Annotated in this window: 54 protein-coding genes (2 of these 54 only partly in view); 37 read left to right on the plus strand and 17 right to left on the minus strand. The window is 64.4% G+C overall.

Features of this window, described 5'->3' with window-relative positions; genetic code table 11:
• Positions 1–1005 carry the 5' portion of an alpha/beta hydrolase gene (locus tag IVB24_RS12410; RefSeq protein ID WP_247773039.1) on the minus strand. Its footprint begins 123 nt before the window's first position, so only the first 1005 of its 1128 coding nucleotides appear in the window; the start codon lies at positions 1003–1005; the stop codon falls past the left edge of the window.
• A 220-nt stretch (positions 1006–1225) separates the two neighbouring features.
• On the opposite strand from IVB24_RS12410, the gene pgm reads away from it, so the two are divergent.
• From pgm to IVB24_RS12430, 4 genes are all read left to right on the plus strand, one after another.
• A complete protein-coding gene (gene pgm, locus IVB24_RS12415) occupies positions 1226–2872 on the plus strand; it encodes a phosphoglucomutase (alpha-D-glucose-1,6-bisphosphate-dependent) (RefSeq protein ID WP_247773040.1) in 1647 nt (548 codons plus the stop codon).
• 219 nt (positions 2873–3091) lie between these two features.
• On the plus strand, positions 3092–4141 hold the full coding sequence (locus tag IVB24_RS12420) for an aromatic ring-hydroxylating dioxygenase subunit alpha (protein ID WP_247773041.1): 1050 nt from the start codon (positions 3092–3094) through the stop codon (positions 4139–4141).
• 3 nt (positions 4142–4144) lie between these two features.
• The gene (locus IVB24_RS12425; RefSeq protein ID WP_140477520.1) at positions 4145–4897 is read left to right on the plus strand and encodes a GntR family transcriptional regulator; all 753 of its coding nucleotides are present in this window, start codon (positions 4145–4147) and stop codon (positions 4895–4897) included.
• A 10-nt stretch (positions 4898–4907) separates the two neighbouring features.
• Entirely contained in the window at positions 4908–5888 is a 981-nt protein-coding gene (locus IVB24_RS12430) for a PDR/VanB family oxidoreductase (protein WP_247773042.1), read from the plus strand.
• A 216-nt stretch (positions 5889–6104) separates the two neighbouring features.
• Here IVB24_RS12430 and IVB24_RS12435 read toward each other — a convergent pair whose 3' ends face one another.
• Positions 6105–8066, minus strand: a complete 1962-nt coding sequence (locus IVB24_RS12435; RefSeq protein ID WP_247773043.1) for an EAL domain-containing protein — start codon at positions 8064–8066, stop codon at positions 6105–6107.
• A gap of 167 nt (positions 8067–8233) precedes the next feature.
• A complete protein-coding gene (locus IVB24_RS12440; RefSeq protein ID WP_247773044.1) occupies positions 8234–9733 on the minus strand; it encodes an FAD-dependent oxidoreductase in 1500 nt (499 codons plus the stop codon).
• Positions 9734–9783: 50 nt separating this feature from the next.
• Between IVB24_RS12440 and IVB24_RS12445 the strand changes: the two genes are divergently transcribed.
• Positions 9784–10263, plus strand: coding sequence for a MarR family winged helix-turn-helix transcriptional regulator (locus IVB24_RS12445; protein WP_094975804.1), 480 nt, complete (start codon positions 9784–9786; stop codon positions 10261–10263).
• A 24-nt stretch (positions 10264–10287) separates the two neighbouring features.
• Here IVB24_RS12445 and IVB24_RS12450 read toward each other — a convergent pair whose 3' ends face one another.
• The gene (locus IVB24_RS12450) at positions 10288–10653 is read right to left on the minus strand and encodes a nuclear transport factor 2 family protein (RefSeq protein ID WP_140477523.1); all 366 of its coding nucleotides are present in this window, start codon (positions 10651–10653) and stop codon (positions 10288–10290) included.
• A gap of 100 nt (positions 10654–10753) precedes the next feature.
• Here IVB24_RS12450 and IVB24_RS12455 point away from each other — a divergent pair, with 100 nt between their 5' ends.
• The 4 genes from IVB24_RS12455 (at position 10754) to IVB24_RS12470 (ending at position 14795) form a co-directional block, all read left to right on the plus strand.
• On the plus strand, positions 10754–11344 hold the full coding sequence (locus IVB24_RS12455; RefSeq protein WP_094975802.1) for a TetR/AcrR family transcriptional regulator: 591 nt from the start codon (positions 10754–10756) through the stop codon (positions 11342–11344).
• Between the two features lie 52 nt (positions 11345–11396).
• On the plus strand, positions 11397–13022 hold the full coding sequence (locus IVB24_RS12460; protein WP_247773045.1) for a choline dehydrogenase: 1626 nt from the start codon (positions 11397–11399) through the stop codon (positions 13020–13022).
• Between the two features lie 26 nt (positions 13023–13048).
• Complete coding sequence (hemC, locus tag IVB24_RS12465) at positions 13049–14029, plus strand: hydroxymethylbilane synthase (RefSeq protein WP_140477526.1); 981 nt, start codon at positions 13049–13051, stop codon at positions 14027–14029.
• 142 nt (positions 14030–14171) lie between these two features.
• Positions 14172–14795, plus strand: a complete 624-nt coding sequence (locus IVB24_RS12470; RefSeq protein ID WP_094975799.1) for a response regulator — start codon at positions 14172–14174, stop codon at positions 14793–14795.
• A gap of 159 nt (positions 14796–14954) precedes the next feature.
• Here IVB24_RS12470 and hemE read toward each other — a convergent pair whose 3' ends face one another.
• Positions 14955–15989 carry a uroporphyrinogen decarboxylase gene (gene hemE, locus IVB24_RS12475; protein ID WP_247773046.1) on the minus strand — a complete coding sequence of 345 codons (1035 nt, stop codon included), beginning with the start codon at positions 15987–15989 and terminating at the stop codon, positions 14955–14957.
• A 106-nt stretch (positions 15990–16095) separates the two neighbouring features.
• Here hemE and IVB24_RS12480 point away from each other — a divergent pair, with 106 nt between their 5' ends.
• Together IVB24_RS12480 and IVB24_RS12485 are read left to right on the plus strand one after the other, a co-directional pair.
• Positions 16096–16311 carry a hypothetical protein gene (locus IVB24_RS12480; protein ID WP_247773047.1) on the plus strand — a complete coding sequence of 72 codons (216 nt, stop codon included), beginning with the start codon at positions 16096–16098 and terminating at the stop codon, positions 16309–16311.
• A 172-nt stretch (positions 16312–16483) separates the two neighbouring features.
• Complete coding sequence (locus tag IVB24_RS12485; RefSeq protein WP_247773048.1) at positions 16484–18388, plus strand: diguanylate cyclase; 1905 nt, start codon at positions 16484–16486, stop codon at positions 18386–18388.
• A 5-nt stretch (positions 18389–18393) separates the two neighbouring features.
• Here IVB24_RS12485 and IVB24_RS12490 read toward each other — a convergent pair whose 3' ends face one another.
• Both IVB24_RS12490 and IVB24_RS12495 read right to left on the minus strand, forming a co-directional pair.
• Positions 18394–18612 carry a SlyX family protein gene (locus IVB24_RS12490; protein ID WP_247773049.1) on the minus strand — a complete coding sequence of 73 codons (219 nt, stop codon included), beginning with the start codon at positions 18610–18612 and terminating at the stop codon, positions 18394–18396.
• Positions 18602–19384 (minus strand): rhodanese-related sulfurtransferase, encoded by a 783-nt coding sequence (locus IVB24_RS12495; protein ID WP_247773050.1) that lies wholly within the window; start codon positions 19382–19384, stop codon positions 18602–18604. The genes IVB24_RS12490 and IVB24_RS12495 overlap by 11 nt, the downstream gene beginning before the upstream one ends.
• Before the next feature lie 196 nt (positions 19385–19580).
• Between IVB24_RS12495 and ggt the strand changes: the two genes are divergently transcribed.
• Together ggt and IVB24_RS12505 are read left to right on the plus strand one after the other, a co-directional pair.
• Positions 19581–21167 (plus strand): gamma-glutamyltransferase, encoded by a 1587-nt coding sequence (gene ggt, locus IVB24_RS12500; RefSeq protein ID WP_247773051.1) that lies wholly within the window; start codon positions 19581–19583, stop codon positions 21165–21167.
• Between the two features lie 75 nt (positions 21168–21242).
• Positions 21243–21707, plus strand: a complete 465-nt coding sequence (locus IVB24_RS12505) for an FKBP-type peptidyl-prolyl cis-trans isomerase (RefSeq protein WP_247773052.1) — start codon at positions 21243–21245, stop codon at positions 21705–21707.
• 83 nt (positions 21708–21790) lie between these two features.
• On the opposite strand, the gene IVB24_RS12510 is transcribed toward IVB24_RS12505, so the two are convergent.
• On the minus strand, positions 21791–22009 hold the full coding sequence (locus tag IVB24_RS12510; RefSeq protein WP_094975879.1) for a CsbD family protein: 219 nt from the start codon (positions 22007–22009) through the stop codon (positions 21791–21793).
• 128 nt (positions 22010–22137) lie between these two features.
• Here IVB24_RS12510 and IVB24_RS12515 point away from each other — a divergent pair, with 128 nt between their 5' ends.
• The 3 genes from IVB24_RS12515 to IVB24_RS12525 all read left to right on the plus strand — a co-directional run bounded on the left by IVB24_RS12515 (position 22138) and on the right by IVB24_RS12525 (position 23738).
• Positions 22138–22650 (plus strand): cupin domain-containing protein, encoded by a 513-nt coding sequence (locus IVB24_RS12515; protein WP_247773053.1) that lies wholly within the window; start codon positions 22138–22140, stop codon positions 22648–22650.
• A gap of 130 nt (positions 22651–22780) precedes the next feature.
• Entirely contained in the window at positions 22781–23209 is a 429-nt protein-coding gene (locus tag IVB24_RS12520) for a VOC family protein (protein WP_166474287.1), read from the plus strand.
• Between the two features lie 40 nt (positions 23210–23249).
• Positions 23250–23738 (plus strand): VOC family protein, encoded by a 489-nt coding sequence (locus IVB24_RS12525; protein ID WP_247773054.1) that lies wholly within the window; start codon positions 23250–23252, stop codon positions 23736–23738.
• Positions 23739–23861: 123 nt separating this feature from the next.
• On the opposite strand, the gene IVB24_RS12530 is transcribed toward IVB24_RS12525, so the two are convergent.
• Positions 23862–24935 (minus strand): hypothetical protein, encoded by a 1074-nt coding sequence (locus IVB24_RS12530; protein WP_247774081.1) that lies wholly within the window; start codon positions 24933–24935, stop codon positions 23862–23864.
• 2 nt (positions 24936–24937) lie between these two features.
• A complete protein-coding gene (locus tag IVB24_RS12535) occupies positions 24938–25639 on the minus strand; it encodes a FecR family protein (RefSeq protein ID WP_247773055.1) in 702 nt (233 codons plus the stop codon).
• Between the two features lie 122 nt (positions 25640–25761).
• On the opposite strand from IVB24_RS12535, the gene IVB24_RS12540 reads away from it, so the two are divergent.
• The gene (locus IVB24_RS12540) at positions 25762–27120 is read left to right on the plus strand and encodes a phospholipid carrier-dependent glycosyltransferase (protein ID WP_247773056.1); all 1359 of its coding nucleotides are present in this window, start codon (positions 25762–25764) and stop codon (positions 27118–27120) included.
• 58 nt (positions 27121–27178) lie between these two features.
• Here IVB24_RS12540 and IVB24_RS12545 read toward each other — a convergent pair whose 3' ends face one another.
• Together IVB24_RS12545 and IVB24_RS12550 are read right to left on the minus strand one after the other, a co-directional pair.
• Positions 27179–27817, minus strand: a complete 639-nt coding sequence (locus IVB24_RS12545) for an OmpA family protein (protein WP_247773057.1) — start codon at positions 27815–27817, stop codon at positions 27179–27181.
• A gap of 162 nt (positions 27818–27979) precedes the next feature.
• Positions 27980–28168, minus strand: a complete 189-nt coding sequence (locus IVB24_RS12550; protein ID WP_247773058.1) for a hypothetical protein — start codon at positions 28166–28168, stop codon at positions 27980–27982.
• Positions 28169–28335: 167 nt separating this feature from the next.
• Between IVB24_RS12550 and IVB24_RS12555 the strand changes: the two genes are divergently transcribed.
• Positions 28336–29502 carry a crosslink repair DNA glycosylase YcaQ family protein gene (locus IVB24_RS12555; RefSeq protein WP_247773059.1) on the plus strand — a complete coding sequence of 389 codons (1167 nt, stop codon included), beginning with the start codon at positions 28336–28338 and terminating at the stop codon, positions 29500–29502.
• On the opposite strand, the gene IVB24_RS12560 is transcribed toward IVB24_RS12555, so the two are convergent.
• Positions 29444–29920, minus strand: a complete 477-nt coding sequence (locus tag IVB24_RS12560) for a DUF2809 domain-containing protein (RefSeq protein ID WP_247773060.1) — start codon at positions 29918–29920, stop codon at positions 29444–29446. The genes IVB24_RS12555 and IVB24_RS12560 overlap by 59 nt on opposite strands.
• Before the next feature lie 77 nt (positions 29921–29997).
• On the opposite strand from IVB24_RS12560, the gene IVB24_RS12565 reads away from it, so the two are divergent.
• The 10 genes from IVB24_RS12565 (at position 29998) to IVB24_RS12610 (ending at position 44155) form a co-directional block, all read left to right on the plus strand.
• A complete protein-coding gene (locus IVB24_RS12565) occupies positions 29998–31341 on the plus strand; it encodes an MFS transporter (protein ID WP_140477542.1) in 1344 nt (447 codons plus the stop codon).
• Positions 31342–31543: 202 nt separating this feature from the next.
• Positions 31544–32650, plus strand: coding sequence for an efflux RND transporter periplasmic adaptor subunit (locus IVB24_RS12570; protein ID WP_247773061.1), 1107 nt, complete (start codon positions 31544–31546; stop codon positions 32648–32650).
• 184 nt (positions 32651–32834) lie between these two features.
• Positions 32835–35972 carry an efflux RND transporter permease subunit gene (locus tag IVB24_RS12575; protein WP_247773062.1) on the plus strand — a complete coding sequence of 1046 codons (3138 nt, stop codon included), beginning with the start codon at positions 32835–32837 and terminating at the stop codon, positions 35970–35972.
• A 34-nt stretch (positions 35973–36006) separates the two neighbouring features.
• Positions 36007–36606 carry a TetR/AcrR family transcriptional regulator gene (locus tag IVB24_RS12580; protein WP_094975780.1) on the plus strand — a complete coding sequence of 200 codons (600 nt, stop codon included), beginning with the start codon at positions 36007–36009 and terminating at the stop codon, positions 36604–36606.
• Between the two features lie 139 nt (positions 36607–36745).
• Positions 36746–37369 carry a flavin reductase family protein gene (locus IVB24_RS12585; protein WP_247773063.1) on the plus strand — a complete coding sequence of 208 codons (624 nt, stop codon included), beginning with the start codon at positions 36746–36748 and terminating at the stop codon, positions 37367–37369.
• A 284-nt stretch (positions 37370–37653) separates the two neighbouring features.
• Complete coding sequence (locus IVB24_RS12590) at positions 37654–39921, plus strand: acyl-CoA dehydrogenase (RefSeq protein ID WP_247773064.1); 2268 nt, start codon at positions 37654–37656, stop codon at positions 39919–39921.
• A complete protein-coding gene (locus IVB24_RS12595) occupies positions 39921–41204 on the plus strand; it encodes an acetyl-CoA C-acetyltransferase (RefSeq protein ID WP_247773065.1) in 1284 nt (427 codons plus the stop codon). Before IVB24_RS12590 ends, IVB24_RS12595 begins: the two co-directional genes overlap by 1 nt.
• 2 nt (positions 41205–41206) lie before the next feature.
• Positions 41207–43321 carry a 3-hydroxyacyl-CoA dehydrogenase NAD-binding domain-containing protein gene (locus IVB24_RS12600; protein WP_247773066.1) on the plus strand — a complete coding sequence of 705 codons (2115 nt, stop codon included), beginning with the start codon at positions 41207–41209 and terminating at the stop codon, positions 43319–43321.
• 7 nt (positions 43322–43328) lie between these two features.
• A complete protein-coding gene (locus IVB24_RS12605; protein ID WP_166466785.1) occupies positions 43329–43739 on the plus strand; it encodes an acyl-CoA thioesterase in 411 nt (136 codons plus the stop codon).
• A 224-nt stretch (positions 43740–43963) separates the two neighbouring features.
• Complete coding sequence (locus IVB24_RS12610; protein ID WP_015688044.1) at positions 43964–44155, plus strand: hypothetical protein; 192 nt, start codon at positions 43964–43966, stop codon at positions 44153–44155.
• 168 nt (positions 44156–44323) lie between these two features.
• On the opposite strand, the gene IVB24_RS12615 is transcribed toward IVB24_RS12610, so the two are convergent.
• Positions 44324–44776 carry a nuclear transport factor 2 family protein gene (locus IVB24_RS12615; RefSeq protein ID WP_247773067.1) on the minus strand — a complete coding sequence of 151 codons (453 nt, stop codon included), beginning with the start codon at positions 44774–44776 and terminating at the stop codon, positions 44324–44326.
• 154 nt (positions 44777–44930) lie between these two features.
• Here IVB24_RS12615 and IVB24_RS12620 point away from each other — a divergent pair, with 154 nt between their 5' ends.
• The gene (locus IVB24_RS12620; RefSeq protein WP_247773068.1) at positions 44931–45617 is read left to right on the plus strand and encodes an HAD-IA family hydrolase; all 687 of its coding nucleotides are present in this window, start codon (positions 44931–44933) and stop codon (positions 45615–45617) included.
• 92 nt (positions 45618–45709) lie between these two features.
• Positions 45710–46546 carry a DeoR/GlpR family DNA-binding transcription regulator gene (locus IVB24_RS12625; protein WP_094975771.1) on the plus strand — a complete coding sequence of 279 codons (837 nt, stop codon included), beginning with the start codon at positions 45710–45712 and terminating at the stop codon, positions 46544–46546.
• A 3-nt stretch (positions 46547–46549) separates the two neighbouring features.
• Here IVB24_RS12625 and IVB24_RS12630 read toward each other — a convergent pair whose 3' ends face one another.
• Both IVB24_RS12630 and IVB24_RS12635 read right to left on the minus strand, forming a co-directional pair.
• On the minus strand, positions 46550–46966 hold the full coding sequence (locus IVB24_RS12630) for a type II toxin-antitoxin system VapC family toxin (protein WP_247773069.1): 417 nt from the start codon (positions 46964–46966) through the stop codon (positions 46550–46552).
• Complete coding sequence (locus tag IVB24_RS12635) at positions 46966–47217, minus strand: type II toxin-antitoxin system prevent-host-death family antitoxin (protein WP_140477548.1); 252 nt, start codon at positions 47215–47217, stop codon at positions 46966–46968. The genes IVB24_RS12630 and IVB24_RS12635 overlap by 1 nt, the downstream gene beginning before the upstream one ends.
• A gap of 280 nt (positions 47218–47497) precedes the next feature.
• Between IVB24_RS12635 and glpD the strand changes: the two genes are divergently transcribed.
• The 7 genes from glpD to IVB24_RS12670 all read left to right on the plus strand — a co-directional run bounded on the left by glpD (position 47498) and on the right by IVB24_RS12670 (position 55203).
• The gene (glpD, locus tag IVB24_RS12640) at positions 47498–49048 is read left to right on the plus strand and encodes a glycerol-3-phosphate dehydrogenase (protein ID WP_247773070.1); all 1551 of its coding nucleotides are present in this window, start codon (positions 47498–47500) and stop codon (positions 49046–49048) included.
• Positions 49045–50184: an ABC transporter ATP-binding protein gene (locus tag IVB24_RS12645; RefSeq protein ID WP_094975767.1), complete on the plus strand. Its 1140-nt coding sequence runs from the start codon at positions 49045–49047 to the stop codon at positions 50182–50184. Before glpD ends, IVB24_RS12645 begins: the two co-directional genes overlap by 4 nt.
• Positions 50185–50196: 12 nt before the next feature.
• Positions 50197–51282, plus strand: a complete 1086-nt coding sequence (locus IVB24_RS12650) for an ABC transporter ATP-binding protein (RefSeq protein WP_247773071.1) — start codon at positions 50197–50199, stop codon at positions 51280–51282.
• Entirely contained in the window at positions 51282–52184 is a 903-nt protein-coding gene (locus IVB24_RS12655; protein WP_247773072.1) for a sugar ABC transporter permease, read from the plus strand. The genes IVB24_RS12650 and IVB24_RS12655 overlap by 1 nt, the downstream gene beginning before the upstream one ends.
• A complete protein-coding gene (locus IVB24_RS12660) occupies positions 52184–52990 on the plus strand; it encodes a carbohydrate ABC transporter permease (protein ID WP_094975877.1) in 807 nt (268 codons plus the stop codon). Before IVB24_RS12655 ends, IVB24_RS12660 begins: the two co-directional genes overlap by 1 nt.
• A gap of 10 nt (positions 52991–53000) precedes the next feature.
• Positions 53001–53330 carry a DUF2160 domain-containing protein gene (locus tag IVB24_RS12665; protein WP_140477553.1) on the plus strand — a complete coding sequence of 110 codons (330 nt, stop codon included), beginning with the start codon at positions 53001–53003 and terminating at the stop codon, positions 53328–53330.
• Between the two features lie 130 nt (positions 53331–53460).
• Positions 53461–55203 carry an ABC transporter substrate-binding protein gene (locus IVB24_RS12670; RefSeq protein WP_162308876.1) on the plus strand — a complete coding sequence of 581 codons (1743 nt, stop codon included), beginning with the start codon at positions 53461–53463 and terminating at the stop codon, positions 55201–55203.
• Between the two features lie 95 nt (positions 55204–55298).
• Here the strand turns inward: IVB24_RS12670 and IVB24_RS12675 are convergent, their stop codons facing one another.
• Positions 55299–55785: the 3' end of an alkene reductase gene (locus IVB24_RS12675; RefSeq protein WP_166474304.1), read on the minus strand. It continues 614 nt past the right edge of the window; only the last 487 of its 1101 coding nucleotides appear in the window; the start codon falls outside the window, past its right edge; it ends in the stop codon at positions 55299–55301.

Here is a 55785-nt window from a genome sequence, read left to right on the forward strand (position 1 = left end):
GGCCGTAATGTGCCCCGAGCGCCAGCCGTAGCCGCCGTTCGGCGACACCGCGAACGCCTTGTGCGGCAGCATGCTGGCGAGATAGCGCGCGAATTCGGTCCGCGCGGCCTCGTTGAGCTGGCGCGGCGGCGGCAGTGGGTCGAGCGGGCTCAGGATGTCGCGACTGAGGATGCCGCGCTCGCGCAGGAAGGCGTCGACATAGGGCGTCCATTGTGCACGGCTCGCCACCGCATAGAGGTAGTGACCGTCGTCGCCGAACGGCGGCGCCGCGATGAATTTTGCATTGCCGCCACTGGTGCGAAATCCGTCATGGAGGCGGCGCGCGAGGTCGGGGCCGAAATAGGAATCGTTGGTCGCATAGACCCAGAGTGTTGGTACGCGCGAGGTCTTGCCGAAGGCGGCGAAGGCCTTCACCAGTCCGTCGGGATTGCAGACGTCGTCGTCGTCGCGCGAGCCGCGGCCGCCGGCGAAGTTGATCGCGGCGACGAGACCCGCCGGCGCCTGCGCGGTGAGCGCGATCGTTGCGAGCCCGCCGGCGGAATGGCCGGCCGCGATCATGCCCGTCGTCGTGACGTCGGCCCGGCGCGCCATCGCATCGATCGCGGCGCGCAGATCGGCAGCCGCGACCGCGGCTGCGGGCAAATAGGCGGCCTTCGCGCAGCCACCGACGCTGTCGACGCGTCCGCCGGGCGAGGTGCCGTAGCCGCGCCGCATCACGATCAGCGCCGCAAAGCCGCGCCGGGCATATTCGAGCGCGATGCCGTAATATTTGTGCGCGGACATGGTGGCGCGGTCGTCGAAGCTGCGCGGCGAGCCGTGGCTGAGCAGCGCCAGCGGATAGCGCTTCGTCCCGGCCGGGCGGACCAGCAAGGCCTCCAGCCCCTGCGGCCCTGCCTCCGCCATGGGGATGCGGAGATCCTCGGTATAGAACTCTGCGGCCCGCGCCGGCGCACCGGCTGCGACGAGGCCGGCGATCAGCAGCAGCAGCTTGCGCAGGAGAATCATGGGACGATTCGGAAGACCTCGATGGCGTGGAGCATAGCACGGTCTCTTTACCCGAAGCTGCGAACGCGTTGCGCAGCGCGGTGAGCACCTCAGGATGACGGGACCGAGATTGCTATCCCAGGGAACGCCTGCCCCATCGCGGGTGTTGTGCCCTTGGCGGGGGCCCGGCCGATGATATGGTGTCGCGCGATCTCTGTACGACAGGATGAGGATATTTTCAGTGGCTGATGTTCATCCCGGGGCGGGCAAGCAGGCTTCGCCGGACGCGCTCACCAACATTCCGCGGCTGGTGACGGCCTATTTCGCCGGCAAGCCCGATGTCGCGGATCCCGCGCAGCGCGTTGCGTTCGGCACCTCCGGCCATCGCGGCACGTCCTTCAAGAACACCTTCAACGAAGGCCACATCCTCGCGACCACGCAGGCGATCTGCGACTACAGGCGGGAAAAGGTGCTGACCGGTCCGCTCTTCATCGGGATCGACACCCACGCGCTGGCCGAGCCGGCACTGGTCAGCGCCGTCGAGGTGTTCGCGGCCAACGGCGTCGACATCATGATCGACAAGGACGGCGGCTATACGCCGACGCCTGTCATCTCGCATGCGATCCTCACCTACAACAAAGGCCGCACGAGCGGCCTTGCCGACGGCGTCGTCATCACGCCCTCGCACAATCCCCCGGAGGATGGCGGCTACAAATACAATCCGCCGCATGGCGGCCCGGCCGACACCGATGTGACCGGCGTCGTCGAGAAGCGCGCCAACGCCTATCTCGCCGACGGCCTCAAGGGCGTAAAGCGCATCGACTATGCCAAGGCGCTGAAATCGTCGAACGTCCATGCCCACGATTTCGTCACACCTTACGTTGCCGATCTCGGCAACGTCGTCGATCTCGACCTCGTCAAATCCGCCGGCATCAATATCGGCATCGACCCGCTCGGCGGCGCCGCCGTGCATTACTGGCATCCGATCATCGAGCGCTACGGCCTCAAGGCGACCGTGGTGAACGAGGCGATCGACCCGACCTTTCGTTTCATGACGGTGGACTGGGACGGCAAGATCCGCATGGACTGCTCATCGCCCTACGCGATGGCGAGCCTGATTGCGATGCGCGACCGCTTCGACGTCGCCTTCGCCAACGACACCGACGCCGACCGCCACGGCATCGTCACCCGCACCGGCGGCCTGATGAATCCGAACCATTATCTGGCGACCGCGATCTCCTACCTTTTTGCGCACCGTCCCAATTGGGGCAAGGACGCGGCGATCGGCAAGACCGTGGTGTCGAGCTCGATCATCGATCGCGTCGCGAAAAAACTCGGCCGCAAGCTGGTGGAGACGCCGGTCGGCTTCAAATGGTTCGTCGACGGTCTCCTCACCGGCGGCTTCGGTTTCGGCGGCGAGGAGAGTGCAGGGGCCTCGTTCCTCCGCCGCGACGGCGGGGTGTGGACCACCGACAAGGACGGTGTCATCCTCGGCTTGCTCGCCGCCGAGATCATGGCGAAGACCGGCCGCGATCCCAGCCAGCTGTTCAATGATCTCACCGCCGAGTTCGGCGTGCCGCATTACGCCCGCATCGACGTCGCCGCGACCGGGCCGCAGAAGAACATCTTGAAGTCAGTCACGCCCGAGCAGCTTGGCCTGAAGGACCTCGCCGGCGATCCCGTCCGTGCCACGCTGAGCAAGGCGCCCGGCAACGGCCAGCCGTTTGGCGGCATCAAGGTCGAGACCGACTACGGCTGGTTCGCCGCGCGGCCGTCCGGGACGGAGGATGTCTACAAGATCTACGCCGAGAGTTTCCGCAGCACCGAGCACCTGATGAGGATTCAGGAAGAGGCCAAGGCAGGCCTGGCCAAGGTGTTCGGGGCGTAAGACTCTGAGGCATGCCGCCTTCACGCTCCGCCTCATTGGCAAGGTTGAGCCCCACCCGTCGCTGTCGCCCGCGCAGGCGGGCGATCCAGACGGTGTAGCCTTCGTATGTATACAGATCGGTGGATATAGGTATCATTGTAAGTATATATTACCCTTGAACGATTCAACTCCCACGCTATTGTATACATAACGCATACCTAAGCCGTGGGAGTGAGACCAATGACAAAGCCCTTCCCCATGAACGCCTGGTACGCCGCGGCCTGGGACGCGGACGTGAAACCTGCGCTGTTGCCGCGGACGATCTGCGGCAAGCATGTCGTGATGTACCGCAAGGCCGATGGCTCGGTCGCTGCGCTCGAGGACGCCTGCTGGCACCGCTTGGTGCCGCTGTCCAAGGGCCGGCTCGAAGGCGACACCGTGGTCTGCGGCTATCACGGTCTCAAGTACAACGCGCAGGGGCGCTGCACCTTCATGCCCTCGCAGGAGACCATCAACCCGTCGGCCTGCGTGCGCGCCTATCCCGTGGTCGAGCGCCATCGCTATGTCTGGCTCTGGATGGGCGATCCCGCGCTCGCCGATCCCGCGCTCGTGCCCGACCTGCACTGGAATCACGATCCGGCCTGGGCCGGCGACGGCAAGACCATCCACGTCAAATGCGACTACCGCCTCGTGCTCGACAATCTCATGGATCTCACCCACGAGACCTTCGTACACGGCTCCTCCATCGGCAACGAAGCGGTCGCGGAAGCGCCGTTCGACGTCACCCATGGCGAGAAGACGGTGACGGTGACGCGCTGGATGCGGAACATCGAGCCGCCGCCGTTCTGGGCCAGGCAGCTCGGCAAGACGGGCCTCGTCGATCGCTGGCAGATCATCCGCTTCGAAGCCCCGTGCACGATCGCGATCGACGTCGGCGTGGCGCCGGCCGGCACCGGCGCGCCGGAAGGCGACCGCTCGCAGGGCGTCAACGGCTTCGTGCTCAACACCATCACGCCCGAGACCGAGAAGACCTGCCATTATTTCTGGGCCTTCGTGCGCAACTACGGCCTCGGCGAGCAGCGCATCACCACCGAGATCCGCGAGGGCGTCTCCCGCATCTTCCGCGAGGACGAGCTGATCCTCGAGGCGCAGCAGCGCGCCATGGACGAAAACCCGGACCGCATCTTCTACAACCTCAATATCGACGCCGGTGCGATGTGGTCGCGCAAGCTGATCGACAGGATGGTGGCGAAGGAAACCGCGCCGCAGCGCCTTCAGGCCGCGGAGTAGATCATGGCCGAACGTGAGGTCGACCGCTCCGTATCGCAGACCGTGAAGGCGCAGCTTGCGCTGCGCGACCAGATCCTGTCGGGCTCCTTGCGCCCGGGCGAGCGTATTTCCGAACTGCAGGCGGTGGAAACCACCGGCGCCTCGCGCACCCCGGTGCGCATGGCGCTGGTGCGGCTCGAGGAGGAGGGCCTGCTGGAGGCGATCCCCTCCGGAGGCTTCATGGTAAAGGCGTTCTCGGAGCGCGACATTTCCGATTCCATCGAGCTGCGCGGCACGCTCGAAGGGCTCGCTGCACGCTTCGCGGCCGAGCGCGGCGTCTCCGCGCGCGAGCTGGAGCCGCTGAAGGAGTGCCTGGCGGCGATAGACGAATTGCTGGGCCAGGTGCCGATCTCGATCGAGGCCTTCTCATCCTATGTCACCCTGAACGCGCGCTTCCATGCCCTGCTCACGGAACTGTCGCGGAGCCCACCCCTGGTCCGCCAGATCGACCGCGCCTCCGCGCTTCCGTTCGCCTCGCCGAGCGGCTTCGTGATGGCCCAATCGGCACTCCCCGAGGCGCAGCAGATCCTGATCATCGCCCAGGAGCACCACCGCGTCGTGATCGATGCGATCGAGAACCGTGAAGGCGCGCGCGCCGAAGCCGTCATGCGCGAACACGCGCGGCTGGCGGTGCGCAATTTGCGGCTCGCGCTGCGCAACCGCACCCATCTCGATCTCTTGCCGGCGCTGGCGCTGATCAAGACCGCGACCGATTGAGGGCAGTCCCATGCGCTTCATCGAAACCTGGATTCCGGCGACGCTCGTCACGACGCGAGATATTGCCCCCGGCATCCGCGAATTCCTGATCCGGCCCGATCAGTTCGACGCCACCGCCTATCCGGTCGGCAGCCACATCAATGTCAGCGTGACCATCGACGGTCTGCCGGAGACGCGGTCCTATTCGCTGGTCGGCGAAGCCTCGTCGCATGGATTCAAGATCGCGGTGCGCCGCGCCGACGATTCCCGCGGCGGCTCGCGCTACATGTGGCAGCTCGCGCCGGGCGCGCGGCTCGACATCACGCAGCCGGCCTCGCTGCTCGCGGTGGACTGGTCGCGCGAAAGTTATTGTCTGATCGCCGGCGGTATCGGCATCACGCCGATCCTCGGCGCCGCGCAGGCGCTGGTGCGGCGCGGGGTGGATATCACGCTGCACTATGCGATGCGCTCGCGCGCCGAGGCCGCTTATCTCGATGATCTCGCCGGAATGCTCGGCGATCGCCTGGTCGTTCATGCCAGCGATGAAGGTCAGCGGCTCGATCTCGGCGCGCTGTTCGCGTCATTGCCGCAAGGCACGTTGTCGCTGTTCTGCGGTCCGATGCGCATGCTCGATGCCGCTCGTCACGCCTGGATCGGCGCGGGCCATCCACTACCAGATCTCCGCTACGAAACTTTCGGCTCCAGCGGCACGCTCCCGACCGAGCCGTTTCGCGTGCGCCTGAAGGGCTCGAATGTCGAGCTCGAAATCCCGCGCGAACGCTCGATGCTGGATGTGCTCAATGCCAGCGGTCACGACGTGATGTACGATTGCAAGCGCGGCGAATGCGGTCTCTGCGCCATCGACGTGGTCGAGGTCGACGGCGAGATCGATCATCGCGACGTCTTCTTCAGCGATCATCAGAAAGAGTGCAACCAGAAGATCTGCGCCTGCGTCTCCCGCGCGCGGGGGACGATCACCGTGGATACGCTGCTGCGGGCGGACGCGGTTTGAGCGAGCCCCGGGGGCGGGGTCTATTGGGACAAACAGACGGCGCCGCGGTCCCCACCTCTCCCGCTTGCGGGAGAGGTCGCGCCGAAGGCGCGGGTGAGGGCTCTCGCCTCTTGGGGACTCACTCTGTGGAGGCACCCTCTCCCCAGCCCTCTCCCGGAAGCGGGAGAGGGGGCTCACCGTCCTTGTGGCCGGCATTCGGGCCCGTGTGATTTCCACCTACGCCGCGTAAGTGGCCCGATATTTCTTCGTGTCCAGCAGCGCCAGCACGCCGTCCGCCGACACCGGCCGGCTGATCAGATAGCCCTGCACCTCGTCGCAACTGAATTGGCGCAGATATTCGAGCTGGTCGGCGGTCTCGACGCCTTCCGCGACCACGCCGATGCGCAGGTCGCGCGCAAGCCCTATCACCGATTTCACGATCGCCGCGCAGTCGGGCTGCACCAGCATGTCGCGGATGAAGGATTGGTCGATCTTGATGCGATCGAACGGCAGCTTGCGCAGATAGGTGAGGGAGGAGAATCCCGTGCCGAAATCGTCCAGCGCTACCGTGACGCCGAGCTGCAGCAGCGCGTTCAGGACCGGCTCGGCCGAGCCGTATTTCGACAGCAGCATCGATTCCGTGATCTCGATCTCGAGCCGGTGCGGCGCGATCTTCGCCTCCGCAAGCGCCTGCACGATGATCTGGAGGATGCCGGAATTGTGAAACTGCGCGGCTGAGAAGTTCACGGCGACCCTGATGTCGTCCGGCCACTCCGCCGCCGTCGCGCAGGCGCGGCGGACCACCCATTCGCCGATCTCGTGGATCAACCCGGTCTCTTCCGCAATCGGGATGAATTCGCTCGGCGGTACCAGTCCGCGCTCAGGATGTTGCCAGCGCAGCAGCGCCTCGAAACCGGTGATCCGGTTTTCGTCGAGGTCGAGGAACGGCTGGAATACGAGGAACAGCTCGTCTCGCGCGATCGCGCTCTCGAGATCGGATTGCAGCGCCTTGCGATCGCGTGACACCCTGTCGTCGGCTTCCTCGAAGAAGCGGATCGTGCCGGGGCCCGCCTTCTTCGCGCGGTAGAGCGCGGCATCGGCATTCTTCATGACGTCGAGCGGCGTGGTGCCGTCGCGCGGCGCCAGCACGATGCCGACGCTGGTTGCGCCCACGATCTGGCGGCCTTCGATGCGGAACGGTTCGGTGAAGACCGCGACGAAGCGTTCGGCGATATCGAGTGCATCCTCGGGACGCGCCAGATTGGCCATCACCAGCGCGAACTCGTCGCCGCCGATGCGCGCGACATGTTCGGCCGCGCGCGTGCAGCGCTGCAGGCGGCTTGCGACCTGGACCAGGAATTCGTCGCCGGCGGGATGGCCGAACTTGTCGTTGACCTCCTTGAAGCGATCGAGATCGAGCAGCAGCACCGCAAACTCTTCGCCCGACAATGTCAGTCGCTTGAGCGCGGCCTCGAGCGTCTCGTTGAAGGCGACGCGGTTCGGCAAATGGGTCAGAGGATCCAGCCGCACGGTCCGCTCCGCCTCGATCTGCCGCATCACGCGCCGAGCGAACGCGAACGAATTGACGAACACGCCGCGGATCAGCACGCTGCCGTAGACCACGACGAGGAATGCGATCAGCAGGAAGGCCAGATCGCCGTTCCTGCCGAGACAGATGGCGATCCCGACGAAGATCGGAGCCGTGAAGGCGATGGCCGCGATCGGGATGGTGGCGAAGGCGAGCGCGCCGCCGGCCAGCATGCCCGAGCACAGGGAGGTGATGACGAGCTGCCCGCCGGTCGAAGCGTCCGCGAAGAAGGCGACCGGTACGATGCCCCAGGCGGCGCCGAGGACGAAGGCGTTTCGCACCAGCCGCTGCATGGCACGGCGCGAGACGAATTGCGGCTTGGTGATGCGGCGCGCGGCGCGGGACTGCAGACCGAAAATGATTGCGCCGCTTGCGACAGCGCCAGCCCAGATCAACGCAAAAATCCTGTCCGGCGACTGCCAAAGCGCGATGGCGAGGACGATGGCGTTGCAGGCGTTGGCGAGCATGATGCCGACCGAATAGCCGAGCACCAGCGACATCTGTTCGGCCCGGATATGGCCGGCTACGGCTTCGTCGGTTGCGGGACCGCCAAAGGCCGACAAATCGCCGGCGAACAGCCGCGCGACATAGCTGGTCGTTTGAGTCCGCATTCCAGAGCCTAGCAGCATGGGCCGTCCGTCGGGCGCGGAAGCGAGAATTCGCTGCAAACCTTTGACGAACTATGAATTATCCCACCCGGCCGGCATCGCCACGACCACTTCTGCGTATTCGTGACGTGGTATCGATAACAAATCGATACAAAGGCGGACTTCGACACTTACGGAGGCGGCTGGAGGCCCTGTTCGGCCAGGAAATGCGTGAGCCCGTCGATCTGCCGCGAGCCCACGAAGGCGCCAATGTAACCGTCGGGACGCACCAGCACCCAATCCCCGGGCGATACGGCGTATGCGTCGCGAAAGTGCTCGCTTTCGTCGATGAGCTCGGCATCCGGGCCGATACAGTGGATGTGCAGTCCAGTGCACGCCGATACGGTCCCACGTTTCACCTGATAGCCAAGCAGCGTCCAATGAGGCCCCTTGAGCAACCCGAACAAGCGTATGGGTTGTCCTGCGGCTCCACGTAGCGGCGCATCCGGTGCACGAGCTCCCGCGGACCGGCCTGCCATGCGCCCTGGCTTTTCCAGTGCCAAGGGCGATCCCGGATAGCCGATCTCGAGTTGCTGCACCTCGCGACCGCGCCTCATGTCGCCGCGCTTGGCCGCTTCCAGCAAGTCGGCGGAAAGGCCGAGCACCCTTGCAGCGACGGGGTGTCGTTCTGCCTCGTAACTATCGAGCAGAGTTGCGGCCCCGCTGCCGATAACGCTCGCCAGCTTCCAGCCGAGATTGTAGGCATCCTGCACGCTGGTATTGAGACCCTGTCCACCTGTCGGAGGATGGATGTGAGCCGCATCGCCGATCAGAAATGCACGGCGATCCCGGTAACGATCGGCGAGTCTCGCATTCATCTGATAGGCCGACGCCCAAAGCACGGACTGAATGCGGATATCGTTGCGTCCCGTGCGCTCGGCGACCATGGCCGAAAGCCCTTCGGCGGACAGATCGACCTCGCCCTCGAGCGGGACGGGTGCCTGCAACTGAAACAGCTCCGTTCCGGCCAGCGGGCACAGCGAGATCTGGCGGTCCATCGCGCCATCGTGGAAGCGGTGCCACGCCAGGCGGTCCAGGCCCGTCAGCACGACGTCGGCCACCACGGCTCGTACGCCGAGCGTCTTGCCATGAAAACCAATACCGAGTGCGTGACGCACGAAGCTGCGGCCGCCATCGGCACCGACGAGGTAACGCACGCGCACCGTCTCTTCGCCGTCCCTGCCTGAAAGGCGCGCAGTCACACCGTCCTCATCCTCCAGGCCGACCAGTTCGCAGCCAAATTCCACCCGCCCGCCGAGTTCGAGCAGCCGTTCGCGCATCACGCCCTCGGTCAGGAATTGCGGGATCATCAGCGCCATGTTGTAGGGCTCGGCCGGGGTGGGGGGTGCGTGCTCTGCAATCTCCGACTCGATGAAGCTGCCATCATCGCGGTATTTGCGCTGCGGCGGGTAGAGACCGCCGGCGGCAACGATGCGGTCGATGATGCCGAGATCCTCGAAGATCTCCAGGGTTCGAGGCTGGATTCCCTTGCCGCGAGACCCATGGAACGGACTGGCTTGCTTCTCGATCAGCCGAAAAGACACGCCTCGCCGCGCGAGGTCGATGGCGAGTGTAAGGCCGGCCGCACCTGCTCCGCAGATCAGAACGTCCGCCGTGAATTGCTTTGTCATGGCACCCTCAATATGTGTAATATGCACACATTAGGCAGGGGGTCATCGGGATGTCAAGAAGGGTGCAAAATACACATATTAAAAAGCAGGTACGCTCGCTTCACGAAGCGTTGATCGACATCGTCAGTGTCATGAACCGCCGGCAGGGCGACGACATGATGATCCGCGAGGCGGGCATCTCGCTGGATCGTGCGCTGTTTCCGCTGCTCGTCGGCATCGAGCGGCGCGGCCCGATCGGGGTCGTCGACCTCGCCGATCGCATGGGGCGGGACTATACGACGGTCAGTCGGCAGGTCGCGAAACTGGAAAATCTCGGCTTGATCAAGCGCCACGCCAGCGAAGCGGATCGCCGCGTCAGCGAGGCCACCATCACGCCGAATGGCAAAGCCATGACGGATGCGGTCGACAGGGCACGCGAACGGATTGTCGGGGGGATGTTTGCGACCTGGGACGATCAGGATGTCGAGGATCTGGTGCGCCTGATGCGCAAGCTAGCCGACGCGATGATCGCCCCGGGCAAGTCAGCTTGAAATCGATTGCGAAAGGGCAGCTTGTCACCGCCCGAGCTGCTTGGGGTCGTAATAGAACCGCTCCTCGACGAGCTGGTCGCCACGCCATGTCTGCCAGGCAATCTCTTCCAGTGTCCGCGTGACGCCTTCGGCATTGGTGAAGCTGAACCGCCAACGCGTCGCGACGTTGTCGCCTTCGATCAAGCTGGGCCCGATCCGCACCGCCTTGACTTCCTTGAAGGCTGCGAGCACGCCGCGCTCCTTGGCCGCGAGCTTGTCGCGCCCGACCAAAGGCTCGGCCTGGTTTTCATGGGTGGCGGCGTCCGGAGTGTAGTAGTCGAGGATCGCTCCGACAAAATCCCCATTTTCCAGCCGCTTCGCAAAGGCTTCGACGATGTCGCGGCTCGGCATGGCGCCCCTCATGATAAAAACAGACTGTTAGTCGGTAAATACCGACCGGTAGTCGGAAAGTCAACTGGCCGGCTAAGGAGAATTCGACTAGACGAGACCCATGGCGAAACAGGCGGAGCGGCGGGCGGCGACATCGGAGGCGATCCTGACGGCGGCGCGCCGCCTGTTCGGGACGCGGGGCTTTGCGGCCACCACCATGGACGAGATCGCGGAAGCAGCCCATGTCGCCAAGGGCGCGGTCTATCATCACTTCAAGACCAAGGAGGCGGTGTTCGAAGCGGTATTCGACCAGGTCTCGCGCGACCTCGTCGCCGAGATCGACGGTGCCGCGCGCGCCGAGAAGGACGTGCTCGCGGCGATGGTCGCGGGCACGCAGCACTATTTCGCGGCGACTGCCAAGGGCCCGACCGGCCAGATCATCCTGCGCGACGGCCCGGCCGTGCTCGGCTGGGAGCGCTGGCGCGAGATCGACGCCCGGCATTTCGGCGGCAAGCTGCCGCGTGCGCTTTCGGTGGCGATGGAGGCCGGACTGATCGCAAAGCAGCCGGTCGAACCGCTCGCCCGCCTGCTGCTCGGCGCGGTGACGGAGGCCGCGGTTGCCTGCGCCGGACGCGCCGATATCGCAAGGGCTGGCGCGGAATATGCCCGTGCGTTCAAGTCGCTGGTCGAGGCGCTGCGCGTCAAGCCATGACGTGCTAGTGACGGAGCGGAAACGCCCACACCAACAAGAAGAACAGTAACGCATGAACGCAACTTCTTCCGTCACGCCGTCCGATCCCGAATTCGATTACATCATCGTCGGCGCCGGCTCCGCCGGCTGCGTGCTGGCCAACCGGCTATCGGCAAATGGCAAGCACAGCGTGCTGCTGCTCGAAGCTGGGCCGAAGGATTCCAACATCTGGATCCACGTGCCGCTCGGCTACGGCAAACTGTTCAAGGAGAAGACCGTCAACTGGATGTACCAGACCGAGCCGGAGCCCGAGCTGAAGGGGCGCCAGGTGTTTCAGCCGCGCGGCAAGACGCTGGGCGGTTCGAGCTCGATCAACGGCCTGCTCTATGTCCGTGGCCAGCACGAGGACTATGATCGCTGGCGCCAGCTCGGCAACACCGGCTGGGGCTATGACGACGTGCTGCCCTATTTCAAGAAGGCCGAGAACCAGTCGCGCGGCGCCGATCAATATCATGGCAGTGGCGGTCCGTTGCCGGTTTCGAACATGGTCGTGACCGATCCGTTGTCAAAGGCCTTCATCGACGCCGCAGTCGAGACCGGTCTGCCCTACAACCCCGATTTCAACGGCGCCACGCAGGAAGGCGTCGGCCTGTTCCAGACCACGACACGCAACGGCCGCCGTGCCTCGACCTCGGTGGCCTATCTCGGCCCGGCAAAGGCCCGCGGCAATCTCAAGGTCGAAACCTCCGCGCTCGGCCAGCGCGTGTTGTTCGAGGGACGCCGCGCCGTCGGCGTCGAATATCGGCAAGGCGTACAAATCCGCCGCGCCCGCGCGCGCAGGGAGATCGTGCTGTCGAGCGGCGCCTACAATTCGCCGCAGCTGCTGCAGCTCTCCGGCGTCGGCCCCGGCGACCTCTTGCGCAAGCATGGCATCGACGTCGTGCTGGACGCGCCGGGCGTCGGTCACGATCTCCAGGATCACATGCAGGTCCGCATCGTGATGCGCTGCTCGCAGAAGATCACGCTGAACGACACCGTCAATCATCCGCTCCGCCGCACCATGGCCGGCGCGCGTTACGCGCTGTTCCGGAAAGGTTGGCTGACGATCGCAGCCGGCACGGCGGGCGCGTTCTTCAAGACCAGCCCGCGGCTGGCCTCGCCCGACATCCAGGTGCACTTCCTGCCGTTCTCGACCGACAAGATGGGCGAGAAGCTGCATGACTTCTCCGGCTTCACGGCGTCGGTCTGCCAGCTCCGTCCCGAAAGCCGCGGGTCCCTGCGCATCCGGAGCGCCGATCCGACGGTGCCGCCGGAGATCCGCATCAACTACATGTCGACCGAGACCGACCGCACCACCAACGTCGAAGGCCTGAAGATCCTGCGCAAGATATTGAATGCGCCGGCCCTGAAGCCGTTCGTGGTCAATGAGTACGATCCCGGGGCGAAGGTATCCACGGATGCGGAGCTGCTGGATTATTGCCGCGAGCGCGGCAGCACCATCTACCATCCGACCTCGACCTGTCGTATGGGCAATGACGCGCTCGCGGTGGTTGACCAGCGGCTGAAGGTGAGGGGGCTCGAAGGCCTTCGCGTGGTCGACGGCTCGGTCATGCCGGACCTCGTATCGGGGAACACCAACGCGCCGATCATCATGATCGCCGAAAAGGCCTCCGACATGATATTGGAGGATGCGCGGTAAAGCCCGCGCGAGAAGGAGCAGACGGTTTGGCTACGCGACTGAAGATCGGCACCCGCAAGAGCGCGATGGCGCTGGCCCAGACGGAAGAGATCGCGCGCCGCCTGACCGCCGCCGTGCCCGGCCTCGACGTGGAGATCGTCAAATTCGACACCACGGGCGATCTCGACCAGACCAGCAAGTTGTTGCCGCATGGCGGCAAGGGTGGCGCCTTCGTGGCGCAGATCCGCGCCGCGGTGCTCTCGGGCGAATTGCAGGCGGCGATGCACTCGCTGAAGGACATGCCGGGCAACGAGGATACGCCCGGCCTCGTCATCGGCGCCACGCTGTCGCGCGATCCGCCCAACGACGCACTGGTGCTGCGCGATGGCGTGACGCTGGAGGCGCTGCGCCAGTCCCGCGGCAAGGGCTTCAAGATTGGCACCAATGCCGTCCGCCGCGCCGCTTACGCGCGCCGCTTGTTTCCGGATGTAGAGGTGATCCACTTCCGCGGCGCTGCCGACACGCGCGTGCGAAAGCTCGACAATGGCGAGAAGCAGCGCCTGCCGGATGGCGGCGCCGTGGGGCCGGCCGATGCGCTGATCATGGCACGTTCGGGCCTCGATCGCGTCGGCCTCGCCGGCCGCATCGCGTACGAATTCACAGCAGTGGAGATGTTGCCGGCGGCGGGGCAAGGCATCGTCGCCGTCGAATGCGCGGCGCAGGACTGGCAGACGCGCCAGATCCTGTCGTCGATCGACGATCCCGACGCGCATGCCTCGGCGGATGCCGAGCGCGAGGTCTTGTGGGTGCTGAACGGCCACTGCAATTCGCCGGTGGCGGGCTTCTCGACCATTGCGGGCGATCAGATGTCGCTGACGGCATCCGTGCTCGATCTCTCCGGCAACACCATCATCGAGGCTTCGCGCGAAGGCCCCGCCAATCGCCCGCGCGAGCTCGGCCGTGCGGTGGGTCTGGATCTGCTGACGAAGGGCGCCGCCGAGATCATCGAGCGCAGCCGGCCGCGCTGAGTGCGTTAATTCCGGCCTAATCCGGTGCAATTTCACGCAAACTTCTCGTTATTTGGTCGCGAACCGTCTTGGTGACTTTCGCTTTTCCTGCCGCGGCGTCCGGCGCATAGCAGTCGCGGTCTGAACGGAAAAGGCGACGACGATGACTGAGAACGAGATATTCATTCTCGAAGACGATCTGACGACGCGCGCGATGCTGAAGGTCGTCCTCGAGAAAGCGGGCTATCAGCCGGTTTTCTTTGCCGATGGCGAAGCACTGATTGCGAAGTCCCGCCATGCCTCGCCAGCCTGCATTCTTCTCGATCTCTGCCTGCCGGGAAGATCGGGACTGGACGTTCTTGGACGACTGACCGATCGAACCTGTCCGGCACCGATCCTCATGGTCTCGGGGCAGGGCGATATCCCGACCGCCGTGCACGCGCTTCGGATCGGAGCGGCGGATTTCGTCGAGAAGCCATTCAGTCCGGCAGACCTGGTTGCGCGGATCGAGTCAGCCGGCGCCGGTCAGCCTGTGCATTCAGCGGGTCCATTGGACCATTTCAAGCAATCGCGAGGACTCACCAGGCGCGAGTGCGAGGTCCTGGATCATCTGATCGCGGGGTCATCGAGCAAGGCGATTGCGCGGAAGCTCGGCATCAGCCCGCGAACGATCGAGGATCACCGCGCCCGGATCTTGCAGAAGGCCGGCGTCAAGACGACCGCGCAGCTTTCGATCATGGCCTTGAAAGACCGGACCGCCGCCTTTGGGCGCCGCACCGTTCACTGATGACGTTAGGTGGTTATCCCAGCGTGATCCCGTTTTGCCCGACGTGTCAGAAGCACGTCTGAGCCGGGTCACGCCGCCCAGCTTTTTCAATGACTTGTCTACTGTGCATGGGGTTGTTTTCGCGTTTTTTGCTTTCACTCCCTGTTGGGGGTGAGCGAACTAGCCCCGTACGCGCCTGATCATCTGCTCGACATGGGCGATCGGCGTCTCCGGCTGGATGCCGTGGCCGAGATTGAAGATGAAGCGCCCTTGCGCAAAATTCGCCAGCACATCGTCCACCGCGCGGTCGAGCGCGGCGCCGCCCGTGATCAGCACCAATGGATCGAGATTGCCCTGCACGGGGACCTTGCTTTGCACGCGTTCGCGAATGAAGCCCGGCTCCGCAGTCCAGTCGATGCTGACCGCGTTGACGCCGGTCGCCTCGACATAGGCCGGCAATTGCGCACCGGCGCCGCGGGGGAAGCCGATGATCTTCGCATCCGGCACCTTGGCCCGCACGCCTTCCACGATGCGCCGGGTCGGCTCGACCGACCAGCGAGCGAACTCGGCCGGCGGCAGCACGCCGGCCCAGGTGTCGAAAATCTGCAAGGCATTGGCGCCGGCTTCGAGCTGCAACAGCAGATATTGAATCGAGTTCTGGACCAGCACGTCGATGATTTTCGCGAACGTCTCCGGATGCCGGTAAGCCATCATCCGCGCGGGCGCCTGGTCGGTCGTGCCCTGGCCCGCGACCATGTAGGTCGCAACCGTCCACGGCGCGCCGCAGAAGCCGATCAGCGCGGTCTTGGGATCGAGCGCGGTGCGCACGAGCTTGAGCGCCTCGAACACCGGCTCGAGCTTGCCGAAGTCGGCGCGCGCGGCGAGCGTTGCGACCTTCGCGGGATCATCCAGCGGATCCAGCCGCGGGCCCTCGCCGACCTCGAATCGCACCGAGCGCCCGAGCGCATAGGGGATCACCAGGATGTCCGAGAAGATGATCGCGGCATCGAAGCCGAACCTGCGGATCGGTTGCAGCGTCACCTCGGCCGCAAGCTCCGGGTTGAAGCAGAGGTCGAGGAAGCCGCCGGCCTTGGCGCGGACCTCGCGGTATTCCGGCAGATAGCGGCCGGCTTGCCGCATCATCCACAGGGGCGGGATGCTCTGGCGCTGGCCGGAGAGCACGTCGATGAAAGGTTTCGTCGCAGATTGGGGCACGAATGGTCCTGACCAAGGTTACGGCTCCTGATACACCGCTATGGCCCTCAGCGGAACAGGGGAACCAGCGCAATCGCGCCGCGTTGACCCGGCGATGGAGGACAACATGGCTGAGACATTCAATCCCGCGCCGCACGACAAGCACGCCGACGATCTGCACGAAGCGCTCGCTGCCGACCGCCACAGCAAGCTCGACGCCGGGCTGAAGGGCAGCTTTCCGGCGTCCGATCCCGTCAGCGCCACCCAGCCGACGCCCTCGAAGGCGGATGCGGATGCTGACAATCCTTCGCTCTGGGACAAGGTTAAGGCCATCTTCAGCTAGCGGAGGGCGAGGCCGGATTCCGATCGGTTTTCTAATGCCCTGTTAGCGATGCGCTGATCCTTGTGTCCGTAGGACTACGGAAAACCGGGATATCGCGGCGCATTCCGGCGGTAATTTCAGGGTTCAATAACAGAAGCGGCAGAGGTTCCGATACATCGGAGAATTCTGCCGCATGAGTGCTACTGCCCAACGAGCTGGATGGAGCCGCCTGCCGTTGCGCGCGGCGGCATTCGTCGTGCTGACCTGCGCGACCATCCTCGGTGTCAGCGGCTGGCGCGAATGGGCCGCGCGCGACGCGGTGCTCAGGGGTGCCGAGACCGAGATGGCGAACGTGGCCCGTTCGCTGACCCAGCACGCCGAGGACAGCTTCGATCTCTTGGATTCCGGCGTCGTCGGCGTCGTGAGCCGGCTGGAGATGGACGGCACCGGCCCTGCGACCATTACAAAGCTCGGCAACGTCCTGGAGGTGCGTAGGAAGGCCGTTCCGCGCATTCATGGCATCGCCGTCATCGACGACCAGGGCAATTGGCTGACCTCGCCCGGCACGGTCGGCTCGACGCTCAGCGACGACGCGTTCTTCCGGTATCATCAGCTGTCCTCGAAACGCGAGCCCTATGTCGGTCATCCCGTGAAGAGCCTGCTCGAAGGCGAATGGGTGGTCACCCTGTCGCGCCGCTTCAACAAGCCGGACGGCAGCTTCGGCGGCGTGGTGCTCGCGACCATCAGCTCCAATTATCTCGCGCACTTTTACGAGCAGTTCGAGATCGGCCGCAACAGCTCCGCGGCGCTGATGCACGGCGACGGATTGATCATCGCGCGCAATCCCAGCAACGACAAGTTCGTCGACCGCAGCGTGGCCGACACCGCGCTGTTCCGTGATGCCAGCCTGCAACGGCCGAGCGGCGTCTACCATTTCAAGTCGCCTCTCGACGGTTCCGAACGTCTCAGCTTCTTCAAGCGCAGCAGCCGCTATCCGCTGGTCCTGCTGGCCACGTTGGACAAGGAGGAATTGCTCGCGCCCTGGCGAGCCGCGGCAATCTCCCGCATGCTCTACATCATCGCGTTGGTGATGCTGATTGCGGTCATCGGCGCTGTGCTGGTGCGGCAGATGCAGCGCGGCCAGCGTATGGCCGCAGCCCTGGTCGAGAAGGAGGCGCATTTCCGCCTGCTCGCGGAAGGCTCCAGCGACATGGTGACCAGCATCGGGCTCGACGACCGGTTGCGTTATGTTTCGCCCTCGTCCGTGCGGGTCGTCGGCTGGCGCGCAAACCAACTGATCGGCACACCTGCGCTTGCGGGCATCAATCAGGAGGATCTGCCGGAGGTCCAGGCGACCATCGATGCCATGAAGCGTGGCGACCGGGAGGAGGCGCGGTTCACCTATCGCTACTCGCACCGGCAAAACAGCGAGGTCTGGCTTGAAACGACCATGCGGGTGACACGCAAGGACGACGGCCGCGTCGACGGCGTGGTCGCGATCACCCGCGACATCACCGAGCAAAAGAAGCTGGAAACCAGGCTCGAGACGCTTGCCATCGAGGACAGCCTCACCGGCCTTGCCAATCGCCGCCGCTTCGACGAGCGGCTGAAAGAGGAATGGGCGCGCGCCTATCGCGACCGCTCCAGCCTTGCTCTGCTGATGATCGATGTGGATCACTTCAAGGCCTATAACGACGAATACGGCCATCCCGCGGGCGATGCCTGCCTGCGTCTGGTCGCAAAGATCATCGCGGCCGAGACGCAGCGCACCGGCGATCTGGCGGCGCGCTATGGCGGCGAGGAATTCGCCATGCTGCTGCCGAACACCGATCCCGCAGGCTGCGCCCAGGTCGGCGAACGGATCCGCAGTGCCATCCACCAAGCCGGCCTCGTTCATGCCGCCAACCCGGAGTCCGGGTGCGTCACCGCCTCGGTCGGCGGCGCGACCTGCCGGCCGGCGCTGGAGCGTACGGCGGGCGTGTCCTCGCTCGTCGAAGCTGCCGACCGGGCACTCTATGCCGCCAAGGACGCAGGCCGCGACCGGCTGATGATGTCCGGCGAGCTCATGAACCTGCTGCCGAAGGCATCCGGCCAGTAGACGGCTCAATAATGCGGCGGAGGTTCGTTGGCTGGCCCGGGCGCATTGGCCTCGGCGTCCTGCAGCCGCTCGCCGAGCTCTGTGATCTTCCGCGTCAGCAGGTCGATCTGCTTCCACTGCGCGGTGATGGTCTGGTTCAACGTCTCGATCGTTTCGTCCTGGTAGGCGAGGCGTGTTTCCAGCGTGTCGATGCGCTCGGCGAGCGTCCTGATCTCATTCGTCACGGTCGTGTCCCATATCCTGTTCGAGCAAGCTCCGTTCGCGCAAACCGTGGTCGAGCGCGACGCGCTCGTCGAACACGAAGCATTCGCCGCGCCAGCGGCTTTGCGCCTCCGGCACCTCTTCCAGATATTTGAGAATGCCGCCCTTGAGGTGATAGACTTCGGCAAAGCCGCGCGCGAGCAGATGGGAGCTCGCCTTCTCGCAGCGGATGCCGCCGGTGCAAAACATCGCGATCCTGCGGTGCTTTGCGGGATCGAGCCCGACTGCGGCAAAATCCTTGAACTGGCCAAAGCTCCTGATGCCGGGATCGACGGCGCCTTCGAACGTTCCCATCGCCACCTCGAAGGCGTTGCGGGTGTCGAGTAGCAGTATGTCGGGCGCTGAGATCAGCGCGTTCCATTCGCTCGCATCGACATAGGTGCCGACCTGCCGGGTCGGATCGGTGGCCGTATCGCCGAGCGTGACGATCTCCTTCTTCAGCCGCACCTTCAGCCGCCCGAACGGCATGGCTTCGGCGGCCGAGAACTTCAATTCGAGATTGTTCAGCCTGTCACCGAACATGTCGCCGTGCGCCAGCTCATGGGCGAGGGCGTCGATCGCCTCCGCCGCCCCGGCGAGCGTGCCGTTGATGCCCTCCTGCGCCAGCAGCACGCTGCCCTTCAGCTGGAGGCCGGCGCAGAACGCACGCAGCGGCTCGCGCAGCTCGCGGTAATCCGGGAGGGCGGCGAATTGGTAGAAGGCGGCGACCTTGATGATCGAATCCGGATCAGACATGGCCGCCCGTTTAGCAGGCTGCCGGCGCCCGGAAAACCCGCATGGCGGTCGGCTCGAAAGGTCTATACGCCCAGCGGATGGCAGCCATTTCCCTGGTATGCCAGCATTGCCGAAGGCCGCCGGAATGTGTCATGTAACCCCGGTTTTTCCGAGATGGCGCGCCGTCCGCGCCACGGGCCAAGAGAGCAAGAATTCGATGAGAAACTTTCATTTCCCAGGCAGGTCCACGGTCCACGCCACCAACGCAATGGTCGCGACCTCGCATCCGCAGGCCTCGCTCGCCGCGATCGAGGTGCTGCGCGAAGGGGGCACCGCGGTGGATGCGGCGGTCGCGGGCTCGGCCCTGCTCGGCGTGATCGAGCCGCAATCGACCGGCATCGGCGGCGACTGTTTCGCGCTGGTCCAGCCGCGCGGCGAGGGCAAGATCGTCGCCTACAACGGCTCGGGTCGCGCGCCGAAGGCGGCGAATGCCGACTGGTATCTCGAGCGCAAGATCAACTCGGTGCCGCTGACCTCGGCGCATGCGGTCTCGATCCCCGGCGTGATCGACGCCTTCGCGACCGTCTTGCGCAATCACGGCAAGTTCGGCTTCGACCGGCTGCTCCAGCCCGCGATCAAGGCGGCTGAGGAAGGCTACGTCGTCGCCCCCCGCATTGCCTTCGACTGGAAGAACCAGTTCGAGAAGCTGAAGGGCGGCACCAACACCGTGCGTTACCTGTTGCCGGGCGGCAAGCCGCCGGTAGCGGGCGACGTCATCCGCCAGGCCGAGCTCGGCAAGACGCTGCGTGCGATCGCCAAGGACGGCCGCGACGCCTTCTACAAGGGTGCGATCGCGGAAGACATGGTCGAGACCCTCAGGGGCATCGGCGGCCTGCACACGCTCGACGATTTCGCCGCGCACACCACCGAGACGACGACGCCGATCGGCACCATGTACAAGGGTTACGACGTCTGGCAGTGCCCGCCGAACGGACCCGGCCTCACCATGTTGCTGATGCTGAACATCCTGTCGCGGTTCGACCTGACGAAATACGCCCCTCTCAGCGTCGAGCGTTTCCATCTCGAAGCCGAGGCCGCGCGCGTCGCCTACATGCACCGCGAGCTGCACGTTGCCGATCCCGACCACATGCAGGTTGAGGTCGCCAAGATCCTCGCCAAGGAATTCTGCGACGAGCACATCGCCAAGATCCGCATGGACGGCATGCTCGACCTGCCGAACGTCGCACCGCCGATGAATCCGTCGACGATCTACATCACCGTGGTGGACAAGGACCGCAACGTCTGCTCGTTCATCAACTCGATCGCGCATTCCTTCGGCTCGGCGATCGTCTCGAACAAGACCGGTGTCCTGTTCCAGAACCGCGCCGGCGGCTTCCGCATCCAGCCGGGCCACCCCAACTGCATCGCCGGCGGCAAGCGGCCGCTGCACACGATCATGCCGAGCCTGCTCACCAAGGGCGGTCGCTCGGTGATGCCGTTCGCGGTGATGGGCGGACAGTACCAGCCGGTCGGCCAGACCCGCGTCGTGACCAACATCCTCGACTATGGCTGCGACGTGCAGGAGGCGATCGACATGCCGCGCGGCCTGCACTACGAGGGTCAGTATCAGCTCGAGGACAGTGTGCCGGCTGCGATCGTCGAGGGCCTGAAGAAGCTCGGCCACAAGACCACCAGCGTGGTCGGCCCGCTCGGCGGCGCGCAGGCGATCTGGATCGACTGGGACAAGGGCACGCTCACCGGCGGCTCCGATCCGCGCAAGGACGGCTGCGCACTCGGCTATTGAGCGGAGGCTCCAGCGGGGCTGGAAACGACCACCGCATTGCGCTAGACACCTTCCGCCTCAAACGGAAGGTGCCTTATGCAGCGTTTCCAGCGCGCACTCCTCACCCTGATTTCGGCACTCGCGATCACGGTGATCGCAGGCGTGTCGCATTTCGTTTCCACCACGGCCTCGGCCCAGACCGCAGGAAAGACCATGACCACAGCTTCAGGCTTGCAGATCATCGATTCCACCGTCGGCACCGGCGCCTCGCCGCAGCCCGGCCAGATCTGCGTGATGCACTATACCGGCTGGCTCTATGAGAACGGCCAGAAGGGCAAGAAATTCGATAGCTCCGTCGATCGCAAGGAACCGTTCGAATTCCCGATCGGCAAGGGCCGTGTCATCGCCGGCTGGGACGAGGGCGTCGCCTCGATGAAAGTCGGCGGCAAGCGCACGCTCATCATCCCGCCGCAGCTCGGTTATGGTGCCCGCGGCGCCGGCGGCGTGATCCCGCCGAACGCGACGCTGATGTTCGACGTGGAATTGCTTGGGGTGAAGTGACGCGCAGCGGCCAGGTCGGAGAGAGCAAGACAAACAAAAAGACCGGCCTTTCGGCCGGTCTTCTCGCTTTCGGATGCCGCGCGTCATTCCGTCGCGCGCTTGGCCCCCGCCGCTGCGCGATCAATCGCGTCCTTTGCGGCGTCCTTGGCATCGCCCATGGCCTGCTGGCCCTTGCCCTTCACTTCCTGAATCACGCCTTCGCCCTTCAGGCGGTCGGAACCGGTGGCTTCACCGATGCCCTGCTTGGCCTTGCCGATCGCCTCGTTGGCGTTACCCTTGATCTTGTCGGTCGTGCTACCCATGAAACTCTCCTTCCATTTTGCTCGCATGGACAACGTCCCGCAGCTACGAGGGTTCCAATTTTGGTATGGCTCGCCAGCGCGGCTTCGGGTTAGGTTGCCGCGCACGGAACCAACAGAAAGCAAGTCCCATGACCGGCCATGACCATTCGCATTCCCACCATGACCACGATCACGACGATCGCTGGAAGCATGACGGCGTGCGCGTCATTCCCGGCAACCAGCTCGATACCAACGTGCCGTCGACGACAGGCATGGACCGCGCGGCCGCGATCAATTTTGCGCGCGTCGGCGCCCAGAAATTGTGGGCCGGCACCGTCAGCATCAAGCCGGACGCCAAGACCGGCGCGCATCACCACGGCCATCTCGAAAGCGTCATCTATGTCGTGAAGGGCAAGGCGCGGATGCGCTGGGGCGAGAGCCTGCAATTCACCGCGGAAGCCGGCCCCGGCGATTTCATCTTCGTCCCGCCTTACGTGCCGCATCAGGAGATCAACGCCAGCCCAGACGAGGTGCTGGAATGCGTGCTGGTGCGCAGTGACGGCGAGGCGGTGGCGATCAACCTCGACATCGAGCCGGTCGAGAAGCCCGAGACCGTGCTGTGGATCGATCCCGTCCACCGGGATCCGAACGAGAAGAAGTAAGACCTGACGGTCGCCTGCTGGTACGGTTGGGCAGAACCGGGCGGGGTGACCTCGAAAAAATACCCGGACGCGGTGTCGGGGGGCCGTCGGCCTATCCGTCCTTGGGCAGAACCCGCCCAAGGAGCTTCCGATGCCCAGGATGATTTTTCTCAATCTGCCGGTGACCGATCTCAAGCGTGCGACCGCCTTTTATGAAGCGGTCGGCGCGACCCGGAACCCGCAATTCAGCGACGACACGGCGTGCTGCATGGTCTTTTCCGAGGCCATCTACGTGATGCTGACGACCCACGACAAATTCCGTCAGTTCACGCCGAAGCCCATCTCCGATGCAAAGACCTCGAACCAGGCGCTGTTCTGCCTGTCCGCCGACACCCGCAACGAGGTCGACGCGATCGTCGGCAAGGCCGAGGCGGCGGGCGGGACGGCCGATCCCAGCCCGAAGGACGAATACAGCTTCATGTACGGCCGCAGCTTCGAAGATCCGGACGGCCATATGTGGGGTGTGAACTGGATGGACATGGCGGCTGTCCCTCCGCAGCCCGCCACGGCGAATGCCTGATCAGCCCGTTTGAACGCTAAACCGAGGAGGAGCATTCAAGATGTCCAAGGTCGTACCCTGCATGTGGTTCAACGGCGATGCCGAGGAAGCCGCGAAGTTCTATGTCTCGCTGGTGCCGAATTCGGCGATCACGCACGTTCAGCGCAACGTATCGGACGGCCCCTCCGGCAAGGAGGGCTCCGTGCTCGTGGTCGAGTTCACGGTCGCCGGTCAGCCGCTGGTTGCGCTCAACGGCGGCATGAAGATGGAGTACACCCACGCCATCTCGTTGATGATCCATTGCGATGACCAGACCCAGGTCGATAGCGTCTGGAATGCTTTCCTGGCCGATGGCGGCAAGGAGGAGCAGTGCGGCTGGCTCAGGGATCGCTGGGGCGTGGCCTGGCAGGTGGTGCCGAAGGTGATGTTCGAATTCCTGTCGAGCCCGGACAGGGCAGCGGCGGCGCGCGCGATGCAGGCCATGATGAAGATGGTGAAGCTGGATGTCGACGTGCTACGCCGCGCGTTCGAGGGCAAGTCGGCAGCGTGACGGCGACACAGGTCCCGTAGGGTGGGCAAAGGCGCTCTTGCGCCGTGTCCACCATCCGTATCCGGTTGAGAAAGGTGGTGGGCACGCTCCGCTTTGCCCACCCTACAAGATCCGTGCGAGCCGCTAATAATTAATCCGCAGCCCGACGCCGCCGTGGATGGTAGTGCCGACGGGCTGCGGGCCGAGCGTGCCGTTGGCGAAGAGGTCCACGACCCAGCCCTTCTGCACGCGGAAGCCGAGCCGGCCGCCATATTCGAACCAGCCCTGGTTGCCCATGGTCGGCACCACCGTGCCGTCGCCGGTCACGGTCGCGACGATGCCGCTGTGGCTGGCAAACGACTGCACCCAGCCGCCATTGATGTTGGTCTCGATGTTGCCGCCGAAGAGGTGTGTCCACTGGCCGCCGATCTTGACCAGGCTGGTGCGGTCGGTGCCGCTCGCGATGCTGGCATCGAATGGATTGAAAGCCACTGCGCTGTCGGTGTAGCCCGACACGCGTTGCCAGAGCTGCCAGACTTCGATCGAGGCGGCGACCTCGTCGCGTGGCGAGAGGCGACTGATCCAGCCGGCGCGGCCGTAGACGGCGTAGTTCGAGGCGTTGGTCGAACTGGTCACGCTCACCGGGCCGAGACTGGTATCGTAGCTGCGGGTGTAGCGGGCCTTCTCCCACGGCGTCAGGATGGTGCCGACGTCGAAGAACGGACGTGACGAGCCCCAGTCGGTGAAGTCGTAACGCAGCGCGAAGGCGCCGATCGGCGCGCTCGTGATCTTGTAGCCACCCTCGTTGTATTGCGTGTAGGCGATGCCGGCGAGCAGCGACAGATTGTTGGTCAGCGCCTTGCGGCCATGGATGCCGGCGGAGAACGAGCCCGCCGAGCCGAACGCACTGACGCAGTCGCCGCAATTGACCTGCTCGTTGACGCCGAGCAGCACCGTGCCGAGCACGCGGTTGGTGATCATCTGGTTGAAGCGCTGATTGGCGAGGCCGCCGATCGAATTGCCGCTGGAATCGGCGCCGGTCGGTGTCGGGCTGGGCGACGGATAGGGGTTTGGCGTGGGCGTCGGAGAAGGCGAGGGGCTGGGGGAGGGCGAGGGCGATTGAGCGGCGGCTGAACCGATGCCAAGCGCGGCCGAGCACAATGCAACAGCCAGAAGGAGCGCGGCCTGTCTCACGAACTGTCTTGCCAGGTTTCGCATCGTCAGCGACCGCACAGCATGCCGTCGTCCTGGACGGCGGGCGTGATGGTCGGCGAGGCGTCGGCGTACTGGTTCACCGCGCACAGCCCGGCACTCGCGGCGCAATTGGCGGCGAAGGTCCAGGGCGGCGTGTTGGTCTTGTTGATCGAGACCTTGCCGCCGGTCGATGTGATGATTGCGGTGTCGCCCGGCTGGGTGAGCTGCACGCATTGTGAACCCGTCGTGCAGACGCTGGCCGCACCGTCCTGAAGCACGACGACGGAGCGTCCGCGCTGCGAGAGGATGTCGAGCGTGGTGCCGCGTACGCCGATGGTGGCAAGGGGCGTCGTGATCTTGTAGGCGGTCTTCTCGGAATGTCCGGTGACGAAGCGGAACGCGCCGGTGGTCATGCGGATCGCGACGTCGCGATAGCTGTGCTCGTCGTTGAAGACGGTGCGGTCGAGCTTGAGTGTGGCGCTCGGACCGAGCGACAGATTGGTGCTGTCGGCCATCACGAAGCGCGCGGCGCTGTCGGCGCCGGTGCGCACGGTCTCGTCGCGCAGCATGCTGTCGCCGACACTGATCGGCGTGGCCGTCGCGGCCACGCGCACGACTTCGTTCTGGATCACGACGGCTTCGCCGACGCGCGTCTGCGCCGACGCGGCAGGCGCCGCGCACAATGCGGCCGACAACAAGGTGGGGAAAAGCCAGAAACGCAAATTCATTTCACAACCGATCGATGTGTCCCTGATCGTACCGGATCGCGCGCGTTTCTGATGTGGCGAAATTATCACAAGCGGCGTGGACGTGCGTTATGCTTAGTGACAGTTGCGGCAGAATGCGTTCAATGAAAACCACGATCTCTTTTTTTGTCCGCGGTGACGCAAATTTGCCACGCAAAATATCCCCACAGCAGCCGCTTGAACGGTCCGCAGTTCCGAGAGTGTCGCGAAGCGCAGTGGTTGCTGTCGCTATTTTCCTAGCTGTCCATCTCGCGCTGCTGATCGGACTGACGATGCCGGAGAAGTTCGTCTTCGACGAGGTGCACTATGTGCCGGCGGCGCGGCAGATGCTGGCACCGGCGATGTCGCAGCCGATGCTCAATCCGATGCATCCGCCGCTGGCCAAGGAGCTGATCGCGGCCTCGATCGCGGCCTTCGGCGACAACGCGCTTGGCTGGCGTTATCCCGCGACATTGTTCGGCGCATTGGCGATCGTCGCGATCTATCTGAGCGGCCTCGCGCTGTTCTCCGCGCAGGGGCCGGCAATCGCCGCGGCGCTGATCGCCGCCTTGAACCAGATGCTCTACGTGCAGGCGCGCATCGCGATGCTCGACATCTTTGCGCTCGGCTTCGGTCTGCTCGCGACCGCGGCCTTCATGCATGGTTTTCGACGCGAGCGGCCGCAGGCGCTGTTCGCGCTCGCCGGCAGCCTGTTCGGCCTGGCGGCAGCCTGCAAATGGAGTGGCCTGTTTCCGCTCGGCGTCTGCATCGTCGTCGTCGCGGTGATCCGCCTGATGCAGGGTTGGCGCACGCTGTTCGCCGACGCGAAGCCGGACGACTGGTACCGGCCGGACCTGTGGCCCGGCTTGAGGCTGCATCATGTGGCGCTGTGCTTCGCCGTCCTGCCGGCGATGACATATCTTGCGACCTTCGTTCCACTCTACGGGGTGTCGTTGCCGGATCTGATCGAGGCGCAGCGCCGGATCTTTGCCGACAACACCACGACCGCGATCGCCGGCCACACCTATATGAGCGCGTGGCCATCCTGGCCGCTGCTCGCACGCCCGGTGTGGTTCCTGTTCGACAAGACGGGGGAGGACAACATCTCGGCGATCGTCTTTCTCGGCAATCCGCTGGTGCTGTGGCCGGCTCTGCTCGCGCTCGCGCTCGTGCTGCGCGATTTCATCGTGCTGCGCCGGTGGGATGCGTTCCTGATCGCGGCGTTCTATTTCGGTCCCTGGCTCGCCTGGGCCTTGCTGCCGCGCACGCTGGGCTTCATCTACTATTATCTGCCGGCCGCCACCGCAGCGTCGCTCGCGCTGGTCTACGTGCTGCGCCGGGACGGGTTGCCGCGCTGGCTGCTCTGGGCCTATGTCGGAACCGCCGCGATCGGTTTTGCGGTCATGCTGCCGATCTCGGCGGCTTTCATCGGCACCACGATGCGGAGCTTCAGCCGGCTGATGCTGTTCCAGAGCTGGATATGACATCGCCGCCTGCGGGGGCGGCAGGCGGCGTGTCTTCGGTCGCGATCAAATCGAGAAATTATTTCGATGCGGTCTTGGTGTCCATGTTCACGACCTGGACGCGGCGGTTGATCGGGTCGGCGCCGTTGGCGGTATCCTTCAGCTTGGTCTTGCCGTAGCCGACGGTGACGAGATCGGTGCCGTTGAGGCCGTAGTTCTGCACCAGGTACTTCTTGATGGTGTCGGCGCGGCGCTCGGAGAGACCTTGATTGTACTCTTCGCCGCCGGTCGCGTCGGTGTGGCCGGCGACCACGAAGGTCGAGCCCTTGAGCGCCGGATCGGACAGCGCCTTGCCGAGTGCCTGCACCGAGGGCACCGAGGTCTTGGCGATATCGGCCGAGTTGTAGTCGAACTGGATCTCCAGATCGATCTTCGGCTTGGTCGCGGCGAGCTCGGCAATCTGCTCGCGCTCACCGGTCGAGAGCGAACGGGTCGAGCGGTTGCGCACGGTGTTCAGGAATGTCGATTCCTTGGCCTGCACCGCCGGATCGGCCTGCGGACCGGCGGACAGGCCGCGGGTCGCCGGCTTCGGCTTCAGTGCATCCAGGATCTGGCCTGTGGAGACGTTGTCACCGGCCAGAGCCAGGCCCGCCGTCATCGACAGCGCGGCCGAGAGAGTTATCGCCTTCAGTCCAAAGAATTTATCAAAACGGGTCATTGTCGCATCCTCGTTGTTTCGCCTGATAGCGATTTGATGCTGCGAGCATAGGGCAGGTTCAAAGGCCCTGATGTGATCTTGGTCACGGTGGCAACAGCCGCTTCAGGGCCGATCCTGGCGCACTTCCGGCCGTTCCGGCCGTCGGACCGGCGCGTTTCGCCGTTACCCCCGGGGGCGGGGCCGATCGCACCAATAGCAGTGGTCGCACTCGCCGCGGTGCGGGTTCAGGCGGCGGCGATCCCCGGTGTGATTGAAATCACGTTGAGGTGCGCGGACCTTGGCTCCGGCAGCCCCGTTGTAGTGCATGCAGGCGCTCTTCATCTTGCCATTGCTCATGCCGGTGTTGGCCATGGCCATTTCCTTGTTAGACGATGAAGTCGCAGAAGGCCATGATGGCGAAGTAGGCTTCGGCCGCGCCGGCCGGCCCCGCTGTCAGCAGATGGCAGCGCGGCTTTTTCATTGCAGGTTCCGGTCAGGTTCTTTCTCCCGGCGCGAATCCCGCTACATTGCGTTCTACAATGTCACGCGCGCCCAAATCGCTTCCCCTCACCACGACACAGGCCCGGCAGATCTGGCTGCAAGCCCAGCGGCTGGATGAACGCGCCCCGTTCGGCGAGGGAGCACAGGCCGTCGCAGATGCGGTCGCCCATCTCGGCTACGTGCAGATCGACACCATCAACGTCATCGAGCGCTGCCACCATCACATCCTGTTCAGCCGTATCCCGTCCTACCGGCGCGCCGATCTGCGCCACGCCCAGAGCGTCGACAGAAGCGTGTTCGAGTATTGGACGCACGCGCTTTCCTACGTGCCCGCCGGCGACTTCCGTTTCTTCCTGCCGGCGATGCGCGAGCATCGCCGCGAAGGGCACAAATGGTTCGCCTCGGTGAAGCCTGCGGACACGCGCAAGGTGATGCGGCTGGTGCGTGCCGGGCCGCTGACGATCCGCGATATCGAGGACGACGTGCTCACCGAGAAGGAGCATCTGTGGCAGAGCCGCAAGCCGTCGAAGCGGGCGTTGCAGCTCGCCTTCTATACAGGCGCCGTGACCATCAGCGAGCGGCAGGGCATGCTCAAGACCTACGAGCTGATGACGCGTCATTTCGATTGGGACAAGCTCCCCAGGCCGGCGTCCGTTAAGGAGATTACGACCTATCTGCTCGACCGCGCCTTGCGGTCGCAAGGCGTAGTGAGCCTCGATTCCGTCTGCCACCTCGACGCGCCGCGCAAGAAGGCAGTGGCCGGCCTGATCGCCTCCCGCGTCCGCCGCGGCGAGCTCGTGCCCGTTGCGGTCGAAGGTGCCGGCAAGCAGGAGCATTGGGCGGTGCCGGCCGCGCTCGAGGCGAACGGCGAGGTGGTCTCGCCCGATCTCGTCCACATCCTCTCGCCGTTCGATCCCCTGATCATCCAGCGCAAGCGCACCAATCTCATCTTCGGCTACAACCATTTGTTCGAGGCCTATGTGCCGAAGGCCAAACGCAAGCTCGGCTATTTTGCGCTGCCGGTGCTGGTCGGCGACGAGATCGTCGCCGCGCTCGATCTGAAGACCGATCGGCAGGCGAAGAAGCTGCTGATGCAGAAGTGGACCTGGGTCGGGCAGGGCAGGAAGACGGCGGGGCGCAAGGAGCTCAAGCAGAAGATCGAGGACGAGCTCGATCGCTTCGAGCGGTTTCAATTGGCGGAGTAGATTCCACTTCGGCGAGACGCGCGATCCAAGCGCCGAACACAATCCCGACAGCGTAGGCCACCAGATTCCACGGCGAGAAGATGCGCCCGAGCAGCAGCGCGCCGGCCGTGGTCAGCCGGAACGCATCGAGCCATGGCGTGTGCACCAGGCGGGAGAACTCGACGACGACGGCGATCATCGCCGCGACCGCCGCAATCTGCGTCCGGGTGAGGCGCGGCAGCAGAGCCCCGACCAGCAGAAACACCATCGTGGCCCACAACAGTGAGCCGCCATACTTCACGATGAACGCAGGCAGGCCGATCGGAAAGCCGTACCAGCGCAGGGACAGTCCACAGACGATCACCGCGAGCGCGAGGGCGGCGCGGGTCAGCGATGTCCGTAACAGCGCAACAGGTTTATCCGGTTGCGTCCCGTGCATTGCTTGCTCCATTGACTCTTTGGCCACGATGCTGAAAACCGCAACCTGCCCATAAAAGCAACAACCCGGGGGAAGCCATGAGCCAGACCACCACTTATGCCGGTTCCGCCGGCGGCGCCAAGAACTTCAACAAGTCGGACATCGAGACTTCGACGATCCGCGCCATCTCCTGGCGCCTGATTCCGTTCCTGGTGCTGGCCTACTTCTTCTCCTATCTCGACCGCGTCAATCTCGGCTTCGCCGCGCTGACCATGAATGCGGAGCTGAAGTTCACGCCGCTGATCTTCTCCTGGGGCGCCGGCATCTTCTTCATCGGCTATTTCATCTTCGAGGTGCCGAGCAATCTGGCGCTCGAAAAGTTCGGCGCCAGCCGCTGGATCGCCCGCATCATGGTGACTTGGGGCATCATCTCGGCGCTGATGGCGCTCACGAGCGGTGTTACCAGCTTCTACGTCCTGCGCTTCCTGCTCGGCGTCGCCGAAGCCGGCTTCTTTCCCGGCATAATCCTCTATCTCACCTATTGGTATCCGGCCGAATATCGCGCCCGCTTCCTTGCGGCCTTCGCCATCGCCGTGCCGGTCTCGACCGTGATCGGTGCGCCGATCTCGGGCCTGCTGCTCGGGCTCGACGGCGCGATGGGCCTGAAGGGCTGGCAATGGCTCTTCATCATCGAAGGCATTCCCTCGGTACTGCTCGGCATTGTCACCTGGTTCTATCTCACCGACAAGCCGGAGAAGGCGGATTGGCTGTCGGCCGAGCAGAAGGCGTGGCTGAAGGCGAAGCTCGATTCGGAAATCGCGGCCAAGCAGGCGGTGAAGCACCTTTCGCTCGGCGAGGCATTGTCCTCGCCGAAGGTGATCGCGCTCAGCCTGATCTATTTCGGCTTCGTCGGCGCGCTCTACGGCATGCAGTTCTGGCTGCCGCAGATCGTCAAGGCTTTCGGGCTGACCAACGCGCAGACCGGCTTCGTCACCGCGATCCCGTATCTGTTCGGCACCATCGCCATGATCCTGTGGGCGCGGCATTCCGATGCCACGCGTGAACGCGTGAAGCATGTCGGCGCGCCGCTGCTGCTCACCGCCGTCGCGCTCGCCGTCTCCAGCTTCCTCACGGATCCCACCATGACGATGGTGGTACTGACGGTGGCCGCGATCGGCGTGTTCTGCTGCTTCGGTGTGTTCTGGACCCTACCGACCGCCTGGCTCTCCGGCACGGCGGCAGCGGGCGGCATCGCCCTGATCAACTCGATCGGCAACCTTGCCGGCTTCGGCGGGCCGTACCTGATCGGCTGGGTCAAGGAAGCCACCGGCCAGACCTCGACCGGCCTGTTGGTGCTCGCCGTGCTGCCGCTGATCGCCGGCATCCTGGCGTTCGTCGGTGGCCACGACAGCAAGCACGAGTTCGCCGAGCAGGGGCGGTAGAGGGCCAAACCCCAACGTCGCGTAGCCTGGATGATCCAGGCTACGGACCTGTGCTCTGCCCTATCAGGGCACCTACCTCACCATGGTTCTTTCGACCCTTACCACCCTTTAACGATCACGCATTCCTGATAACTGACGATTATTGACTTTCATCAGTGATTAGTCGACATTCCTCTCATTCGAGATGCAGGAGTGTCCTTCGATGTTCGTCCGGTCTGTTTTGTCGAGCTATTCCAGGCTGTTGGCAGGTGTGTCGTTAGCCCTGATGGCGGCTGCGCTGGCCGGGTGCAATGACACCGTCGCCGAGAAGGCTGAGCCGCCGCGGCCGGTTCTGGTCGCAGCCGCGCATTATGATGCCGAGACCCCGGAGCGCAGCTTCGTCGGCACCATTAGGCCGCGAATCGAGAGCGATCTCGGCTTCCGTGTCGCCGGCAAGGTCGCCAAGCGGCTCGTGGAAGTCGGCCAGACCGTCGAAATCGGCCAGCCGCTCGCGACCCTCGACGAGGTCGACCTGAAGCTCCAGGCCGAGCAGTCCGTCGCCGAGCAGACCGCCGCGACCGGCGTGCTGGCCCAGGCCGCCGCTGCCGAGCAGCGCGCCAAGGATCTGAAGGCCAAGGGCTGGACCACCGATGCCCAGCTCGACCAGAGCCGCGCCTCGGCCGACGAGGCCCGCGCGCGCCTGAACCGGGCTGAGCGGGCGGTCGAACTGACCAAGAACTCCCTTTCCTACGCGACGCTCAACGCCGACGCCCGTGGCGTCGTCACCGCAACGCTGATCGAGCCCGGCCAGGTGGTCTCCGCGGGCCAGGCTTCGATCCGTGTCGCCCGCTTTGCCGAAAAGGAAGCGGTCGTCGCGATCCCTGAGACGCTGGTTGGACGCGCCAAGTCGGGCGTCGCCAGCGTCACTCTTTGGTCGGAGCCGGGCAAGAAGTATACGGCCAAGCTGCGCGAGATCGCGCCGACGGCCGATCCGGCCACGCGCACCTATCTTGCGAAGTTCTCGCTGCCGGAGGCCGACGACAAGGTTTCGCTCGGCATGACCGCGACGCTGACGCTGTCGGACGCCGCCACCGAGCGCGTCGCGCGGCTGCCGCTGTCGGCCTTGTTCAACGAAGGCGGCAAGCCCTCCTTCTTCGTCGTCGACGATAACGGCGCGTTGACGCTGAAGCCGGTGGCAGTGAAATCCTACGAGAGCAACGACGTCGTCATCACCGGCGGTGTGGAAGAGGGCGCCAAGATCGTTACCCTCGGTGTGCAGAAGCTCGATCCGGGCCAGCGGGTGCGGGTTGTGTCGTCACTGTCCTTTTAAGTCTCATTCTTCGAGTTCGTCGTTGCAAGGCGAGTTTCGGCCCGAGCGCAAATGCGAAGGCTGAAGCGGCGAAGCGATCCAGAATCTGCCCAGCCCCCTGGATTGCTTCGCTGCCTCGCGATGACGGTTTGAACTGAGTGGCTGTCGTTATTTTGGCAATTGGATCGTCTTTTCGGAGAGAGCGATGAAGCGCTTCAACCTTTCGGCCTGGGCCGTCAGCCATCCGACGCTGGTTCTCTTCCTGATGATCATGCTCGGCGTCGCCGGCTTCTTCTCCTACGAGAAGCTCGGTCGCGCTGAGGATCCGTTCTTCACGGTCAAGGTGGTCAACGTCTCCGTGATCTGGCCGGGCGCGACCGCGCAGGAGATGCAGACCCAGGTCGCCGATCCCATCGAGAAGAAGATCCAGGAGCTGCCCTATTTCGAGAAGGTGCAGACCTATTCCAAGCCCGCCTTCACCGCGCTCCAGGTCACCTTCCGCGACTCCACGCCGCCGAAGGACGTGCCTTACCTCTTCTATCTCCTGCGCAAGAAGCTCGCCGACGTGCAGGGCCAGTTGCCATCGGGCATCCTGGGACCCGTCGTCAACGACGAGTTCTCCGACGTCGATTCCATCCTCTACATGATGACCGGCGACGGCGCCGACTACGCCCAGCTCAAGAAGGTTTCCGAAGGCTTCCGTCAGCGCCTCCTGAAGGTGCCCGGCGTGACCAAGGTCGACGTCTACGGCAATCAGGACGAGCGCATCTTCGTCGAGTTCTCCCACGCCAAGCTCGCCACCCTCGGTATCACCCCGCAGGCGCTGTTCGACTCGCTCGCCAAGCAGAACAACGTGACGCCGGCTGGCACGGTCGAAACCTCCTCGCAGCGCGTGCCGCTGCGCGTCACCGGCGCCCTCGACGGCGCCAAGGCCGTCGCCGAGACGCCGGTCGAGAGCAACGGTCGCGTGTTCCGCCTCGGCGACATCGCCACCGTCACCCATGGCTATGTCGATCCGCCGAGCTTCGTCGTGCGTCAGGAAGGCAAGGCCGCGATCGGCATCGGCGTCGTCACCGCCAAGGGCGCCAACATCCTCGAGCTCGGCAAGGAGGTCGAGAAGGCGACGGCCGAATTCATGAAGGCGGTGCCGCAGGGCATCGACGTCAAGCTGATCGCCGACCAACCCAAGGTCGTCGAGCACGCCGTCAGCGAGTTCGTGCACTCCTTCATGGAAGCGCTCGTCATCGTGCTGTTCGTCTCGTTCCTGGCACTGGGCTGGCGCACCGGCATCGTGGTTGCGCTGTCGGTGCCGCTGGTGCTCGGCATCGTCTTCATCGTCATGAACATGATGTCGCTCGACCTGCACCGCATCACGCTGGGTGCGCTGATCATCGCGCTCGGCCTTCTGGTGGATGATGCCATCATCGCGGTCGAGATGATGGTCGTGAAGATGGAGCAGGGCTGGGACCGCATGCGCGCGGCGTCGTTTGCTTGGGAATCTACTGCGTTTCCGATGCTCACGGGAACGCTGGTCACGGCAGCTGGCTTCCTCCCCATCGGCTTTGCCAATTCGGCGGTCGGCGAATATGCCGGCAGTATCTTCTGGATCGTGGCGATCGCGCTGGTCGCCTCCTGGTTCGTGGCGGTGATCTTCACGCCCTATATCGGCGTCATGCTGCTGCCCAACATCAAGGTGCACCAGAATCACGATCCGCACGCGGTCTACGAGACCCGCATGTACCGGGGCCTGCGCGCCATCGTGCAATGGTGTGTCAATCACCGCATCACCGTGGTGGTCGCGACCGTCGGCGTCTTCATCGCCTCGGTCGTCGGCTTCGGCCATGTCCAGCAGCAGTTCTTCCCGCTGTCGGAGCGGCCCGAGTTGTTCTTTCAGTTGCGCCTGCCTGAGGGCACCGCCTTCAACGTCACCGAGAAGGCGGTGAAGAAGGCCGAGACGCTGCTGAAGGACGACAAGGACATCGAGACCTACACGTCCTATGTCGGCCAGGGCTCGCCGCGCTTCTGGCTCGGCCTCAATCCGCAGCTGCCGAACGAGGCCTTTGCCGAGATCGTCATCGTCGCCAAGGGCGTCGAGGGGCGCGAGCGCGTCAAGGCCAAGATCGAGAACGCGGTTGCGGACGGCATGCTGTCCGAGGCGCGCGTCCGCGTCGACCGCTTCAACTTCGGCCCGCCGGTCGGCTTCCCCGTGCAGTTCCGCGTGATCGGTCCCGACGCCAACAAGGTGCGTGAGATCGCCTACCAGGTCCGCGACGTCATGCGGCAGAACAAGAGTGTCAAGGACGTCCAGCTCGACTGGAATGAGCAGTCGCCCTACCTCAAGCTGGTCGTCGACCAGGATCGTGCCCGCGCCCTGGGCCTGACCCCGCAGGACGTGTCGCAGGCGCTCGCGCTGCTGATCTCGGGCTCGCAGGTCACGACCGTGCGTGACGGCATCGAGAAGGTCGGCGTGGTAGCCCGTGCGGTTCCGTCCGAACGCCTCGACCTCGGCGGCGTCGGCGATCTCACCATCACCTCGCGCAACGGCGTTGCCGTGCCCCTGCAGCAGGTCGCCAAGATCGAATATTCCCACGAGGAGCCGATCATGTGGCGGCGCAACCGCGACATGGCGATCACCGTGCGCTCCGACGTGGTCGACGGCGTGCAGGCGCCCGACGTCACGGGCCAGATCACCCCGAAGCTGAAGGCGATCAAGGACCACCTCGGGCCGGCCTACCGGATCGAGGCGGGCGGCGCGTTCGAGGAATCGGCCAAGGGCAACGCCTCGATCTTCGTCCTCTTCCCGCTGATGGTCATGGTGATGCTGACGCTGCTGATGATCCAGCTGCAGAGCTTCTCGCGCCTGATCCTGGTGTTCCTGACCGCGCCGCTCGGCATCGTCGGCGCCTCCTTCGGCCTCAACGTCGCCAATGCCCCGTTCGGCTTCGTGGCGCTGCTCGGCCTGATCGCGCTTGCCGGCATGATCATGCGCAACACGGTCATCCTGGTCGACCAGATCGAGACCGACGTCTCGCACGGCCTGACCCGACGCGAGGCGATCGTGGAGGCCACCGTGCGCCGCGCCCGCCCGGTGGTGCTGACTGCGCTCGCGGCCATCCTCGCCATGATCCCGCTGTCGCGCTCGGCCTTCTGGGGCCCGATGGCGATCACCATCATGGGTGGCCTGTTCGTCGCGACCTTCCTGACGCTGCTGTATTTACCGGGCCTCTATGCACTTTGGTTCCGGAAGAGCCTGGACGAGGCGGGTACTCCCGAGCAGCCTGCCGCGCCGCAGCATGGCAGCGATGAACATCCGGCAATTCCGCTTGCTGAAGCGGCTGAATAAGTGAGATGAAGTGCTGGCGAACGAGTCCTGAAAGATGACACTGGTTGCGGAACATATCGAAGGCGACACCCGGGATCGTATTCTCGAGGTGGCCGAGCGGCTGTTCCGCCAGATCGGCTACCAGAAGACCACGGTCGGGGACATCGCCAAGGAGCTCAGGATGAGCCCCGCCAACGTGTATCGCTTCTTCGAATCGAAGAAGGCGATTCATCAAGCGGTGGCGCGGGGTTTGATGGGCGAGGTCGAGCTCGAGGCGCAGCGGATCGTGGCGAAGCCCGGTCCGGTGCCGGAGCGCTTCCGTGAGCTGCTCACCACCATCCACCGCATGAATACCGAGCGCTATGTCGGCGACAACAAGTTGCACGAGATGGTCGAGATCGCAATGCAGGAGGATTGGCAGGTTTGCGTCAATCACATGGAGTGTATTGGCGGCTTTGTCGGCCAGATGATCGCTCAAGGCGTCGCCTCGGGCGATTTCGAGGCACCCGATCTCCAACTGGCCGCGCTCTGCTCCTGTACCGCGATGATGCGGTTCTTCCACCCCCAGATGATCGCCCAATGTGCCACCAAGCCCGGCCCGACCATCGACCAGATGATCGATTTCGTCATCGCGGGTCTGTCGCCGCGCCACTGACGGGCGGAGGAATTTCTCCTATAAGCAAGCTGACGTAGCCCGGATGGAGCGAAGCGCAATCCGGGATTTTTGGCGTTGTGCTTGCGGTCCCGGATTTCGCTTCGCTCCATTCGGGCTACCAGGAACAGGAAAGACCCGCGTGACCGACAAAGACCTGTACTTCTACGAGCCCTCCAAGGGCCACGGCCTCAAGCACGATCCCTTCAACGCCATCATCGCGCCCCGGCCGATCGGCTGGATCTCCTCCCGCGATACCAAGGGCCACGTCAACCTCGCGCCCTACAGCTTCTTCAACGCCTTCTGCTACGTGCCGCCGATCATCGGCTTCTCCTCCACCAATTGGAAAGACACGGTCGAGAACATCCAGCAGACCGGCGAGTTCGTCTGGAATCTCGCCACCATGGACCTCGCCAAGCACATGAACGCGACCGCCGCGCATGTCGCCCCTGAGGTCGACGAATTCCAGATCGCGGGCCTCACCGCCGTGCCCGGCAAGCTCGTCAATGTACCGCGCGTCGGCGAGAGCCCCGTCGCCTTCGAGTGCAAAGTGTCCGACATCGTCCGCCTCAAGGGCGCCGACGGCAAGGAGGCCGACGCCTGGCTGACGCTGGGCGAGGTCGTCGCCGTCCACATCGACAAAGCCATGATCAAGGACGGCGTCTACCAGACCGCCGCCGCCCGCCCGATCGTCCGCGCCGGCCGCCGCGGCGACTACTTTGAGATCAAGCCGGAAAACATGTTCGAGATGGTGCGGCCGGATTAGGGTCGGCCAAATTCTCTCCTGTCATTCCGGGGCGCCGCGTAGCGTCGAGCCCGGAATCCATAACCACGATCGGGAGTATGGATTCGGGGCTCGCGCCAAGAGGCGCGCCCCGGAATGACGGCGAGACATTCAGCCCCATTCCCTTCCCGGAACTGCTCCCGCGTCCCGGCCGTTATTGGCTAGGGCGGCCGCCTGGCCGCGTCAATGTCGCAGGCGAAGTCTTCACCCCCGCCAGCCACTTTCCGCTAAAATGCCGCCAACCGCGCCGATGCATGAGGTCAGCCATGAGCTTCCGCCGCGACACCATCACCAAGCCGATCTTCTCCTGGGCGCGCGGCGTGTTGCCGGCGATGTCCGACACCGAACGCGAGGCGCTGGAGGCGGGCGACGTCTGGTGGGATGCCGATCTCTTCACTGGCAACCCTGATTGGGCGAAACTGCTAAAGGTGCCGCAGGCGACACTGACCTCCGAGGAGCGGGCCTTCCTCAACGGACCCGTCGAAGAGCTCTGCGCCATGCTCGACGAGTGGAAGATCTTCTGGGAATGGCGCGACCTGCCGCCTGACGTCTGGCACTTCGTCAAGCGCGAAAAGTTCTTCGGCATGATCATTCCAAAGGAATTCGGCGGCCTCGGTTTCTCGCCCTACGCGCACTCGGAAGTGGTGCGCAAGATCTCGACCCGCTCGATCGCGGCGGGCGTTACGGTGATGGTGCCGAATTCGCTCGGGCCCGGCGAGCTGCTGATGCATTTCGGTACCAAAGAGCAGCGGGAGCGGTGGCTGCCGCGCCTCGCCGACGGCCGCGACATTCCCTGCTTCGGCCTCACCAGTCCTGAAGCAGGCTCCGACGCCGCTTCCATGGTCGACACCGGCATCATCTGCAAGGGCACCTTCGAGGACCGCGAGGTCGTCGGCCTCAGGCTCAATTGGCACAAGCGCTACATCACGCTCGGCCCCGTCGCGACGCTGCTGGGCCTCGCCTTCAAGGCCTATGATCCCGACCACCTCGTGGGCGACCAGGAGGAGCTCGGCATTACCGTGGCGCTGATCCCGACCCATCTGCCCGGTGTCGAGATCGGCCGGCGCCACCTGCCGTCGATGCAGGTCTTCCAGAACGGCCCGAACCGGGGCCGCGACGTCTTCATTCCGCTCGATTACGTCATCGGCGGCAAGGAACGGCTGGGGCAGGGCTGGAAGATGCTGATGACCGCACTCGCAGCCGGCCGCGGCATCTCGCTGCCGTCGCTCTCGGCGGCCGGTGCCGCCTATGCCGCGCGCACCACCGGCGCCTATGCCCGCATCCGAGAGCAGTTCGGCATCTCGATCTCCAAGTTCGAAGGCGTCGAGGAGCCGCTCGCGCGCATCGTCGCCACCGCCTATCAATTGGATGCGGCGCGGCGGTTGACCTGCGCGGCGCTCAACGCCGGCGTTCATCCCGCCGTCATATCCGGCATCATGAAGCTGCACGCCACCGAGCGGATGCGCACAGCGGTCGACGACGCCATGGACATTCATGGCGGCAAGGCCGTGATCGACGGCCCGCAAAACTATCTCGGCAATCTGCACCGCGCCGTGCCGGTCGGCATTACGGTCGAGGGTGCCAACATCCTGACCCGCAATCTCATCGTGTTCGGGCAGGGCGCCATCCGCGCACATCCCTATCTGCTCGCCGAGATGAATGCGCTGGCCGATACCGATCGCGAGCGTGGTCTCACCGCCTTCGACAAGACGTTCTGGAAACATGTTGGCCACAGCTTCGAGACGCTGTTGCGTGCCTTCGGCCGGAGCTGGAGCTTTGGTGCCTTCGCGCCGGCACCGAACGCAGGCGACGCCACGCCATTCTATCGCCAGCTCTCGCGCTATTCGGCGGCGTTCGCGCTCTGCGCGGACATGGCGCTGCTGACGCTCGGCGGCGCACTCAAGCGCAAGGAGATGCTGTCGGCGCGCTTCGGCGATATCCTCTCTGAACTTTATCTCCTGTCTGCCGCGCTGAAACGCTGGCAGGACGAAGGCCGGCAGAAGGAAGACTTTGCCGCGCTGGAATGGTGCATGGCGACGGGATTCAAAACCATCGAGAACCGGCTTGCCGAAATCCTCGCCAACCTGCCCAATCGCTTCGTCGCCGGCTTCCTCAAGTTCGTGGTCCAGCCGTTCGGCGCCCGCGTGCTCGGCCCCTCCGACCGTGTCGTGCACCAATGTGCAAGCCTTGTGCTGGAGCCCTCGGCCGCGCGCGAGCGCCTCACGCCGGATCTGGCCCATGTCGATGATGATGGCGGCTTCGCCCGGCTGGAGCATGCGTTCAAGCTGGTTACCGCCACCGACGCGATCGCTAAGCGCATGCGTGCCGCGCACGTTCGCGACTGGAAGGACGCCGTGACCAAGGGTGTGATCACGCAGGCCGAGGGTGAGCAGCTTGCCGCCGCTCACGAAGCGGTCACAAAAGTCATTGAGGTCGACGATTTTGCGCCGGAGACGCTGTCGCCGATTTACAAGAAAACCGGAGACGTGCATCAGTTCTTCCAGGAACTGGGTGAACAGAGAGCGGCGAGCTGATGGCACGACCGGTTTTCATCGTCGACGGCAGCCGGACGCCCTTTTTGAAGGCGCGCTCGGGGCCTGGGCCGTTCACGCCGGTGGACCTTGCCGTGCAATGCGGACGGCCGCTGCTGGCGCGCCAGCCGTTTGCACCAGCGGATTTCGACCAGGTCATCCTTGGCTGCGTCAACGTGATCGCGGACGAAATGAACCCAGCCCGCGTCGCCGCGCTCCGGCTCGGCATGGGCGAGGACATGGTCGCTTTCACCGTGCAGATCAATTGCGGCTCCGGCATGCAGTCGATCGACACCGCCTATCGCTATATCCGCGAAGGCCATGCCGACATGATTTTGGCTGGCGGCACCGAAGCGCTGAGCCATGCGCCGCTGGTTTGGCCGAGCTCCGGCGTGCGCTGGTTCGCCGGCCTTGCCACCGCCAGGGGCGTGGCGGCGAAGCTGGCCGCTGCCCTCAAGCTGCGTCCGCGCGATCTCAAGCCGATCATCGGCCTCGAGCGCGGGCTGACCGATCCCGTCACCGATCTGAACATGGGCCAGACCGCCGAGGTCGTCGGCCATCTCTTCGGCATCACGCGCGCCCAGTCCGATGCCTATGCCGCCGAAAGCCATCGCCGGCTCGCGCATGCGCAAGGCGCGGGATTTCTCAAGGGCGAGGTCGAGACCGCGTTCTCCCGCGACGGCAAGTTCTTCGACCATGACGACGGCGTACGCCCGGATTCAACGGCCGAGACGCTGGCAAAGCTGCGGCCGGTGTTCGAACGTCCCTGGGGCCAGGTCACCGCCGGAAATTCCTCGCAGATCACCGACGGCGCCTCCTGGGTGATCCTGGCCTCCGACGCCGCGGTCGCAAAGCACGGACTGACGCCGAAGGCGGCCATCGTCGACAGCAACTGGGCGGCGCTCGATCCCAGCATCATGGGGCTCGGTCCGGTGATGTCGGCGACTCCTCTGCTTCAGCGCAACGGCCTTACGGTTCAGGACGTCGAAACCTGGGAGCTGAACGAAGCCTTTGCGACGCAGGTGCTTGGCTGCTTGGCTGCCTGGAATGACGACAAGTTCTGCCGCGAGATTCTCGGCCTCGACGGCGCGGCCGGCGAGATCGACCGTGACAAGCTCAATGTCGATGGCGGCGCGATCTCGCTCGGCCATCCCGTCGGCACCTCCGGCAACCGCATCGTGCTGCATCTCGTCAACGCAATGAAGCGGCTCGGCACGCGGCGCGGAGTTGCCACCGAGTGCATCGGCGGCGGGCTCGGCGGCGCCATGCTGATCGAGGCGGTGTGACCATGGATTCGAAGATCATGACCGCGCTGGGCGACCGCGTGCTGGAGCTGGGACCCAAGCCGGCGACGGACATTCCGTACAAGCACCTTAAGCTCACGCGCGATGAGGACGGCGTGGCCTGGCTGCTATTCGACCGCGCGGACGCCAGCGCCAACACACTGTCCTCGGACGTGATGGAGGAGTTCGACGCCGTGCTCGCGGTGATCGAGACCGAACGTCCGGCCGGCCTCGTCATCCGCTCCGCCAAACCATCCGGCTTCATTGCCGGCGCCGACGTCAACGAATTCCGCGGTGCCAGCGATCCCGGGATCGCCAGCGATCCCGACATGGTCGAGACGCGCATCCGCGCCGCGCATGCGGTGGTCGATCATCTCGAAGCCTTGAACCTGCCGACGGTCGCCGTGATCCACGGCTTCTGCCTCGGCGGCGGCCTCGAGGTTGCGCTCGCCTGCCAGTCGCGCATCGCGATCGACGGGGCGCGCTTCGGCTTCCCGGAGGTGATGCTCGGCCTGCATCCCGGCCTCGGCGGCACCGCGCGTTTCACCGCGCTGGTCAATCCCACCCAGTCGATGGCGCTGATGCTGACCGGCCGCACCATCGATGCGCGCCGCGCCAAGTCGCTGGGCCTCGTCGACACCGTGACGCAGGAGCGACATGTCCGGGGCGCGGTGAAGGACGCACTATTCGGCCGGCTGAAGCGGGCCAAGCCCGGCTTGCTCACGCATGCGGCCAATTTCGGCTTCGTGCGCGGTCTCCTGGCAAGGCGCATGCGGTCGGAGGCGGCGAAGGCGGCGTCCCGCGAACACTATCCCGCGCCTTACGCGCTGATCGACCTCTGGGAGACCCATGGCGGCAACAAGGCCGCGATGCTGAAGGCAGAGCAGGCTTCGTTCGCCAGGCTGATGGTGACGCCGACCGCCCAGAACCTGATCCGGGTCTTCTTCTTGCGCGAGCAGATGAAGAAAGCGGCCGGCAGCGGCAACACCATCAAGCACGTCCATGTCATCGGCGCTGGCGCCATGGGTGGTGACATCGCGGCGTGGGCAGCCGGGCAGGGGCTGCGCGTCTCGCTCGCCGACATGAAGGCCGAGCCGATCGCGGGCGCCGTGAAGCGCGCCGCCGAACTCTACGGCAAGATCATCCGCAAACCGACAGAGGTGCGCGACGCGCTCGATCGTCTGATCCCCGACATGGACGGGGAGGGCGTCCGCAATGCCGATCTCGTCATCGAGGCAGTTCCTGAGAAGCTCGGGCTGAAGCAGAACGTCTACGCCGGGCTCGAGCCGCGGATGAAGCCGGGGGCAATCCTCGCCACCAACACGTCGAGCATCCCGCTTCAGGATCTGCGCACCACGCTGGCGCGGCCGGAGCGGCTGGTCGGCCTGCACTTCTTCAATCCGGTGTCGCGGCTGCAACTGGTCGAGGTCGTCAGTCACGACGGCAACGACCCACAGGTGCTGAAGGAGGCGCTGGCTTTCGTCGGCGCGATCGATCGCCTGCCGCTATCAGTGAAGAGCTCGCCTGGATTCCTCGTCAACCGCGCGCTGACGCCGTACATGCTCGAAGCCATGGTGATGCTGGACGAGAAGATCGACCAGCGCCTGATCGACGCCGCGGCCGAACAGTTCGGCATGCCGATGGGGCCGATCGAACTCGCCGACCAGGTCGGGCTCGACATCTGCCTCGACGTCGGCGACATGCTGCGCACCAAGTTCGGTGACCTCCTGCCGCCCACACCCGCATGGTTGCGCGAAAAAGTCGCCAAGGGCGAGCTTGGCCGCAAGACCGGCAAGGGCTTTTATACCTGGAAGGACGGCAAGGCCGAGAAGGCACCACTCCCCGAGACCGGTCCGCGCGTCACCGACCAGATGATCGACCGCCTGATGCTGCCGATGTCCAATGTCTGCGTTGCGGCCCTTCGCGAGGGCATCGTCGACGATCCTGATGCGGTCGACGGCGCCATGATCTTTGGTACCGGCTACGCACCGTTCCGCGGCGGCCCGCTGAACTATGCGCGCACGCGCGGCGTGGAGAATGTCGTGTCCACTTTGCGCGGGCTCGCCGAGCGATTCGGCGGACGTTTCTCGCCGGATGCGGGCTGGGACAGTTTCAAGTGAGAACCATATGACCGACGAGTCCAACACCGAACCGAGCGGCGATCTCTGCATTCGGACGCTGGCGATGCCCGCCGACACCAATGCAAACGGCGACATCTTCGGCGGCTGGCTGCTGAGCCAGATGGATGTCGGCGGCGGCGTATTTGCGTCGAAGGCCGCGAAGTCGCGCACCGTGACGGTGGCGATCGAGGCGATGAATTTTCGCAAGGCTGTCTATGTCGGCGATCTCGTTTCCGTCTATGCCAATCTCGTGCGCGTGGGCCGCACCTCGATGACCGTGCATCTCGAAGCCTGGGCGCTGCGCCGCCGGGAGATGCAGCCGATCCTGGTGACCGACGGAAATTTCACCTATGTCTCGATCGACGATGAGGGGCGTCCGCAAACGATCCGTCGAGACGATCCGCCGATCGCGACCTAACCGCGCGCGGCGCTCTGACCCATCTCACGAAGATGTGCGGCGCGGCCAAACGCGGCGCGACTAAGTCATCGCGCGTCGCGGCTTCGCCAAGAACCAGTCATAAAATGGATGGGGTCCCCGCGTACTCAATTGCACGTCGATTCGGGGTGAAAACCGGATGATTTGCCTGAGGAACTTTTGGGCAGAGATCCGGTTATTTGCCCGCATTGAGGAATCCACGGGCCATGCCGGACAGCTACATCATCGAAGTCAATTCACAGACCGCGGGTATCGTCGTTCGCGGCCAGGGCGGCTACTGCTTCTTCGCGTCGTCCCACCAGTTCAATCGCCTCGAAGGCCAGCTCTTTCGCAACGCCCGCGAAGCCGAGCGTGCCGCGCGCAAACTGGTTAACGGTGATGTGAGGGAAGCGGCGTAATTTTTTCCTTCTCCCCTTGTGGGAGAAGGTGGCGCGAAGCGCCGGATGAGGGGTTGCTTCAGCAAACTCGATCGTGGGACATGTCTCGCGGAGAGAGACCCCTCGCCCGTCTAGCCGCTACGCGGCGTAGCCACCCTCTCCCACAAGGGGAGAGGGTGAGAACGCCCATCACAACTTCGTTGCGGCCCGCGACAACAGCCTCCACTCATCGCTCTGCCTCTGCCAGTTCATCAGAATGTGAAGGTTGGTCGACACTTTCTTCCCATCGGCCGCCATCTCCTGCTCGGCCATCCAGTGGAAGCGCACGATCGCGGCAGGACCGACGACCTTGATCGTCGGATCCTTGTAGTCGATCGACAGGAATTTCGACTTGCCGTCGGTGGCGTTGGCGACGAAGGTCGCCTTGTCCTCGACCTTGCCGCTGGAATGGCTGTAGCTGAGATCGTCCCAGCACAGTGCGCCGAGCGCCTTCGGGTCGGCCGCGATCTGGGCGATGCGGAAGGCCTCGGCCTTCTTCGTCACGGCGTCCTCGTCCGCCGAAGCGGCGAGCGCCGGTGTCGTGAGCGCAAGCGCGGAGACGGCAAGAGTCGAGAGAGCCAGATCGCGTCGGTTGATCGTCATCGTTTCCTCCTTTTTGATCTTGCGAGAAGTGTTGTAGCCGCGCGCGGCTTTGTCGAGTGTCACGCCGTCGTCGTGAGCATGCGTCATTGCGCGGTCGAAGCCTTATTGATACGTCTGGGGCATCAACGCGCCGCGGATTTGGAAAAGTACGGAAATGATCGAAGCCACAACGGAAGTGATGGGCAGGGCCCTGCTGTTCGACATCGACGGCACGCTGGCCGACACCGATCCGTTGCACTTGAAGGCCTTCAATCAGGTGCTCGGCCCTCACGGTCATGTCTTCGATCACGCGCGCTTCTCCAGGGAGCTGCAAGGCTTCGCCAATGTCGCGATCGGTGAGCGATTTCTGCCCGACGAGGCGTCGGAGCGGCGCGCCCTGATCCTCGATGAGAAGGAGGAGGTCTTCCGTACGCTCGTAGCCGGGCAGATCGAGCCGCTGCCGGGCCTGATGGCGCTGCTCGATCGCGCCGACAGCGCCGGCATTCCCATGGTGGCCGTGACCAACGCGCCGCGTCTCAATGCCGAGCTGCTGCTCTCAGGCCTCGGTGTCACGCATCGTTTCAAGGCGCTCGTGATCGGTGCCGAGCTGCCGCACGGCAAGCCGCATCCGCTGCCCTATCAGGAAGGGCTGCGTTTCGTCGGTGCGAGCGCAGGGGCCTCGATCGCATTCGAGGACTCCCGCACCGGCGTGCAATCGGCCACGGCGGCCGGCATTCCGACCATCGGCGTCCGGACCAGCCTCAGCCATGCTGACCTGGTTGCAGCCGGCGCCATCGCATCCGCCAGCGCCTTCGACGATCCGCAGCTGCTCGCGCATCTCGCGAGCGCCATGACTTGGTAAGAGATGGCGTGGTGTTAACCGTGATCGCCGTGTGCATTGACCGAAGGCGAGAACCGCCGCACCATGTGGCTTCCTGATTTGAGGCGTTTGCCGTGACCGGACTAACCCATCGCCAAGCCGAAATCCTCAACATCGCGAGAGCCTCGGGCCGTGTCATGGTCGAGGAGCTCGCGCGCCGCTTCGAAGTCTCGGCGCAGACCATCCGCAAGGATCTCAACGACCTCTGCGAGCGGAGATCACTGACCCGCATCCATGGCGGCGCCATCATCGCCTCCGGCGTCGAAAACCTCGCCTATGAGGCGAGGCGCTTCGTCGCGGCCGACGAGAAGAAGGCGATTGGAGCTGCCGCCGCGTCGCTGATCCCGAACGGCTGCTCGCTGTTCATCAACATCGGCACCACGACCGAGGAGGTCGCGAGCGCGCTGACCTCGCACGAGGATCTCCTCGTCATCACCAACAATCTCAACGTCGCGATGCTGCTCTACCGCCATCCCCGCATCGAGGTCGTCGTCGCTGGCGGCACGGTGCGGCGCGCCGACGGCGCCGTGGTCGGCTCGACCGCGACGCAGCTGATCGGCCAGTTCAAGGTCGACTACGCCATCATCGGCGCGTCCGCGATCGACGAGGAGGGCGCGCTGCTCGACTTCGATTATCGCGAGGTGCAGGTGGCACAAGCCATCATCGCCAATGCCCGCAGCGTGATGCTGGTTGCCGATTCCACAAAACTCCGCCGCAGCGCGCCGGTGCGCATCGCCCATATCACGCAGATCCAAACCTTCGTCACCGACCAGGAACTGCCCGAGCGCCTCGCCACCATCTGCCACGGCAAGGGCATCGAGGTGATGGCGGCTATGCCGAAGGACGCTTCCGATATCGATGACGCCCAGGCCGAGGTGCAGGAAGCCTCGCCGGTGGTGCGGCTGCGCTAGGGCTTATTGACCATTCCACGGGTTGATCAACGTCACGCCCGTAGGTTCGAAGTCCCCCACATTGCGCGTAACAAACGTCAGGCCGTGGACAAGCGCGGTTGCTGCAATGAGGGCGTCGCGTTCAGCCCGCGGATTGGGAACGTGAAGTTGCGCACAACGCTGCGCGACCGGCGTATCGATCGCCAGGATTCGTCCTTCGAAGCGAGCCAGAATGTGATCGTCGATCCAGGCGCGCAGGACGGCTCCTTGCGCGGCGTCTTTGCGCTCGATCAGGCGCGCGCCAAGTTCAATTTCGAGAACCGAGATCGCGGACATGAAAAAATCCCCTGCAGGCACAGCATTGGCCCAAGCGAGGACATTGCGATCAGCCCTGTCCGGCCGTCTCAGCTCGGAAATGACATTGGTGTCCAGCAGGAACATCAGTCGAGATCGGCGGGCCTGGAGATGTCGCCGGCGATCCGAGGCGGATCGAAATCAAAGTCCGCGTTCTCTTGCGCCAGAGCTTCTGCAAGGCTCATGTGCCCGCCGCTCAGGCGCAGATAGTCCTCGATCGTCAGCAAGACATGGGCCGGGCGACCGCGATCCGTGATGAAGACGGGCCCCTCCGAGGCCGCCTTCTTGGCGCCGCTCGTATCTTGGTTGAATTCCCGGCTGGTCAGGGTGGTCACCATCGTCAGCACCTCCTCAGCTAGCTGGTTTAATTATATGTAGATACGTTACTACATTCAAGTTGGTAGGCAGATCCGCTGACGCGGGTTCTGGTCCATGCCAATCAATCGAGCCAATTGCCTTTGAACTTGCCCGTTCTCGTGCCGATTTCTCCAGCGCCTTGGCACTGAAAGAGTTCCTCTTTCACTTCCATTCTCTTCTCTTTCATCTTGCTTTCGTTTTTCCTTGTGATCTAATCAGAAACGAAAGTAACCGCCCGACGGAACGGGCGGCCGCCGGGGGATGCGTCTGTTGGAGCGTATTTTCGACCTCGCCATCATTGGAGGCGGTGTTAATGGCTGCGGCATCGCGCGCGACGCGGTGGGCCGCGGCAACACTGTTTTCCTGTGCGAAATGAATGATTTGGCGAGCGGGACATCGTCCTGGTCGACCAAGCTGGTCCATGGCGGCCTGCGCTATCTCGAATATTACGAGTTTCGCCTGGTTCGCGAGGCGCTGATCGAGCGCGAGATCCTCTGGGGCATCGGGCCCCACATCATCCGCCCCCTGCGTTTCGTATTGCCGCATCACGCCGGCCTGCGCCCGGCCTGGCTGCTGCGTCTCGGCCTCTTCCTCTATGACCACATCGGCGGCCGTCATTTGCTGCCCGCGACCCGCTCGGTCGATCTCCGGCGTGACGAGGTCGGCAAGCCGCTGATCCCGAACCGCTACTCCCGCGCCTTCGAATATTCCGACTGCTTCGTCGACGACGCCCGTCTCGTCGTGCTCAATGCGCGCGATGCCGCCGACAAGGGTGCCGAGATCCGCACCCGCACCCGCGCAACGGATATCAAGCAGTCCGACGGTCTCTGGACCGTGAGCATGATCAACACGCTGACCGGTGAGCGGTCGCAGATCCGGGCAAAGGCCCTGGTCAATGCCGGCGGTCCCTGGGTTGAGGACGTGCTCGGCCGCGGCGCCGGCGTCAATGCGAAAGCCAAGGTGCGCCTGGTGCAGGGCTCGCACATCGTGGTCAGGAAGCTCTACGACCACGACCGCGCCTACATGTTCCAGAACGCCGACGGCCGCATCATCTTCGTGATCCCGTACCAGGACGACTTCACCCTGATCGGCACCACGGACCGCGATTATGACGGCGATCCCGCCAAGGTGAAGGCGACGCCGGAGGAGATCCAGTATCTTTGCACCGCGGCGAGCGAATATCTGGCGAATCCCGTGACGCCGGACGACGTGGTCTGGACCTATTCCGGCGTGCGGCCGCTCTATGACGACGGCGCCAGCGAAGCCAAGGCCGCGACGCGGGACTACGTGTTCGAGCTCGACACGCCCGGCGGCGTGCCGCTGCTGTCGATCTATGGCGGCAAGATCACCACCTATCGCCGCCTCGCCGAGGAGGCGCTGGAGCGGCTCGCGCCCTATCTTCGCAGCGCAAAAGCGCGAGAGGGCTGGACCGGGAAATCGCCGCTGCCCGGCGGCGACATGAATGTCTCCGACATCGACGGCCTGATCGCCGAGCTGCAGCGCGGCTATCCCTTCCTCAGCCACGAGCACGCCAGGCGGCTCGCGCGCGCCTATGGCACCAAGGCCATCAAGCTGCTCGGCGACGCCAAATCATCGGCCGATCTCGGCCAGGCCTTTGGTGCGACGTTGACCGAGCGCGAGGTCCGCTACCTCATGGCCAATGAATGGGCCATGACCGCCGAGGACGTCGTCTGGCGCCGTTCCAAGCTCGGCCTGCGACTATCTGCCGATGAGATCGCTGCGCTTGACGACTGGATTGCAACCCACGCTCTGCCGCAAAGTCCCCTGCTGGAAGCGGGAGGACGCTCATGACCGTGACCCTCGATCACGTGACCCGGACCGTCGACGGTGTCGAGCACATCCGCGACGTCTCGCTGACGCTCGAGAGCGGCACGCTCAATGTGCTGCTTGGGCCGACGCTGTCCGGCAAGACCTCGATCATGCGGCTGCTCGCCGGGCTCGACAAGCCGACATCGGGCAAGGTGCTGGTCAACGGCAAGGACGTCACCGGCGTCGATGTGCGCAAGCGTTCGGTCGCGATGGTCTATCAGCAGTTCATCAATTATCCCTCGCTGACGGTCTATGAGAACATTGCCTCGCCCCTGCGCGTGCAGGGCAAGCCGCGTGACGAGATCGAGACGCGCGTGGCGGAGGCCGCAAGATTGCTCCGGCTCGAGCCGTTCCTGAAACGCACGCCGCTCCAGCTCTCCGGCGGCCAGCAGCAGCGCACCGCGATGGCGCGCGCGTTGGTGAAGGGCGCCGACCTCGTGCTGCTCGACGAGCCGCTCGCCAATCTCGACTATAAGCTGCGCGAGGAACTGCGCACCGAGCTGCCGCGCATCTTCGAGGCGTCCGGCGCGATCTTCGTCTATGCCACCACCGAGCCGACTGAAGCGTTGCTGCTCGGTGGCAACACGGTGTGCATGTGGGAAGGCCAGGCGCTCCAGATCGGCGAGACGCCGAGCGTCTACCGCCGGCCGCAGACGCTGCGCGTCGCGCAGGTGTTCTCGGATCCGCCGCTCAACCTCGTCGGTATCGAGAAGAAGAACGGTTCTGTGCAATATGCGGGAGGTATCGCTGCGCCGGCCTCGGGTCTCTATTCGTCGCTGGCCGATGGTGCCTATCGCGTCGGCTTCCGGGCGCATCAGCTTGCGCTTGCCAATGGCGAGGCCGACCGGCACGCCTTCCATGCCACGGTCACGGTGACCGAGATCACCGGTTCGGAGAGTTTCGTGCATCTGACCCGCGACGGATCGAACTGGGTGGCGGTGCTGCACGGTGTGCACGAATTCGAGCCCGGGCAGACGCTCGATGCCGTGCTCGATCCCAACGACGTTTTCGTCTTCGATGCCGCCGACCGTCTGGTCGCGGCTCCAAGCATAGCGTTTTCAAGCGAAGTGCGTAGCGGTTCGCGTGAAGAAAACGCGTCAACCAAAAAAAGCTCGTGAGGGAGATGCGCCATGGCCTGCATTGACCTCGTCGATCTCGCCCATTCCTACGGCGGCAATGACGCAGCCCCGGACAGCTTTGCGCTGAAGCCGGTGACCATGACCTGGCGCCAGGGCGGCGCCTATGCGCTGCTGGGGCCGTCCGGCTGCGGCAAGACCACGCTGCTCAACGTTATCTCCGGCATCATCACGCCGTCGCGGGGGAAAATCCTGTTCGACGGCGAGGACATCACACCGCTGTCAACCCAGAAGCGCAACATCGCCCAGGTGTTCCAGTTTCCGGTGATCTACGACACCATGACGGTGGGGCAGAACCTGGCGTTTCCGCTGAAGAACCGTGGCGTGCCGAAGGCCGATATCGACAAGCGCGTCGCCGAGATCGGCCGCCTGCTCGACCTCGAACCCTATCTGAACCGCAAGGCGACGCGGCTCACGGCGGACGCCAAGCAGAAGATCTCGCTCGGCCGTGGTCTCGTCCGCTCCGACGTCGCCGCCGTGCTGTTCGACGAGCCGCTGACCGTGATCGATCCCGAGCTGAAATGGCAGCTCCGCTCCAAGCTGAAGGCCCTGCATCGCGAGCTCGACTTGACGATGATCTACGTCACCCACGACCAGACCGAAGCGCTGACCTTCGCCGACACCGTCGTCGTCATGCATGACGGCCGCGTGGTGCAGAGCGGCACCCCGGCCGAACTGTTCGACAAGCCGGCGCATACCTTCGTCGGCTATTTCATCGGCTCGCCCGGCATGAACATCATTCCGGCCGAGGTGAGGGGGCGCGAAGCCAAGGTCGGCGGCCATGTCATTGCGCTGGGCCGCAGCTATGACAACCTGCCTGCGGGCGCCAAGATCGAAATCGGCGTGCGTCCGGAATTCATCGATGTGGTCGCGCCGGCGCCCGGCCTGCTTACCACGAAGATCGACCGCATCGACGATCTCGGCCGCATCCGCTTCGCGCGCGTCCGCGTCGGTGATGCAAAACTCGCGGCGCGCGCGCCTGCTGGCTTCACGTCATCGGACGGCAACGCCGGATTGAAATTCGATCCGTCGCATATCCACGTTTATGCCGACAGCCTTCTGGTGGAGGGAGCCGCCTGATGGACAAGACCGTCAACCAAAAAGCCTGGTTCCTGGTGCTGCCGGTGTTCCTGGTCGTCGCGTTCTCGGCGGTGCTGCCGCTGATGACGGTGGTGAACTATTCGATGCAAGACACTTTCGGCAACAACCAGTTCTTCTGGAACGGTGTCGGCTGGTTCAAGGAATTGCTCGATCCCTCGACCGATCTCGGTGGCCGCTTCCTGGCTTCCCTCGGCCGCAATCTGTTCTTCTCGCTGGTGATCCTCGCCATCGAAGTCCCGCTCGGCATCGTCATCGCCCTGTCGATGCCGCGCCAGGGCTGGACCGTGGCGGCCTGCCTCGTCATCCTCGCGCTGCCGCTGCTGATTCCGTGGAACGTGGTCGGCACCATCTGGCAAATCTTTGGCCGTCCCGACATCGGCCTGATGGGCTATGTCCTCAACCACATCGGGCTCGACTACAATTACGTCTCCAATGAGATCGATGCCTGGATTACCGTCATCGTGATGGACGTCTGGCACTGGACCAGCCTCGTCGCGCTGCTCTGCTATGCCGGCCTGAAGTCGATCCCCGAGGCCTATTATCAGGCGGCGCAAATCGATGGCGCCTCGCGCTGGGCCGTGTTCAAGGCGATTCAGCTGCCGAAGATGAATCGCGTGTTGCTGATCGCGGTGCTGCTGCGCTTTATGGACTCGTTCATGATCTACACCGAGCCGTTCGTCGTCACCGGCGGCGGCCCCGGCAATTCCACCACCTTCGTGTCGATCGAGCTGGTCAAGATCGCACTCGGGCAATTCGACCTCGGCAAGGCGGCTGCGCTCTCGCTGGTCTATAACCTGATCATCCTGATCGTCTGCTGGATCTTCTATACCGTCATGACCAATGCCGGCTCTGACCGGAAGCCGCAGGAAGGAGCCGCGTGATGCATTCGATCCCCGGCCGCCGCATCATCATGGCGCTGTTCCTGATCTTCCTGCTGTTGCCGATCTACTGGCTCGTCAACATGAGCTTCAAGACCAACGCCGAGATCGTCTCGACGATGACCTTGTGGCCGCATACCCCGACACTGCAGCACTACAGGCGTATCTTCACCGATGAGAGCTGGTATTCCGGCTACATCAACTCGCTGGAATACGTCGTCCTCAACACCATCATCTCGATCTCGGTGGCGCTGCCGGCGGCTTACGCCTTCTCGCGCTACCGCTTCCTCGGCGACAAGCACCTATTCTTCTGGCTGCTGTCGAACCGCATGGCACCGGCGGCGGTCTACGCGCTGCCGTTCTTCAACCTCTATTCGGCGATCGGGCTGTTCGATACGCCCTGGGCGGTGGCGCTCGCGCATTGCATCTTCAACGTGCCCTTGGCGGTCTGGATCCTCGAAGGCTTCGTCTCCGGTGTGCCGCGCGAAATCGACGAGACCGCCTTCCTCGACGGCTATTCCTTCCCGCGCTTCTTCATCAAGATCCTGGTGCCGCTGATCGCGAGCGGCATCGGCGTCGCCGCCTTCTTCTGCTTCATGTTCTCGTGGGTCGAGCTGCTGCTCGCGCGCACGCTGACCTCGGTGTCGGCCAAGCCGATCGCCGCGATCATGACGCGCACGGTGTCGGCGGCCGGCATGGATTGGGGCCTGCTGGCTGCCGCCGGTGTGCTCACCATCATTCCGGGCGCGCTCGTGATCTGGTTCGTCCGCAATTACATCGCGAGCGGTTTCGCGCTCGGTCGGGTCTAGGGAGGCTCTGATGGAATCCATCGCATGGATGGCCTGGACGCTGCCGACGGCGATCTTCTTCGTCGCGCTTGCCGGCACGCTTGCCGTGATGACGTACCTGGCCGCGATCTATCCCGAGGCCGAGCGCGTCGGCGTGTTGCGCATCCCGACCACGCGCGGCGACCGCCTGTTCATCTCGCTGATCACGGCCGCCGTCATCCACCTCATGTGGATCGCCTTCTTCGGTACCGATGCGATCGCCACGCTGCCGATCGGCGAAGACGGTCTCGAAATATCGAGCCTGTGGCTCGCATCAGGAATTTCGCTGGCCACGGCCGTGCTCATTTTTCGCACGGTCTGACGCTCGCGAAGGGACGGCCAGATCCGGGACCAACCCGGGCCTGTATAAAAGTTTGTCGCTGCAACGGAGGAACAACATGCGACAGTTTAGGAGAAGGGAACGTCCATTGACCAAGAATAGCTTGCTGACCATGTCCAGCGCCGCCGCGCTTATTGCGGTGTCGTTCGCCGTCTCGGCGCCGGTCCGCGCCGCCGACGACGCCGTGATCCAGAAGTGGATTGCTGAATTCCAACCCTCGACGCTGTCGAAGGAAGACCAGAAGAAGGAGCTGGAGTGGTTCGCGAAGGCGGCCGAACCGTTCAAGGGCATGGAGATCAACGTCGTCTCCGAGACCATCACCACCCACGAATACGAATCGCAGACGCTGGCCAAGGCGTTCTCCGAGCTCACCGGCATCAAGCTCAAGCACGACATCATCCAGGAAGGTGACGTCGTCGAGAAGCTGCAGACCCAGATGCAGTCCGGCAAGAACGTCTACGACGGCTGGATCAACGATAGCGACCTGATCGGCACGCACTTCCGCTACGGTCAGACCATCGCGCTGTCGGACTACATGACCGGCGAGGGCAAGGACGTCACCGACCCCATGCTCGACGTCAACGACTTCATCGGCAAGTCTTTCGGCACAGCGCCGGACGGCAAGCTCTATCAGCTGCCCGACCAGCAGTTCGCCAACCTCTATTGGTTCCGCTACGACTGGTTCACCAACCCCGACTACAAGGCCAAGTTCAAGGCCAAGTATGGCTACGAGCTCGGCGTGCCCGTGAACTGGTCGGCCTATGAGGACATCGCCGAGTTCTTCACCAACGACATCAAGGAGATCAACGGCGTCAAGGTCTATGGCCATATGGATTATGGCAAGAAGGACCCCTCGCTCGGCTGGCGGTTCACCGACGCCTGGCTGTCGATGGCGGGTAACGGCGACAAGGGCATTCCGAACGGTCTGCCGGTCGACGAATGGGGCATCCGCATGGAGGGCTGCCGTCCGGTAGGCTCCTCGGTCGAGCGTGGTGGCGACACCAACGGCCCGGCCGCGGTCTACTCGATCACGAAGTACCTGGAGTGGATGAAGAAGTATGCCCCGCCGCAAGCGCAGGGCATGACCTTCTCCGAGTCCGGTCCGGTGCCGGCGCAGGGCAACATCGCCCAGCAGATGTTCTGGTACACCGCTTTCACCGCCGACATGGTGAAGCCGGGCATCGCCGTGATGAACGCGGACGGTACGCCGAAATGGCGTATGGCTCCGTCGCCGCACGGCGCGTACTGGAAGGAAGGCATGAAGCTCGGCTACCAGGATGCCGGCTCCGTGACGCTGCTGAAGTCGACCCCGGCGGATCGCCGCAAGGCAGCCTGGCTCTATCTCCAGTTCATCGTCTCCAAGACGGTCAGCTTGAAGAAGAGCCATGTCGGCCTCACGTTCATTCGTGAATCCGACATCTGGGACAAGTCGTTCACTGAGCGTGCGCCGAAGCTCGGCGGCCTGATCGAGTTCTACCGCTCGCCCGCGCGCGTGCAGTGGACACCGACGGGCAACAACGTGCCCGACTATCCGAAGCTTGCGCAGTTGTGGTGGCAGAATATCGGCGATGCGTCGTCCGGTGCGAAGACGCCGCAGGCCGCGATGGACTCGCTCGCAGCCGCTCAGGACTCCGTGATGGAGCGCCTGGAGAAGTCCGGCGTGCAGGGGGCCTGCGGTCCGAAGCTGCACAAGAAGGAGTCGGCCGAATACTGGTACGCCAAGGCCCAGAAGGACGGCACCATCGCCCCACAGCGCAAGCTCGCCAACGAGAAGCCGAAGGGCGAGACGGTCGACTACGACACCCTGATCAAGTCGTGGCCGGCCCAGCCCCCGAAGCGGGCGGAAGCGAAGTAGGCGGCGCGTAACGTCATCAAATGCGAAAGGCCGGGAGCGATCCCGGCCTTTTTTCTGTTTTCGCCTCTCCCCGCAAGCGGGGAGAGGCGAAGACATTACTCCGCCGGTTCGGCTGCCAGCGTCGGGTAATCCGTGTACCCCTTGGCGCCGCCACCGTAGAAGGTGTTCTTGTCCCAATCGTTCAGCGGCGCACCTGCCTTCAGCCGCTCGACCAGATCGGGGTTCGAGATGAACGGCTTGCCGAAGGCGATGAGGTCGGCCGCGTTGGCGTCCAGCACCTTGGTGGCGAGGTCGAAATCATAGCCGTTGTTGGCGATGTAGGCGCCGGCGAAGCGCTTGCGCAAGCTCGCATAGTCGAACGGCGCGATGTCGCGCGGCCCGCCCGTGGCGCCCTCGACGACGTGGAGATAGACCAGCTTGAGCGCGGCCAGGCCATCGACGATGTGGTCGTACAGCGCCTGCGGGTTGGAATCCGAGATGTCGTTGGCCGGCGTCACCGGCGAGATGCGGATACCGGTGCGGTCGGCGCCGGCCTCGGCCACGACGGCCTTGGAGACCTCCAGCATCAGCTTGGCGCGGTTC

It is taken from the genome of Bradyrhizobium sp. 192 (assembly GCF_023100965.1).
GTDB classification, from domain to species: domain Bacteria; phylum Pseudomonadota; class Alphaproteobacteria; order Rhizobiales; family Xanthobacteraceae; genus Bradyrhizobium; species Bradyrhizobium symbiodeficiens.

Excerpts from the sequence above, each read along its gene's own strand:
- IVB24_RS12420 (WP_247773041.1), top strand. The coding sequence starts at position 3,092 with ATGACAAAGCCCTTCCCCATGAACGCCTGGTACGCCGCGGCCTGGGAC.
- IVB24_RS12425 (WP_140477520.1), top strand. The coding sequence starts at position 4,145 with ATGGCCGAACGTGAGGTCGACCGCTCCGTATCGCAGACCGTGAAGGCG.
- IVB24_RS12430 (WP_247773042.1), top strand. The coding sequence starts at position 4,908 with ATGCGCTTCATCGAAACCTGGATTCCGGCGACGCTCGTCACGACGCGA.
- IVB24_RS12435 (WP_247773043.1), bottom strand. The coding sequence starts at position 8,066 with ATGCGGACTCAAACGACCAGCTATGTCGCGCGGCTGTTCGCCGGCGAT.
- IVB24_RS12440 (WP_247773044.1), bottom strand. The coding sequence starts at position 9,733 with ATGACAAAGCAATTCACGGCGGACGTTCTGATCTGCGGAGCAGGTGCG.
- IVB24_RS12445 (WP_094975804.1), top strand. The coding sequence starts at position 9,784 with ATGTCAAGAAGGGTGCAAAATACACATATTAAAAAGCAGGTACGCTCG.
- IVB24_RS12450 (WP_140477523.1), bottom strand. The coding sequence starts at position 10,653 with ATGCCGAGCCGCGACATCGTCGAAGCCTTTGCGAAGCGGCTGGAAAAT.
- IVB24_RS12455 (WP_094975802.1), top strand. The coding sequence starts at position 10,754 with ATGGCGAAACAGGCGGAGCGGCGGGCGGCGACATCGGAGGCGATCCTG.
- IVB24_RS12460 (WP_247773045.1), top strand. The coding sequence starts at position 11,397 with ATGAACGCAACTTCTTCCGTCACGCCGTCCGATCCCGAATTCGATTAC.
- IVB24_RS12470 (WP_094975799.1), top strand. The coding sequence starts at position 14,172 with ATGACTGAGAACGAGATATTCATTCTCGAAGACGATCTGACGACGCGC.
- IVB24_RS12480 (WP_247773047.1), top strand. The coding sequence starts at position 16,096 with ATGGCTGAGACATTCAATCCCGCGCCGCACGACAAGCACGCCGACGAT.
- IVB24_RS12485 (WP_247773048.1), top strand. The coding sequence starts at position 16,484 with ATGAGTGCTACTGCCCAACGAGCTGGATGGAGCCGCCTGCCGTTGCGC.
- IVB24_RS12495 (WP_247773050.1), bottom strand. The coding sequence starts at position 19,384 with ATGTCTGATCCGGATTCGATCATCAAGGTCGCCGCCTTCTACCAATTC.
- ggt (WP_247773051.1), top strand. The coding sequence starts at position 19,581 with ATGAGAAACTTTCATTTCCCAGGCAGGTCCACGGTCCACGCCACCAAC.
- IVB24_RS12505 (WP_247773052.1), top strand. The coding sequence starts at position 21,243 with ATGCAGCGTTTCCAGCGCGCACTCCTCACCCTGATTTCGGCACTCGCG.
- IVB24_RS12510 (WP_094975879.1), bottom strand. The coding sequence starts at position 22,009 with ATGGGTAGCACGACCGACAAGATCAAGGGTAACGCCAACGAGGCGATC.
- IVB24_RS12515 (WP_247773053.1), top strand. The coding sequence starts at position 22,138 with ATGACCGGCCATGACCATTCGCATTCCCACCATGACCACGATCACGAC.
- IVB24_RS12520 (WP_166474287.1), top strand. The coding sequence starts at position 22,781 with ATGCCCAGGATGATTTTTCTCAATCTGCCGGTGACCGATCTCAAGCGT.
- IVB24_RS12525 (WP_247773054.1), top strand. The coding sequence starts at position 23,250 with ATGTCCAAGGTCGTACCCTGCATGTGGTTCAACGGCGATGCCGAGGAA.
- IVB24_RS12530 (WP_247774081.1), bottom strand. The coding sequence starts at position 24,935 with ATGCGAAACCTGGCAAGACAGTTCGTGAGACAGGCCGCGCTCCTTCTG.
- IVB24_RS12535 (WP_247773055.1), bottom strand. The coding sequence starts at position 25,639 with ATGAATTTGCGTTTCTGGCTTTTCCCCACCTTGTTGTCGGCCGCATTG.
- IVB24_RS12540 (WP_247773056.1), top strand. The coding sequence starts at position 25,762 with ATGAAAACCACGATCTCTTTTTTTGTCCGCGGTGACGCAAATTTGCCA.
- IVB24_RS12545 (WP_247773057.1), bottom strand. The coding sequence starts at position 27,817 with ATGACCCGTTTTGATAAATTCTTTGGACTGAAGGCGATAACTCTCTCG.
- IVB24_RS12550 (WP_247773058.1), bottom strand. The coding sequence starts at position 28,168 with ATGGCCAACACCGGCATGAGCAATGGCAAGATGAAGAGCGCCTGCATG.
- IVB24_RS12555 (WP_247773059.1), top strand. The coding sequence starts at position 28,336 with ATGTCACGCGCGCCCAAATCGCTTCCCCTCACCACGACACAGGCCCGG.
- IVB24_RS12560 (WP_247773060.1), bottom strand. The coding sequence starts at position 29,920 with ATGCACGGGACGCAACCGGATAAACCTGTTGCGCTGTTACGGACATCG.
- IVB24_RS12565 (WP_140477542.1), top strand. The coding sequence starts at position 29,998 with ATGAGCCAGACCACCACTTATGCCGGTTCCGCCGGCGGCGCCAAGAAC.
- IVB24_RS12570 (WP_247773061.1), top strand. The coding sequence starts at position 31,544 with ATGTTCGTCCGGTCTGTTTTGTCGAGCTATTCCAGGCTGTTGGCAGGT.
- IVB24_RS12575 (WP_247773062.1), top strand. The coding sequence starts at position 32,835 with ATGAAGCGCTTCAACCTTTCGGCCTGGGCCGTCAGCCATCCGACGCTG.
- IVB24_RS12580 (WP_094975780.1), top strand. The coding sequence starts at position 36,007 with ATGACACTGGTTGCGGAACATATCGAAGGCGACACCCGGGATCGTATT.
- IVB24_RS12590 (WP_247773064.1), top strand. The coding sequence starts at position 37,654 with ATGAGCTTCCGCCGCGACACCATCACCAAGCCGATCTTCTCCTGGGCG.
- IVB24_RS12595 (WP_247773065.1), top strand. The coding sequence starts at position 39,921 with ATGGCACGACCGGTTTTCATCGTCGACGGCAGCCGGACGCCCTTTTTG.
- IVB24_RS12600 (WP_247773066.1), top strand. The coding sequence starts at position 41,207 with ATGGATTCGAAGATCATGACCGCGCTGGGCGACCGCGTGCTGGAGCTG.
- IVB24_RS12605 (WP_166466785.1), top strand. The coding sequence starts at position 43,329 with ATGACCGACGAGTCCAACACCGAACCGAGCGGCGATCTCTGCATTCGG.
- IVB24_RS12610 (WP_015688044.1), top strand. The coding sequence starts at position 43,964 with ATGCCGGACAGCTACATCATCGAAGTCAATTCACAGACCGCGGGTATC.
- IVB24_RS12615 (WP_247773067.1), bottom strand. The coding sequence starts at position 44,776 with ATGACGATCAACCGACGCGATCTGGCTCTCTCGACTCTTGCCGTCTCC.
- IVB24_RS12620 (WP_247773068.1), top strand. The coding sequence starts at position 44,931 with ATGATCGAAGCCACAACGGAAGTGATGGGCAGGGCCCTGCTGTTCGAC.
- IVB24_RS12630 (WP_247773069.1), bottom strand. The coding sequence starts at position 46,966 with ATGTTCCTGCTGGACACCAATGTCATTTCCGAGCTGAGACGGCCGGAC.
- IVB24_RS12635 (WP_140477548.1), bottom strand. The coding sequence starts at position 47,217 with ATGGTGACCACCCTGACCAGCCGGGAATTCAACCAAGATACGAGCGGC.
- glpD (WP_247773070.1), top strand. The coding sequence starts at position 47,498 with ATGCGTCTGTTGGAGCGTATTTTCGACCTCGCCATCATTGGAGGCGGT.
- IVB24_RS12645 (WP_094975767.1), top strand. The coding sequence starts at position 49,045 with ATGACCGTGACCCTCGATCACGTGACCCGGACCGTCGACGGTGTCGAG.
- IVB24_RS12650 (WP_247773071.1), top strand. The coding sequence starts at position 50,197 with ATGGCCTGCATTGACCTCGTCGATCTCGCCCATTCCTACGGCGGCAAT.
- IVB24_RS12655 (WP_247773072.1), top strand. The coding sequence starts at position 51,282 with ATGGACAAGACCGTCAACCAAAAAGCCTGGTTCCTGGTGCTGCCGGTG.
- IVB24_RS12660 (WP_094975877.1), top strand. The coding sequence starts at position 52,184 with ATGCATTCGATCCCCGGCCGCCGCATCATCATGGCGCTGTTCCTGATC.
- IVB24_RS12665 (WP_140477553.1), top strand. The coding sequence starts at position 53,001 with ATGGAATCCATCGCATGGATGGCCTGGACGCTGCCGACGGCGATCTTC.
- IVB24_RS12670 (WP_162308876.1), top strand. The coding sequence starts at position 53,461 with ATGTCCAGCGCCGCCGCGCTTATTGCGGTGTCGTTCGCCGTCTCGGCG.